Consider the following 57,671-nt stretch of genomic DNA (forward strand, 5'->3'; position numbering starts at 1 on the left):
TCGATCGGCTTGACCATATTACAATATACACGATTAAGATCGTGTATGTCATTAATGCGTTGTTTGTTAACTTACTTTGTTCTGTTTGGCGGTCTACGCCGATGGACTTTTTGCTAGGCTAACGCTCCGCAAAAGTCCCAACCTCACTCCCTATGGGTCGTTGCGGTTGGCTTTCCCTCATCGGGAAAAATAGAACCTTTGTTGTATATAGTTGAAGAAGAGTAAGATAAGAAGAAGCCTTATGTCGAAAGATGTGAGGCTTTTTTTGTTTCTGGAGAATCAAAAAAAGTTTTCTGATTTATTAGCTTGTTATATATCATGCATATTGCCTTTTAACATGAGTTAAGTAACAAGTATCCTTTATTTACTAGGAGAATCGAATGTATACAGAAACAAAAATTTGGTCAAGGTCACTTGGAAATCAGGGTGATTCATTCGATCCTTATCGAGAGCGTCTCAGAGCAACGTATTCAAAGTTTAGAGAACGCGTTGGAAATTTAATACAACATATTCCTTCTGATACGCTAGGTTTAACGGTCCATGACCTTACGCACTTGGATGCTCTGTGGGAGATGGCAGACATATTAACAGATGATTCTTTTATTCTTAATCCTGCCGAAGCTTTTGTTTTCGGAGGGGCAATCCTATTACATGATTCCGCTATGACTATTTGTTCCTATAAAGGAGGAATTGATGAAATAAGAAGTTCTCCTGAATATTCTGACGCAATCGCCCAGTTTCGTGCAAATTTTTCAAGCAAAGATTTATCAAGAATTGGCACAACAACCGCAGAGGCATTTGCCTTAAATGAAACCTTACGAATTAAGCACGCAAGTAAAGCTGAGGAGCTTGCTTTACAACAATGGGAATCACAATTTGATGGTGATCCTATGTTTTTGATCGATGATACCGAATTTAGAGACCATTATGGAAGGTCAATCGGACGTATTGCACATAGTCATCATTGGAACATAAGCGATGTTCCGAAAAATTTTATCGCCTCTCAAGGAGCATTTTCTGGATTTCCACAAGATTGGAAAGTTGACCTTTTAAAAATAGCCTTATTACTTCGTTGCGTAGACGCTATGCAGATAGATGATAGAAGAGCGCCAAAATTTTTAGCATCTTTGAGGATTATTGGAACTGATTCAATGGAGCATTGGCGATTCCAAAACAAACTTACTCAGCCACATGTTGACGAAGGACGGATTGTATATACCTCCAAAAGTCCTTTTTTGGTTGATGAAGCAAACGCTTGGAACCTTTGTTTCGACACATTACAAATGATCGACAGAGAACTCCGCGACTCCAATGATTTACTCTTAAAAAAAAATCTTCCCAAATTTACTGTCAATGGAGTCGCGGGTGCCGGTTCTGCAGATGCACTAGCACAGTATGTTGAAGTACAGGGATGGCGTCCATTGCCGTTAAATCTAAAGGTTTCGAATGTACCTAACTTAGCGCGTACATTAGGTGGAAAGGATTTATACAACAGTCCACTTTCACCGCTTCGTGAGCTTATTCAAAACTCGGCTGATGCAGTTGAAGCAAGAACACTTATAGATGATGAATTTTTAATTTCCGATGGAAAAATTACAATAAGGTTTATTGAATCGGACTCGGAAACAATGTTGGAAATTGATGACAATGGAATAGGAATGTCAGAGGGAGTTCTTACGACAGCACTTTTAGATTTTGGTTTTTCTTTTTGGAAATCCTCATATGCACGCACTGAATTTCCTGGACTTCAAAGTGAAGCCTATCGTTTTCGTGGAAGATATGGGATTGGTTTTTTTTCTATTTTTATGTGGTCAAGCGAAATCATTGTTAGTTCGCGTAGATTCAATGAAGGTATCGATGCAGCTCGTGTGTTAGAATTTCGACAAGGGATTGAATCACGCCCAATTTTAAGAGCAGCAGCCTCTGGGGAGAAATCAACTAAGTGGACTACTCGAATCAGACTTAAATTGGACAAAGATTTTTTTGATAAAGTAATTCCGAATCCTTCCCAGGATTATAACATAAGATCCCGATATGAATATCGGCATTCATTTTTTAATCAAAACTGGATTCAAAGATTAAGGTTACTTTGCGGTGCCTTACCAATTAATGTTTTATTGGAGAAAGACTCACGTTCTGAGAGAGTTAGTCTTCCTGAATGGAGAGAGTGTTCAAATGAAGTTTTCGCAAATTTTTTTAATGATGTTATATTTAAAAATGACCAAAAACAAGAGAGATTCATTCCAACGTTAACTAAATTATCTGAATTGCCCCCAATGGGCGGTCGTTGTTTTATTTCTCCATATAACTCAGATGAATCGAAAGTTGCCGTATATGAAAAAGGAATATTTATTGGTTTTGAATATACCAAGAATATATTTGGTGTAGCTGAATCTAAAGCAATTAACGCAGCAAGAGATCGACATTCCAGAATCGATTTAAGAAAAGATAAGGAATGGATTGAATGCGTCCGCTCAAAAGCATTTGCAGTTTGTCGAAATATTGGTGAAAAAATAGAATTACAATCTTTATTTGTTTCTTTTGACGTTCCTGATCCTAATCAACCAATGTTTATTTGCAATCGCGAATTTATATCACTTTCGGAACTAAAACGTAAAGTTAAAAATAATGGGATCTTTTTTATTAGATTAACAGAAGAAAGTGAGAATGAATTTTCTTGGAAGCTAGCAGAGAATCTTTCAATTATTACAGGGCTAAGTGTGGATGAAAGTCGTGTTTTCCCACTCGTTAAATTTAGAGGAGCCATTGGATTGGGGCAAAGTATAGAAAACTTGGTAAATGAAGCAAATGAGCCGTTGTTTAATTTTTTGAAAGAAATTTGTGCAGAGTTAGGGCCTTCATCAAGTATAAAATCTGAATATGTTGAATCAAGCGGATATAGAAATGACTATATTGATATTTTTATTCAATAAATTATTAAAGATTAAATTAAACAATTTAATAAAGTTTTTAAATTCCTTTTGATTAATTGCTAATATCAGATTTTATTCTGTATAAAAGTCTAAAGTCAGAATGCATTTCTGACGGAGGCGTGGCCAAAGCTCGCCAGTCTGAACAGGAGGTACAGCTGGCAGGAGTCGGGAAGGCATTCTGCTGCTTTTTTTATCTATTTTCTAATAAAGACATAGGCGGCACCGGAAGAGAGTGCTGAGTTATCGGAACTCGCAGTGGGTCCATTTGTAATTGTATTTTGATTGCTATCTTCCTGGCTCACTCCAACAACAATCGTATCTCCCGAAACTCCAATGGATTTGCCGAACCAATCATCAGGATCTGCATTGGGAGCCTTGAGATACGCATTCAAAGTCCAATTGGAACCTTTTCTTCCATACACAAATACTGCGCCAGACCTAGGTGCAGAATTATCGATACTGATCGTTTGTCCATTTGTAACAATTCGTTGGCCGCTATCCTCAAAACCCGCACCGACTACAATTGTATCTCCTTCGATGGCAAGTGATTCACCAAAATATTCGTCTGCTTTGGCATTAGGTGCTTTCAGATACGCTTCATGGATCCAGGTAGATCCTGTTCTTTTAAAAACATAAGCGGCACCCGCATTGGTTGCCGAGTTATCGGAACTCGCAGTTTGCCCGTTTGTGATTGTTATCTGACTACTCGCCTCGGCAAATGCGCCAACAACAATTGTGTCTTTCGAGATGGCAACATCCTCTCCAAATTTATCGGTAGGGTTGGCATTGGGAGCTTTCAGGTATGCCTGTTCCACCCAAGTGGATCCAGTCCTTTGGAATACGTATGCCGCTCCAGAACTAGTCGCTCCGTTATTGCTACTTGCGATCCCACCGTTTGTAATGGTTGTTTGGTTGCTATCTTCTTGGTTGGCACCTGCAACAATGGTATCGCCCGATATGGCTACACTGATTCCAAAAGAATCTTGGGCTTCTGAATTGGACGGTTTGATATAGGCTTCCTGTGACCAGGTGGAACCCGACCTACGAAATACATAGATTGCCCCAGAACTGGTAGATGAATTGTTTATACTTGCAGTCGGACCATTTGTAATGGTTGTTTGGTTACTATCCTCCAAATATGTTCCAACTACAATCGTATCTCCGGAGATCGCTACTGGAAATCCAAACTGATCCGTTGATTCTGCGTTAGATGGCTTGAGATACGCCTCTTGTGCCCAAGTGGAACCTGACCTCTTGAATACGTAAACTGCTCCGGCGCCAGTTGCCGAGTTGTCCCCACTTGCAGTAGGGCCATTCGTGATCGTTGTTTGGTTGCTCTGTTCCAAGTTGGCACCAACAGCGATTGTGTCTCCGTCAATAGCGACTGAGACTCCAAATTGATCGCCGGGGTCTGAATTGGAAGCTTTGATATAAGCTTGTTGGGACCATATAGAACCTGTTCTTTGGAATACATAGGCGGCTCCCGATAGACCATTATCGTTATTGCTACTGGCACCTTCACCATTCGTGATCGTAGTTTCGTTGCTAGCTTCTCCTATGGCACCAACAACAATCGTATCTCCTGAAATGGCAACCGCAGTTCCGAAACCATCGCTCGGTTCTGCGTTGGAGGCTTTGAGGTAAGCTTGGCTTTCCCAAAGTTTGATCGGAGTCTGGATTCGGAAGCCACAGGATGGAACTGGACCTTCTGCGGTCGAAGATACAAGTAATGTTGAGAGAAAGTCATTCGATTCTGGATCGCAGGGATTATTTAATGTTAATCGCTTACAACTGAAGGAGAGAATCATTGTAAGGAGAACCAAGAGATTTAGAACCAAAGTCGATTGAGAATTGATTTCTTTCATTGTTTCAATTTCTTTGAATTCTCTTCCTTGCGATGAAAATTCCCAGCATTCGATATTAAGAATTTGTAAATTTGACTCACCTCAGGCAAGTATTTTTCATGTAGTCATTACTTCACATTTTTAACCATCCTTGGATGGATGTGGAAGCGAATTCTAACAGGGCTCGCTCATTGTTTGTGATTTCTTTGTAGGCGAGATAAAAAGCGATCAATTCAAGAGGATATTGCAAATGATAATGGTTAGATGGTTTCTGTTTCCATTCCTTCCAAAAGGTAGAACGCTGCAAACGAAATCGTTCCCGAAAGAACAGAAATAAAAATGGAATGACTTCAGAAGCTTTTAGAGATTTCCAGATGGTTTTGAATGTTTGCCATTGCATTCGATAGAAAAAAGGAAACAAGTTTCTGGAAACTGGCATGGTAAGATAATTTAGATTACCTTAATAAAAAACAATTTGTTTTCGAAGTTGATACTAAGATTTATCTCGTCGCGAATGCCTTCATTTTACTTTTATTGGTATCGGAAAGAATTTAAAATTGATAAGAATCTCCATTTGTTAAGGCAATCACCAAATATTTGGTAGGCGAATGTTTCTGGCATTCTGATGCATTTTTGGTTTCAATGTAAGGTTACTACAAATTTATATTTTTAATCGGACATTAGTGAAAGAAGCGGCAAAGCGTAAGCCATCTTAGGTGGAGAGGGTGTTGTTTCCTGAACATAGGATTTTCACCAAAATTTCGATTAAAAATGAAAGAAAAATGAATCGACATCTAGTCAGGAGGATCGAAAAAATAACGTTTGTCTTTATTTTTATAGAATCAAAAAGGAAATTTTAGAAACCAATGAAGAAATTAATTTTCGTAGTAACCTTGTTAGTTTTAAATATTCAATTATTTGCAAAAACTCATACATTGGATGAAGGAAAAATTTCCTTTGAAACAGGTGATGAGTTCCAGCCTTTTTCAAAGGAAATAATCGATTTAAAATATCCTTCTAAACGAGCTCCTAAGTATGTGATTGGAACTAAGTCCACTAAAACATCAATTGGTTTTGATATAAAAGATAATCAAATCGAAGAAATTAATCTAGAAGATGCTAGAAAAGCAATGTCGGAAACGTTTTCAAAAATTATCCCTGGAATCAATTGGATTAAAAATGAACTAATAGTTGTTAATAATAAAAAGTTTATCCTTTTTAATTTTTTATCAAATGCTATCGATACGAAAATAAATAATACTATGTTGGTTACGAATTATAATGGAAAAATGTTATTGTTTAACTTCAATTCAACTATAGATGAATACCCAAAGTACAATAAGACTTTTGACCAAATCATAGAATCGATTAAAATTGAAGAAAAACAATAGGTAATCTGGCATAGGAGTTTAGTTATGAATAAAGCAAAATACATAGGGATCACAGCGAGTCTCTTGATTCTTCTCGGGATTGTTTTTTATGGTTATATGGGTGGGTTCCAGGATGTAGTTGTGAATCGTGAATCATTTGGTCCAACAGAGATTTACTATACAACTCATAAAGGACCTTATAAAGATATCGGAGCTAGTTGGGGAAGTTTTCAAAAAGAATGGGAGATGCTAGGGATTACCAATTGCGATAGCCTTGCCATTTATTTGGATGCACCCGATACGGAACCAACCAAGTTACGATCGATTCTTGGATGTCGATTGGAAGGGCTTACTCCTGAACAAAAAAAACAAATTTCTGGAAAGTTTCACACATTCTCGATTCCTAAAATGAATGGGATCAGTGCTTCCTTTCCATTTAAGAATTTTTTATCTTATTTTTTAGCACCAACCAAAGTGTATCCTAAATTCCAAGAGATCTTAACCGCTGAATCTTCCCAAACTTCCGTCGCAATCGAAGTTTATGGTGGGTCTTCCGAGTCTGTGGATTCCATTGGATTCTTTATGCCCGTAGGTGTTAGTCGAGAAATTTTTCGCTCATTAGAAGAGGCGTTCCACTAATCCGAATTAAGGTAGGGCTCTTTTCGCTAGGGATTGTAGGGCTTGGTCTGCCGTAAGGCAGACGGAAGCGTAGCGGACCCCGGAGTAGCCCGGCCCTTATTCTTTCCATCATACAACAAGATTGTTTTGGGAGCGCAAATATCCATCGTTTTTGTTTTTCTCTTGTTTCTAGAATTTTGATCGATAACTTTAGAAACTTTCTAAATAAACTTATGTTAAACTAAGAATGGAAGAAACAAGGTTCCTTGACTTTCGTTGACTGGTCAGTCATAATGAAATTGGAAAGTGGATGAATATAAATAAGATTTTGAAATTTAAATTGAGAGAGGTTTTGTAATGTGGAATTTTAATGCAGAGGCCGGAACAACAACAATCGAAGGGATTGGAATATGGCTCCTTGTTTTTTTTACCCTTTTTGTTTTTAATGAATTTGCAAGGAGATGGAAATGGGCTGGTTTATTTAGCTTCATAGTCCTTCCAACTTTTTTGTCTATTCTTTGGTTTTTCTTTATGAAGGAACAAACCTATACGGATTGGTTTCATTTAGCAAAAGTATACTCTGCGCTTGCAGGTTGCCTTATCTTTTGGGCGATTCGCCATATTCAAAAAACTGATAAAAAAGGAAATGTACGTTGGCGATTAGCAAATGTTAAACTGGCTTTGTTTTTTCCCGCTCTTATTTTGGCGGTGAATATCATTGAGGCAGTCACGAGAGATTTTCAAGTAGGAAAGATTTATTGGAATATTTTTTCTGGACCGATTGAAGGAGAGGTAACTGGAGTTCTTGGTGGACCTTGGAATTATATGAACGCCATTGCAGGGATTCTTAACACAGTGACAATCACTGGTTGGTTTGGAATTGTCATTCGAAAAGAAACAACATCTGATAAGAGCCGGGATATGTTATGGCCTGACATGCTTTGGTTTTGGATTGTTGCGTATGATTTGTGGAATTTTTCTTACACATACAATTGTATTCCATCCCATTCTTGGTATGCAGGTTTGGCCCTTCTTTTGGCGCCAACAGTTTGTGCGTTCACAATAGGAAAAGGTGCATGGTTACAACATAGGGCACAAACGCTTGCTATTTGGTGTATGTTTGCTCAAACATTCCCTTCATTTTTAGATTCAGGAGCTTATGTCGTTCGCTCAACCTATCAACCTTGGATTTATAATTCTGTTGCTGGACTTGCGCTGGCAAGTAATGTTGCTGTGTTCTGTTACATGGTATATAAGTGGATCAAAACAAAACGAAATCCATATGCTGGAGAGATTTACACAGACTTAAGTGAATATAAATCGATAAAGGCTTTGGCAGAATCTTAATTCAAATATTCAAGTTTATTGAAAAGGGTCATTCTATTTGTGACCCTTTTTTTATTTCTGATAAAGATTGATATAAATCAATGAGCTTTGAGGTGATTGATTTTTTATATGGCCAAATCATTGGCTTTTCTTTTGTTTTAATAGATTAAAATGATTTCTAACTTTTCTCTATATGGTTCTTTTGTCTTGTGAAGTATCTGTTTTATTTGGGATTCGTTACTTATATCTTTTTGGTTTCGAATTGCTCAAAGGTAGATTCTAGAATCATTCAAGAAACATCTGAATTTGAGGTCGTGGAACCTCCTTCGGATTTTTTTCTTTCTTCGCTTTGTCCTTCTGGATGGAAAACCGAGAAAGGTTCCTGTGTTATAAATTATCAGTATATAAATTCCTTAGAAAAAAACGGTGGCTTAGGGCAATCTCTCCCCAATGTCAAACTAGATCCGAAGGTGATTGATTTAGGAAGGTACTTGTTTTTTGATCCTATCCTGTCTGGCGATAAACAGTTGTCATGTGCTCATTGCCATCACCCAGCCTATAGTTTATCGGATGGTAGAAAACAAAGTATTGGAAAAGATGGAACTGGGTATGGGCCGGAACGCAAAAATGGAGTGGTGTTAAAAAGGTCAGCACCAAGTTTGTGGAATGTTCTTTATATGAAACATTTGTTTTGGGAAGGGAGAGCCGCAAATTTGGAAGACCAAGCGGATGGCCCACTCTATTCTCCTGATGAAATGGGTAGTTCTCCTGCGATCATCGAATCACGATTAAATGAAAATCCTTTTTATCAAAAAATGTTTCGCCTAGCTTATGGCCAGAAAGGAACAAAAATTTCTGCAGAGCTAGTGGTTGATGCAATTTCTTCTTTTGAAAGATCACTTGTTTCATTTAGCAGTAGGTTTGATAAATGGTCGACTGGTGATAAAGAGGCACTTAGCGATGAAGAATTGTTAGGTTATAATGTATTTCGTTCTTTTGTTGCCAGATGTGCGGAATGCCATCCTCCACCAATGTTTACAAATAATGTTTTTGCTACCATTGGCGTTTTGGATTCGGGGGTCAGGGATTATGGTCGAGAAACCATAACCGGTCAAGATTTGCTTCGTGGTTCTTTTCGTGTTCCTAGTTTGAGGAATATAGCAAAAACAGCACCTTATATGCATGCTGGAAATTTGGAAACCCTTGAAGAAGTTGTAAATTTTTATAACGAAGGTGGTGGTAGGGGGAATGGTGCACCCAGCGACCTTCGAATTCATTGGCATGTTAGAAAAATGGGCCTTAGTCAAAATGAAATTACTTCTCTCATTTCTTTTCTAAAGGCATTGACTGATGAATCGAGTATGCCAAAATTTCCAAAGTCCGTACCATCAGGTTTACCAGTAGCACTTGAATTAGAATCATATCATCGGAGTTCCAAAAAGTAATGATTTTTAAAAAACTTTTCCAGTCTATTCGTTCTTTTCAAAATCGAAAAACCCATTTTCACCTATGGTTTGTTATCTTTCTAACTTTTGTCTTCACGTCCCAAGTTTTTTCACGCACAGTGGAAGTTCGTGAAGGGGAGTCGATTCAGAAGGCAATTGACTCGTTAGAAAAGGGAGATACCGTAAAAGTGTTTCCTGGAATCTATCACGAGTTTTTGTTCGTGGACAAAACTCATTTTACTCTATCGGGCGTGATTGTCAATGGCAAGTGGCCAGTGTTAGATGGAGAGGCAAAACTGAATGATGGTGTGATTGGGTCTGGTGCTAATTTTCTAATCGAAAATTTTCATATCAAAAACTATAAAGCAAATGGAGTGATGACCCAGGGTGCAGGTAATATCATTATGCGTAAACTCATTGTGGAAAATACAGGAATTTACGGAATTTATCCAACAATGGGAACTAACGTAGTCGTTGAAGATACAGTTAGTTTGGGAATTGCTGATGCGGCAATTTACATAGGGATGTGCCACAATGTCGATGTTAGACGAAATGAAGTATATGGTAGTGTTATTGGGATTGAAATCGAAAATTCAACAAATGTTCTAATTGAAGGGAATACTGTGTATGATAATTCGGCGGGAATCGTTGCTTTTGCTTTGCCAGGTCTTCCTTTAAAAAAAGTTGAGAATGTAATCATTCGGAAGAACTTTATATTTGATAATAATCATAGAAATTTTGCTGAACCGGGTGCTCTTGTTGCAGGTGTTCCTCCTGGGATAGGAATTGGTGTTATGGCTGGTGACGAAGTTACCATTGAAGGCAATATCATTCGTAGAAATAGTTTCGCCGGAATTGGAATTGGAGATAATAATTTACTTCCAAATTCAAAATCACCTGATCCAGATGTAGAACCAAATCCTGACCGCAACAAAGTCCTTGAAAACGTTTTTATTGATAATGGATCTCGGAAGTGGAACGATTTTATCTCTTGGATATTTTATGTGATACGAGTTGTATTTTCTGGTAATCCGATCCCTGAATCTCCTAACGGTGGGAAGGTGGGGATTTTCCCAGAAGGATACGATATTGTTGCTTCCGGGAAAGGAAAGGACAATTGTTTGTCCTCTCCTGATTCAGTAACAAAAATCGGAACTAGCGAATACGGGATTTGTTCACCAAAAGAATCCACTGAGCAAATCAAAACAATGATAGGTGACCCTAAGTTGGGAGAAGCTAAATCGGATGCTAGGGAGCTAGGGAAACAGGTGTTTGGTGCCGTGTGTTCTGGTTGTCACTCTATGACTCTTCGAACAGTAGGCCCTCCGATTAAGGAAATACAAGATAAATATAAAAAAGATGTATATGGCGTTGTTTCCTTTGCTTCTATGCCCAAAAAAGTTAGAGAAGGTTTTATTGAAATGCCTTCTCAAAAATATTTAGGAAACGAAAAGTTAACGGCAGTTGCTAATTATATTTTGAACTTGAAAGATGAAGGGTCCAAAGGGGTGGTAAAATAATATGAATGCAGAAAAAAACCTTCTTCAGATGAATCCGTTTCGTGGTGGGTTGATATCGATCATTCGTTTGTTCACACCACCCATATTAGCCTTTCTTCTAATCGTATTGGTTCGCTATGTTTCTGGTGATGTTTCTTGGAAACGCAATCTTTTGGCGGTTTCGTTTCTTTGTTATTATGTTGCCGTTTCAGTTTTGGGAACCTTACGTGCTGCCTCAGCAGTAGAGGATATCCTGGGAGAAGAAGACGTTGTGGAAGATAAAACGTCAAGAATGAGACGTGCCAGACATTCTGTTCGGGTTTTCTTTTCTCTTTGGTTTGTGGGTGGAGTAGCGATCCTTGCTGGATTGTATGTAGGGATGAATAAAAGTCGCTGGGATATGCCCATTCCACTTCCTTCGTTACAAATATTAAGTTCGATTGTTTGGGCGATTCTTTCTTCGTTATTATTACAACTAATGAGTTTTCATCGGGGCATTGTGCTTACAAAAGGTGGATCAACAAAAGGATATATTGCGCAAAGTATTTCGATTTATGGATTTCTCATTGCTCTGTTCCCAATTTATTTTCTGTTATATGCAGGGAATGGTAAAATTTTAAATATCCCGTATCTTGTGGCCTTCACGTTACCTACCAATATATTATTAGTTTATTTGATTATTAAAAAATATAAGTCTGTCTTAGGTATTCTTGGAGAAAATTCGGAATTATTTTTTCATCCTGACATTAAATTTGCCGCAAAAAAAGCCTTTGGAGTGTTTTTCATACTCTTTCTTCTTATCAGTTTATTCTTTTTGGATTATTCGCGAAGAAGGAAATTACTCTGGATTTATTCCGCTAAAGAAAACCATATTTTTCTATTTCAGGTTTTGCATTTAACTGGCGTTAGTGTTAATGAAGTGGATGAACATAAATACACACCACTTTTTTGGGCGATCCAAGGTGGGTCACTTCCATTTGTGAAGTCGATCATTGAAGATGGAGCAAATTTGGAAGCAACCAATGAGTTTGGTCAAACTCCATTGATTCTTGCTGTATTACTTCAAAATGAACCCATTGTGAAGGAATTGGTTTCTTTGGGATCTGACCCTAACATGGCCGATACACTGGAGGGACAAACTCCTTTGATTTTAGCAGCCCGGGATGGGAATTTTGAAATCGCATCATTTCTTTTAGATAAAAAAGCAAATCCATCGCTTAAAAATAAAAAAGGTAAATCAGCATTGGACTTAGCTTTAGAAAACGGACATCTTAAGATCGTCGATTTACTTAAAAGCCGATAAACAAATCGAATCGATCTGAAATTATTTTAATTTCTTTTCGAAAAAATCGGAAATATCAAGTTGAGTATATTTGAAAACTAACACTAGTATGGTTTTCAATTTCGATAAGATAGGATCATATTGAGCTTTTGAGATAGGAGTTTAGTTTCAGAACTCCTTTTTTCACTTGGATATGGGCCACCTAACAATTGAAAGAAACTAAAAAGATAGAATTTATTCCCTTGCAATTTGATTCAGTATTTCACATAATTCTTCTGGTTTGCTAAAAAAAGGAGAATGGCTGGAATCAATTTGAAAAACCCGATCACAGGGAGAATCTTTTTGCATCTTCCTTTGGAGAAACAGTGTAACAGCTTTGTCTTACAAACATTCAATGTATATCTTCGGAATTTTACCAAAACGTTCTTCAGTTAATTTCAATTTTTCAAATCCCCCTAAGTTTGGTTCTGGTGTGAGTAAAACATTGGCTAACTCAGTGATCTCGAGGGGGCAATCATGATAGAGTGCTTCCTGAAAGATATGTTGGCTCAAACGATGGGTTCTGTATTTTTTCGGTAAAAAAAGATCTATCAATGTTTTTTTATAACCAGTATAATCTTTAATCAATCGACTGGCTAGTTTTAAGGAAATTTTTGGAACTGTGTTTTGTATCACTAAAGACTTCCGATCAAGGAGAGCATATTCCATCATTGACCTTCCGTTTGGAATTAAATAGGATGCGAGGTAAATTAATTTCTCAATTTTTTCCGGGATTTTTTCAGCAACTCTTGAAATGACAATTCCGTTTCGGCTGTGGGCAAGTAAAATCACTTTGCCTTCGACAGCTTGGATCACCTCTAGTGTTTTTGTTCACATAGTCATTAAGTGTTGTTGAATGTATTTTCTTTCTGTCTAGTCCATGCCCAGGCATATCAATGCTTATCGCTTGGTGTCCAAGTTGTTGTAATAACGGAACTATTTTATGCCAATTCCAAGCACCGTGGTAAGAACCATGTAGTAAAATAAATGTTTTCATCTCATCTCCAAAAATGGAATGAGAATAGTTTAGATTGAATTCAATGATTCCAAAACCCGATTCTTGCTATTTCTTAAAAAAAGTCTCGCATAGGTTAGGAAACTTACGTTTTATGAACCTGGTTGGTATATGAAACGTATCAAATTATTTTTATTTAGTTTGTTTGTCCTAACAAGTGCTGTCTTTTCAGAAAAACGGGAAATAAAATCCAATCATCCCAATGAAGATACAGAAATTACAGTGGCAGTTGCTGCGAATTTTAAAAATCCAATGGAAGAAATTCGGGCCTCATTTTTAAAACAAAACCCAAAATATAAGGTCACAATCATTTGGGGTGCTTCAGGCCAACTCACAAGTCAAATTCGAAGTGGTGCACCCGTCGATTTATTTTTATCTGCTGATATGGATTTTCCAGAAGCATTGTATAAAGAAGGTTTTAGCAAAAACCAACCCAAAGTTTATGCCATTGGAAAATTGATACTCATGTCACAAATGGGAAAAAATAAATCGAATTCGATTCAAGAACTTTTGGTTAATGAGAATACTAAGTATATAGCAATCGCTAATCCAAAAACTGCACCATATGGTAGGGCAGCGATTGAATCGCTAGAATATTTTGGAATTTATGAAAAGGTAAAGGATAAACTTGTGTTTGGTGAAAGTATCACCCAAGTAAACCAATTTATATCCACAGGATCTGCCGATTTTGGTTTTACATCACTTTCGACTGCTCTTTCTAAAGAGAATACAAACCAATTTTGGTTAAATGTAGATCCTTTATCTTACACACCGATCCACCAAGGTGTAATCATCATAGAAATAAATAAAAACCGATCAAAGGAAGAAATCAAATTATCCCACAAATTTTTCGAATACTTATTTTCTAAAGAAGTTCATCGTATACTCTCTGTATATGGATACACTGCACCTCCATTATGATTGTAGTAGTTGTATTATTTTGCAAAAAGAATCTTATATTTCGAGAAAAAGATGATTTTAGATTTTGATCCTCTTTGGTTGACATTAAAATTGGCTCTACTCACAACCTTCGTTTTGAGTATCATCACTATACCCATTGCTTACTGGTTTACGTTTTCTACATTTCGTTTTCGTTTTGTTTTCGAAACAATATTGAATTTACCTCTTGTTTTGCCACCAACTGTCCTTGGTTTTTATCTTCTCATTTTATTTAGTCCGAATCATTGGTTAGGCAGATGGATTGAGGATGTATTTCGTTTTCGAATGGCCTTTAGTTTTTTGGGAATTTTGGTTGGATCCGTTTTATTTAGTTTACCATTTATGTTACAAGCGTTCCAAGTTGGATTTTCATCGGTTTCTCGAATTTATATAGAAACTGCGATGGTTTTGGGAAAATCAAAGTGGACTATTTTGTTTAAGGTAATTCTTCCTAATTGTAAACCCGCAATCCTTGTGGGTATGATCTTAACATTTGCCCACACCATTGGCGAATTTGGTGTGGTTCTTCTCATTGGTGGAAGTATTCCAGGTAAAACAAAAGTAGCATCCATTGCAATCTTTGAAGAAGTAGAGGCAATGAATTATCAATCTGCTCATATCTATTCTGCAATTTTGGTAGCAATATCAATGTTTGTTCTATTGGTAATTTTTCGATATAAGAGAAGTTTAACAATGGCGTTGGCTTCAAAAAAATAATGCTTCGAGTTTAGAATGATCAAAGTAAATATCCAAAAGAAGTTTTCTTCAAGAGATCAGAAAACGATTGAACTTAAGTTTCAATGTGAGATTCCATTACACCAATCAAACTCTTTTTTTGGTCCTTCCGGTGCAGGTAAAACCACGTTTCTAAAAATGTTAACTGGATTAGTGAAGCCAGATCTAGGCTCTATTGTTGTCGATGGACAGGTTTGGTTTGATTCTGAAAAAAATATAAACTTACCAATTGTTTCTAGGTCAATTGGATATCTATTTCAAGAATCTTCCTTATTTCCTAATATGAATGTTCGGGAAAATTTGGAATTTGCGTTTCAAAAGGGAAAAGAAGATAAGAATTTCTTACAGAGCTTAATGACAACTGCCGAAATAGATAATCTTCTAAATCACAAAGTGGAAGGACTGTCAGGTGGTCAAAAACAGAGAGTAGCACTTGTCAGGTCGCTTATCCAGAAACCTAAATTCCTTTTTTTAGATGAACCCTTTTCTTCTTTAGACCAAAGGATTCGAACCCAACTTGTTTCACTTGTTGAATCTTTACAAAAGCAATATCAAATGACAGCCATCCTGATTAGTCATGAAATTCCAGAGGTCATCAAACTTACTAAAAAAGTTTATATGTTATCCAATGGGGAAATTGTTTCTAGTGGTGATCCTATCGATATTTTCCGTCAAAAACAAAGCGACTTATTGGAAGCGGAAGTGATTGGCAGGACATCGAAAGATGAAGTGGCAATTTGGTATCCCAATCCTTTTGTTGTTTTAAAAAGAAATAAGAAAGATCCTATATTGAAGATCAATGAATTTTGCCTTACACAAATAAAAATCAAAAATGATGGTGAATGAATTTTATTTCTTCAAAATCAATTCGAATTCATATAAAACTCAAGTAACTCATTTCAAAACCCCCTGAACAGGGGGTATAATAAACTAAAATATTTATTTCCAAACTTATGAATTGAAACAAAGTCATCAGAATTCTTTGCAATCGTTATCTATTTTCGAAGAGCAATAGTAATTTAAACTGAGGATTTCATGATTCCAATTCCTGAACTTTCGACAAATCCCTCTACAATCGAATATTTTTGGTACAAACTTCCATGGGCGATACCGAACTTTTTTACGACCTTTGTCGGATTGACACTCACTTCACTTGGGATACTTGCCCTCAAAAGATCCGAGAATCGCAAACTTTTGTTCAGTTTCATTTGTTTTTCCTTTTCGTTTGCTTCACTTGGTTTTGTTTTATCATTGCGTACGTTAATCCAAGACCAACCTACATTGTTATTTTGGAATCGCATTGGCTATTTTGGAGTAGTTTTATTATCTCCAGCTGCTGCCTTTCTAACATACTATTTAACCAAACAATCGTATCGATATTTAATCATATCCGGTTTTTTGGCTATGTCGACTCTTGCGTTTGGATATTACGGACTTTTCACTCATTATGATTTTACGGGTGGTTGGTTTATTTATTCTTTTGGCAAATATCCAATTGCGGAACTTCCTTTGAAAATTTGGGGGGTTGTTTTATTCATTAATTATATATTTGTTTACACTCCTACCTCCATTCATTATTGGCGGAAGAATCGAGTAGACTTTGAATCAAAGAAGATTATGTTCTTAGGTCTTCATATATGTAGTTTTTTTTTGATTACCAATTTATTAAGTTTAGTTGGATATCCAGTATTCCCGCTGAGTAGTTTTGCATTTCTTCCATTATCAATTCTTGGATATGGAATTTTTCGATCAGATTTTTTAAATCTAAATGATTTGTTATTCAAACAAAGGGGATTGTTTTACTTTTTATCGGGATTTATCACAACGATTTTAATTATAATCGCATATTTAGTTTCTTTTTATCTTCATCCAAGTGAACAGATAACTGCATACAATCGACCTTATTTTTTGATTCCACTTCTCTCTAGCGTTGTGGTATTTGCTTTGGCCATTTATATCGCAGGAAGTAATCCTGATATTAAATTGAATATGTTGGCTTCCATATCATTTTTTTTGGCCGGTGCTTTTACTATTGTAATGGTTACTTTTAAATTTGATTTGCCATTCATTGTTCATAGAAGGTTGGAACAATTTTTTTATACATTATTTGTATTTACTCCAGGGATCCATTTGCGTTTTTGTTATGCGTTATTCGGTCAAAAGTCTCCGAAACTGATACGACTATTAGATTTTGGATCTTTGCTTTTAGCTTTTCTCGTTTGGACTCCTTATTTTTTTGGAGGATTCTATGAATACTCCTTCGGTCGGATGTCTGCAGGTAGTTTTGGACTCAATGCCTTTGGATTTCTTGGTATGATTGGAATGACATTTTTTTTAAAAGAATGGATTCAGATTTGGAAAGAAACACATAATCAAATGGCAAATCTCATTGTAATTTCTTTGTTTTTCGGAGACTTCCTTATTTTCCTCAATTTACCTGCTACAATGGGAATTCCTCTGTATTCATTTGGTGAATTACAATTTATCCCGGCACTTTTGATTTCTATTTTTATCATCAAACTGGGTGCCATACCTACTTCAGGACAAGCCACTTTGATTGGAAATCGAGTTTCGTTGATGATTCTATTTTTTGTCCCTGTTTCGATGTCCTTTTATGTTTTAAATTTAAATGACATTTTTCCTTTGGATGTTGCAGTTTATCATGCGTTATTTGTAGCATCTCCGATTGCCTTAGCTTTTTACCTTGTATCATTTGTATTTTTACGTTCTACCGCAGTAAAGTTAGATCAAACAATGCTTGCACTGGCCAAAGAAAAAGTGAAAGCAGATAATGCGCTTATCCAATCAGAAGAAGCCAAAAAAGAAATTGAAGCCATCAATCACTTTACTAGTTTAATCAATTCTGAAACTGAATTGCCCAAAATTATAACTGCGATTGCAAAATACGTGAATCAAAAATATGGAATTTTGGGTGCTTGGTTATTTCTATTAGATGAAAACCAAAAGGCAATTAAGAGTGTACACGCTGAGGCGTTTTTTGATGCCACTGATGAACAAAGAGCATTTGTCAATGATTTACGGATTCCTATGAATGAATCGGGAGGGGTGGCTTATTTAGTGTGGAAACGGAAAAAAAGTATGTTACTGCCTCAAATCAAACGATTTGAATTTGAAATTGATAAACAAATCAGCGATGGAGTAAGAGCCACTTCCTTTTTGCATGTTCCTTTGGTCTTAAAAAATGAAACCATAGGAATTATCATGTTCTCTAATTTTCTAGGGCGGTTGGACTTAACAAAGTCACAAGCCAGATCCATTGAGCATCTTTGTGCGCAAGTTGCAGGTGTCATTCAAAGGGTTCACCTTTTAAAACAAACGGAAAAACAAAAAAAAGATATCCTGGCATTGAATGGGTTTATCAAAGATATCAATGAAAAAATGGATATACATCTGATCATGAAAAAAATTCATAATTATGTAAAAACAAATTTTGGGATTATGTATTATTCATTGTTAGTTGCTGATGGAGAAAAAAAATACCTGCGGTTTTTGGAGATGGAGGTGCCTGAATATGTTACGGAATTTCAGAAAAAAAGAATCTATGAAATGAGGTTACCTTTGAAGGGCGAAGCAGGGGGACACCAGATTGCCCTTCGTAAGAAAAAGCCGATTTATATCCCCAATGTATCGGAAAAAATGGAAAGATTACTCTCCGAAGAAGATAAATGGGTAATTAACGTTTGTAATATCACATCATTTCTTTTTATCCCAATGATTTTGAATGGAGAAGTAGTAGGACTACTCGATTTATCAAATTCAAACAAGGCAATGGAATTAACGGATGAAGATATTTCAAAACTCTCTATCTTAGGAGAACAATTGGCGGGTATTATATATGGTTCTGCTTTATTTCAAGAATTGGAAATTTCTAGAAATATTGCCGAGGAAGAGAGACGGAAAAATGAAAAACTTTTGCTCAATATTTTGCCTGTTGACATTGCTGAGGAGTTGAAGGAAAAAGGTGCCACAGAACCAATCTTATACGAAAATGTGAGTGTTATGTTTACTGACTTTAAAGGGTTCACTCAAATCGCAGAAGTTTTATCACCGCAAGAACTGATTCGTGATTTGGATGCTTGTTTTGTTCAGTTTGATAAAATTACAGAAAGATATAAATTAGAGAAATTGAAAACAATTGGTGATAGTTATATGTGTGCAGGTGGAATTCCAAAACGAAACCAAACACATGCAATAGATTCAGTTCTTGCAGCTTTGGAAATCCAGGCCTTTATGAATTTAATGAAACAAATCAAAGCTGACCAAGGGTTGCCATTTTGGGAACTAAGATTAGGGATTCATTCCGGTCCATTAGTGGCAGGTGTCATTGGAGAAAAAAAATTCGCCTATGATGTTTGGGGGGATACTGTGAACACTGCGTCTAGGATGGAATCTTCGGGAACTCCAGGAAAAATCAATGTTAGTGGCGAAACCTATGATATGATTAAAGATGTTTTTGAATGCGAATACAGAGGAAAAATTAATGCCAAAAACAAAGGAGAAGTTGAAATGTTCTACGTTCTGGGATTAAAAACAGAATTTTCCTTATCTGAAGACAAACGGACTCCCAATGAAAATTTTTGGAAGTATTACGAAACAGTAGCAGGAACGAGAGAGCATGTCGCATAAAATGGAAAGTAGTGCCGATTCCAAAACAATCAGAATTGGAATTTTGGAAAATGACGATTTCTTTTTGGAAGAACTAAAAAATCGAATTTCTGAATTGGACAATGTATCGGAGATTCTCTCATGGAAAACTGGAGAGATGCTTTTGCGTGATCCACAACATAAAAATATCGATATTTTGTTTTTAGATATCATGTTGCCTGGCATTAACGGAATTGAAGTAGTTAAGATATTATCAGAAAAAAACGAAAACATAAAAGTAATTATGTTAACCAATATGAATTCTGATGAGATGATTTTTAATTCGATTAAAAATGGAGCACTTGGGTATCTATTAAAGTCGGAATTAGGGCAAATAAAAAACATTGTTGATGTTTTGTTAGGTGGAGGTGCTTATATTACACCAACCATTGCACTAAGGGTGTTTTCTAGTTTTAGGCGTTCTATCGATAAACCAAAAGTATATTTAACAGATCGGGAAAAACAAATTCTTGAATTATTAGTCAAAGGGAAAACAATTCCTTTACTATCAAAGTTTTTGGACTTAAGTGAACATACTGTGCAGGGTTATGTAAAATCGATTTATCGAAAATTACAGGTGCATAATCGATCAGAATTAGCACTCAAAGTGCAAGAATATTCTATTTTATAATGAAATGTATTGGAAAGATTTTTTTATTTCTGATTATAACAACGATTCCGATAAATTGTTACCAAAAATTAAATGAAAAATTTCAAGATGATGTTTATATAGATTTATCTGATACAAATTGGGAAAATTCGCTTCCAATCAATGTATCATCTGCTTGGGAGTTTTATTGGAACCAGTTATTGGATCCAACGTTTTTTCTAGCGAATCATCCGTTAGGTGATGCGCCCATAGTAGAATTCCGACCTTGGACGAATCTAACTTTTTCCGATCGGAAGTTCCCGGCAAAAGGTTATGCTACCTATCATAAAAAAATAAAGGTTCAAAAGAGTTTTAAAGTAAAACAGTTCTCTATTCATTTTATGCATCTGTTTTCTTCTTCTAAGGTTTACATCAATGGTGAACTGATTCAAGAAAAAGGAAAAGTTTCTTCGCAGTTTTCTGAAATTATACCCGATAGGACAAATTCAACGATTGAGTTTTTAACAAATCAATTGGAATTAGATATTGTAATACAAATTGCCAATCATGATTTTTATCAGGGTGGTCCAAGAGGAGAGTTTTTAATTGCATCTCCTTCACAAATGTATTTGTATAAAAGTAAGAATCTAATAGTAGATATTTTTATATTTGGTCTTATTTTTGGATCTGCCTTATATCATTTGTCGTTTTATTTTATAAATCGTAACCAACGTGCCTTCTTGTATTTTTCAATTGTTTGTATTACTTTTTTAATCCGAATTCCTTTTTTGAATAGTAAATCACATGGTTATTTTATTCAGATGAGGAGCTTTGAATTCCAGTCTATCTGGTTACATTACGTAAATATTCTTACCTTTGTCTTTTCTATTTTATTTTTGAGTGAGTTGTTTAAGTCGAAACAATACAAATACATAGAAAATTTCTTTTATGTCGGGGCAATTCTTGCTTTGTTTACTCCTATAGTTCCCAAAGCATTTCAATACTATCTAAATTTTGTTTATCTCGTTGTTTATTTGATAATGTTTTTGACGTTTTCTTTTTTTCTTCTTTATAAACATAAAAAGGAAGCTCAAGGATTGTATTCGATGGCGATCGCTTTATTTTCACTTGCCTTATTTTGTATTTTGGCAATATCCGTAAACTATTACGGAATCCAAGGTGGTTTATACTTAATGATTGGATATTTGTTCTATGTGATTTTTCAAACGGTGTCTTTGAGTAAATTTTTTGCTTATGCAACTGAATCTAGAGCAAATATAGAAATGGCCTTACACGAAGAATCGTTGCACGCATTGTCAAAACAAAGGGCTGAAATGCAATTGATGGTTCACGATCAATTAGGCGCAAATTTGACGGATTTAAAAGTTTATTTGGAAAGAAAATTGGCCAGTTTGAATGAATCAGTAAAGTATACTTTTGATTTGGATCATATCTATAATCGGGTTGTCTCAATCATTCAGTCTCTGCGGAATCAATTACTTTATATCGAAGACCAGAATTTAATTTTTGAAAACTTTGTCACAGGTTTGCATTTAACATTGTTAAGAAGGTATTCGGATGTGGGAAGAGAGTTTGAGTTTTTAGCTTCAAATGATTTTTTAAATTATTTCAACGAAATAAAAATCATAGGTAAAAACCAAAGTTATTTTTTGAATATATTTTATATGCTGTATGAAGTTTGTACGAATGATATCAAATACGGTAGAGGAGAATCTGTTTGGAGGTTGGATTATGTGAACAGTTCTTTTTATATAAATCAAAGAAATTTATTGAACTTTCCAATTGAAAAGCAAAAGAGTAATCTAGAGTTAAAAAGCATCAAACAACGATTGGCGCAATTAAATGGGACATTGGAGGTTCAAATTTTAGATGAAAGTTACCAGTTAAAAATTCAATTTCCTGCTTAATCATTTTTTCAATTAAAACTTTTCGTTTATTATTTGTGTTCTGTTGATTCCCATCCGCCATACCCTCCATCAAAACGGAAGACATTAATTTCACGCGATTGCAAAAGATTCATTGCATTTACAGATAACAAACAAAGTGGTCCTCGGCAATATACGATCACCTCTTTTGTTTTAGGAAATTTGTGTGTGGAAAGATCGTTATATGGGACATTGATTGCATCAGGGATATGTCCTTTTTTATACTCTTCTTTCGATCGTACATCAATGAGGAGAGCTCCCCCTTTTTTAATTTTCTTTTGAAGTTCCGAGAAGCTGATATTATTTTTTATGTTAAGTATACTTCCTCTGGTTGGGCTTTGTCCCTCGGCAATACTAAACAGAGCGAACTTTTCTAAAGCAAAGAATAAATCTTTCATTGGTCCTAGTTCCCAACGGTAAAGAATTCTTTTTCCGTCCCTGCGAGTGGTGACCATATTCGCTTTTTTTAAAGCCTGGAGGTGTTGTGAGGTATTCGCAACAGGAATACCGGATTCTTCGGACAAAATCTCTACTGATTTTTCACCGTTAGAGAGCAGTTGGAGTAAAATCAGACGTGATTCGTTCCCGAGCATACTCGCTACTTCACTCATACGCGGTATGGTTTCCATACTTCTCATATACAATCTCACTAAAAAAGAAAATTCCGTTTTTCGGCAAGAAATTTTGTAAAGAATTTAAAAAACTATAGACATTCTATCATTCAATAAAACTATTGAATGATAGAATGAATGTTGGAGGATATTATGGATTTCCTTTTATTAAATTATGGGAAGATCGTTCTTATTGGAATAGGGGCTACGGCAACTATGGACATTTGGAGGTTTCTTTTACAAAAAACTGCCGGGGTGAGTTCACTTGATCTTGGGCTTTTGGGACGTTGGGTTGGCAATCTGTTTCGAGGGAAAATTTTTCACACTTCAATTGGAAAGGCGGAGGTGATACAAAATGAAACCAAACTTGGCTGGGCCTCTCATTATGCCATAGGGATTTTCTTTTCCTTTCTTTTGCCAATCCTTTGGGGAGAAGGTTGGTTAAAGAATCCGACGATTATGCCGGCAATTTTTGTGGGCGTTGGAACTGTTCTAGCTCCTTGGTTATTCATGCAACCCGCAATGGGGATTGGCATTGCTGCTTCCAAAACACCCAAACCTTACCAAGTGCGACTCAGAAATATTGCCATTCATACGGTCTATGGGTTTGGACTTTATGGGTCGGCACTACTAACGAACGTTTGGTTTCAATAAAATTAGGATACGGATATTTTTATGAAATATATTATAGTAACTGCTATCATTGTTCTCTTGGGATTTTTTTCCGTGGGAATTCCCATTGCTACTCTTCCTGGTTTTATCAAAGGAACCTTAGGTTTGAGTGATGTTTGGCTTGGCATTATACTGGGAACCCAGTCACTTGTTACCTTACTGAGTCGGCATCATTCCGGTTCTTTATCTGATTTAAAAGGACCAAAAGTAGCGGTCCTTCGCGGAATATTTTTTGCTGTGATCTCTGGAATTGTCAGCTTGGGTGTTGTATACTTTCAAGGAACTTTGGGACTTGTAATTCTCCTTATTGGAAGAATTATTTTGGGATATTCCGAGAGTTTACTCATCACGGGTGCTCTCTCTTGGGGTGTTGGTTTGGTTGGACCATCTAACGCTGGTCTTGTGATGGCATGGAGCGGAATGGCCATGTATGCTGCGATGGCAATCTCTGCTCCTCTAGGGTTTTTTATGGTCCATCAATTTGGAATTCAAGGAGGAGTGGTTCTAGCAATTCTATTTCCTATCTTTGCAGGAATTATTTCTTTTTTTATTCCTATGGTTCCACCTGCAAGCCAAGTGAGGATTCCATTTTATCAAGTGGTTCCCAAAGTATGGAAACATGGACTTGGTCTTTTTTTCGCAGCCGTATGTTTTGCAGGGATTGCCGGTTTTAGTACATTACTTTTCAAAGAAAGAGGATGGGAAAATGCTCATTGGGTGATGGTCATTTTTGGAACTGCATATGTTTTGGCTCGTATCTTCTTTGCGCAAACGGTGGATAAATATGGTGGTAAAAAAATTGCTATGATATTCTCTGCTGTTGCGATTCTAGGACAAGGTTTGTTATGGCAGGCGAATCACTCTTCCTTGGCTTTTTTAGGTGCTGCACTCACTGGATTTGGTTACTCACTTGTGTTCCCTGCCTTTGGTGTGGAAGCAGTTAAAAATATGGAGCCAAAATTTCGCGGAGTTGCACTTGGAGCTTACGTTGCTTTTTTTGATCTCGCATTGGGTGTGACGGGACCTTTAGCAGGTTTTGTGGCAAATCAATTTGGTTATGCAGCAGTGTATGCATTTGGAATGATCACTTGTATCGTTTCATTTCTCATTGCTTTGAACTTAAAAGAAATAAAAAAAACAAACGAAACTTAATAATATTGAATCGCCTTAGTCAAAAGTAAAATTCTTTGATTTGCTTTTTTTGACTAAGGTTTGAATTTTTTTCGAAACTCGGAAGGTGTTAGATTTGTTAAATCTTTAAATGCTCGGATAAAAGCATTTTTGGAATTGAATCCAACATCAAAACCAACCCGAAGGATGGGTGTATCGGATTCTACCAGAACTTTTTTTGCATATTCAATTCTCTTTTGTCTGATGATTTCGATTAAACTTTGACCAAAGTATCGATTGCATACTTGCGATGTTATGTGAGAAGAAAGCCCAAGGATTTCTGAAATTTTGGGAAGAGTTAAATCTCCTTCTAAAATCAATTCTTTTTCATTAAGTAAATCTTCTAAATGTTTTCCTAATTCATTTAATTTTTGATCCGATAGATAAGACTTTTGGTATTTGTTTTGGTTGGAACGTAAAATTTGGTGGTTATCTTTTCCTTTTTGGTCAAGATAAATTCTGTGCCAAGCAAATCCAAGAACCCAAACCGAAAAACCAATGTTAGATATAGTTTCGGAAATTTGGCCGGGGAAAAAAACACAAAACAATATACAAAGCAATAACCAAAAGACCAAAATCAAAATATAACGAGAAAAAAGTTTTTCTTCTCTGAGAAAATCATCGGAAAATTCTCCAAAGACCAATCGAAACCGGTTGTATGTTCGCAAAAAAACAATCAGAGAAAAAAATAAAGTCATCATTTGGAACAAGTTTGACTCACTCAATATTTGATTTTGAGGATTGTTTCGGAGAGATAGAATTTTGTTTTCTCCACTCAAAAGAAAAAATGGAATATGAATTAAAAAAAATGAAACTGGCACCAATAGAAACAGTCCGAACCAAATTCGATTTTCTTTGGGAATTCCAAAATATCTTGTTACAGCAAAAGAAAAAAAAGGAGATGTACAAAATCCAAATAGATATCCTAGTTTGATCAGATGCGGAAATTCAAATAAGTTGCCTGAAAAATAAATCAGGTTACAAATCATGATGAGGGAAAGGAAAAAGAAAAAATAACCTAAGTCACGACTGAACTTCCTTCCTGTATTTGCTTCGCGATAGAAGTAAAGGCCAAGAAAAACAGACTGTATAAAACCTGCGCTGAGTAAGATGGTTCCAATCATTCGTGAGATTATTCCTAAACTGTCAGATGATCCAAAGATTGAAATTAGTTTTTTTATAAAAGATGGGTCTCATCCGATGGGGTGGGACGACATGACATTTGATTTGAGCTACACTGATTTCAGAAAAGGAAAAAAATGAAATTAGATCTTTGGCTCATTTTATTCATTATCGTTTTGATACAGAATCCAATTTTCGGAAATACTAGGTTTTCAAAAGAAGAATACAGTGCTAATTTTTTTCGTGCCCCTTCCATTGGAGGAGAATATAGAAAAGATCAGTTCTCTATTCATGGAGGTTATTATGTTACCAATTTTGATCCGGGAATCACAACTGAGTTTTATAAAGTTGGGTTTGGATATTGGTTTTTCCCAACCAAGTTAAATGCATCTGTAGAATATCCTTCATCGTTTTATACATATTTATCCTATGGGAAAGGACTGAATTTAGAATATAAAAACAAAGATACGATTATGTATGAATTGGGTTATCGATTTATGTTGTGGCAGGGTTTAAGTTTTCGGTTTGGTATCATTTTACTTGCAGCAAATGGTGCAGCTTCAGAACTCAATCCAACGCCGGGAATTAGTTATTCTATATTTTTTTAAAGAGGAAAGTATGCAAAATCAATCAATCAAAAAGAATCGTTATATTGGAATGATATTTATTATGATTCCCTTTCTCATTCAAATACCCTATACGATGTTAATCGTAGATTTTCAATATCCTGATATACTACGGCTACCATCGGAAACAATATTAACAGAATTTCAGAAAGGTGGTTCTTCCCTTGTATGGACTTGGTGGTTTTTTGGGATTTCTGGTCTTCCCCTTCTCTTTGGATACCTTCATTTGTATCAAATTACACAAAAAAATAATCCTCTTTTATCTTTAGCCGCTGTTATGTTTGGTATTGTTTCTTTGTTTTTCCAACTGATCGGACTACTTAGATGGGTTTTTGTTGTACCTATACTTGCCAATTTGTATTCTGATCCACTTAGTTCTGATATAATAAAAGAAGCGGTTCTAGTCAATTTCCAAACCATTCATCATTTGTTTGGAGTTTTGATTGGTGAACATTTAGGCCAACTCTTTACCATTTTTTGGATGGGGATGGTTTCATTTATGATTTGGAAAGATCAGGTTTTTCCTAAGTGGATTGCTATTTTTGGAATGTTTTCTTCCTTGGTTTATATTTTAGCGCAATGGGAATTATTTGCCATAGTGATCCCAGAAGTAAAAGAAATTCCTCTGGCTGGTCTTTTAGGGAGTTTGTGTTGGTTACTTTGGATGGTTTCTTTGGGAATACAAATCATCAGGGGAAAAAATGAAAACTAACAAAGAGTTTTTAAAAATATATTCCGAGTGCATCCTCTTATCGGAGATAACCTAATGAAAAAAATTGAATTGGCCTTGCTATTTAAATGGAACTATATTTATTAGGTAACAGATTCAAAGTATATACGTTTTTTTAACCTCTAAGTAGCCCTCACTTTTTTGCATTCTGATCTCCTTTAAAGTTTTCCCCTGCATTTTCGTTGTGTTTTTACCTAATTTCCATTTTGGAAAGTCGTTTCTAATTCATTAAAATTTAAGAGTCAAAATCAAAATTTGAGGAAATCAAATGTCAGTTAATATATATGTAGGCAACCTTTCTTACGAAATGACCGAGAACAAGCTTAATGAGCTTTTTTCAGTACACGGAGCAGTATCTTCTGCAAAAATCATTACAGACCAGTATACTGGTGGATCAAAAGGTTTCGGTTTTATCGAAATGAAAGAACGTAAAGAAGCTGATAACGCTATCAATGATTTAAACGGAAAAAATATTCTAAACCGTGAAATGAAAGTGAATATTGCAAAACCTAAAACCAACAATTGGAATTAAGTTTTATATAACTTTATTTTTTGGATTTCAGTTCTTAGTCAAATAAACTAAGGACTGAAATTTTTGTAATCTTGCACAATTAAGTTTCCTTAATGACAGGAATGGCTTATGGGTAGGCTGTATTTATTGGAAAGATAACACTCTACAATTTCCCTATCACTTGTGGAAAGTGCTTGGTCGTAATAGATCAAATCTCCCATAAAACCATCTAAATAATCACCATCAAATGGATGTGTTCCTGTATAATAAAACCTGCCAATATCAAGGTTTCCACCTCCGCAATTGTAGGTAGGAGGTCCCGAACTAGTAGAACTCACGACACCACCAGCATTATATATATTCCCAGATGTCCCATTGTATTCAAGAGAGAGGAGGGTGATTGTATTGGCTGTATAAAAAGATAAATCTGTAATTAACCTAGGAGTATTCATTACCTGATCAAACAAACTTACCAGTTTTCCTCCCCCTCCATCCGGTAAATACAGTAACTTACCTGCTAAATAGGCACCATTTTGAAAAAGTCCGTCGCTTCCACCTCCACCTAAATCGTTGAATACTGCAAAAATAGTATTAGCGGCGGTGTTTAATTCAAGAACACAAGCTCTCGATAAAAATGTTCCTGCCGTATTTGAATAACGTAAACTTTTTGATCCATTGATGCCAGTAGCACTAAAAATTGGCTGTTGGGACCCTGTTCCTTGGCTCACGTGAAAGCCATTCCCGCTGCGGTCGTCTACAATCCCAATACAATTGGATCCGCCACTGCAAGCTCCCGGTCCAAAGGAAGCAGCTTCCGGCATGAGTAAAAATTTCAAACTACTACTAGCAGGTGTTTGGTTCCAGGTGCTAACTTGTGTGGGATAAGCACCGGAGAGCGTACGGATTTCGGATAAAGAAAGAACTCGGTTATAAATCCGAATTTCATCAAGGACACCTGAAAATTGGCCAGCGCCATCGAGACGTCTTCCTACTTCTAGACTTGGACCGGCTACTGTAGACCAAGTCGGCATGGATGCTGCAACACGTAAAACACCATTCTCATAAACTTCAACATTTGGGGAATTATAGGTCCCGCAGAGATGCATCCATTGGTTTCGAAAACCTTCGTGACCGATTGTGACATCATCGGCTACACCAAACATACCTGTGACGGTATCCGTAACCACAAGCCCATTCCCTTGCGAAGTTGTAAAGGTTCCATATCCCACAATGTATTCCCCAATAGTACTTGTTTTATTAAACCATCCACAAATGGTTCTTGGGTCAGTCGCCATTGGCAATCCAGTGGGACTTAATTTTTGCATAAAGGAGGCACCGTTAAAGAGGTAAGCACTATTTGGGTTGCCACTGCGATCGGAGGTGGGTGTAGCTCCAGTGACTGATAAATCATTTTTTTCTGTGCCATAGTCTTTTGTATTCCCGTTGAACGGATAATAGGTGACAAGTCCTGCAGGAATTTGCACAGCCAACCTTCGTATGGACTCATCATCGATAGCCCCTTTAAAAAAACGAACATCAGAAACTTTCCCTTTGTAATAAAAACCATTCCCTGCATCGCCTACCTTGAATGTTCCAGAAGGAAGATTCGGATTAGTCGTAAATACCAAAGGATCTTGTAATCCATTGATGTAGATTCTCCAGTTTGGATAGGAACGTTGGAGTACCACATGTGACCATTGGTTGAGCGGTAACTTCATGGTTGTATTTCCACTTGGCCCAACTGCACCTAGGGACACTGATAGAGTTCTTGAGGAGCCGGAGCCTACAAAATTGAGTCCAAATCCATCTGTACCACCTTGCCCATTGTAAAAGATAAACTGAGAACCGGTTCCCCCAGCCGGAAAAACCCAGGCAGAAATGGTGAGGTTATCAGAAATCTGAGGGGTAATGATATCTGTGGTGGATTGAATGAATTCACCACCTCCATGAAGTTCGTATGCTCCATTCACAAGAGCATTTTCATCGGTTGTTTGAGTGGGGGATCCTGCAATTGTACCATGGTTCGTTCCAATGGAGTCGTTTGTGTTTCCATCGAAAGTATAACGCAAAATTTCAGATGGTTCTATTCTTCTGAGAGAATGATTTCCTGTATCTGCAATGTAAATATTCTGACCATCTGACAATAGATAACCGGGAAAATTCAAAAGACCATTTCCACCTGTGTTGTCGGAATATCCGGAACCACTTCCAACAAGTGTCGTGACTTTATTGGTTGTTAGGTTTAAATGTCTGATTTTATGTCCAGACCATTCTGAGATAAATAAATTGGTCCCATCCGTTGTGAGTCCGTGAGGATCATTGAACTGGGCCAAAGTCCCAATTCCATCTGTGGAAGCTTGCACTCCATCTCCCGCAATGGTATCTACTGGGTTGGTTCCTGCGAGGGCTATCCTACGGACTTTATGTCCACCACCAACACCAATGTCAGTGACATAGAGATAACTGCCGAGTCCAACCACAGCGATTGGTGACACAAAACGAGCATTAGTTCCTACTGGGTCGTTGGCAAAACTGCAAAGGGTTGGTCCACCTGCAAGTGTACTCACCGTAGTAGTTGTGGGATTAATGACTCGAATCGTACAATTCCCTCGATCCACAACATAAAGGTTTCCGTTAAAAAGTGAAATCCAAGAAGGATTGTTGAAGGATGCAAGAATTCCAGATGTGTTATCGGCTGCAGCAGCATTCCCAGATCCAGCAAAAGTGGAAACAACGGAGGTTGCTAAGTTTACCTTACGAATTCTTCTTCCACTTGATTCTAAAACGAATAAATTATTCCCATCATTCGTAAGACCTGCGATCCCATTGAATTCTGCGGCAGTACCTACACCATCTCTACAGTTAGTTGTGACTGTACCCGGACAAACTGTACCACCCCCGGAATTTCCTCCGGCTAAGATGGTTGTTGTTCCGTTGGATTTGTCAATCTTTCGAATGACTGCATTGGCCGAATCAGCTAAGTAAACAAAATTACTATCCGCTGTGATCATATTGGGTCCATTAAAACGAGCAAGACTAGCTGTGGCACTGGCAACAGCACCTCCTGTGATGGCTCCTCCTCCACCCGCATTGATTGGAAAAGAACCTGCTATTGTTTTTACAAAGGTCTTTCTTCCAATTAAGTTGGTTCCGAGATCAGTACCTGCTGTGGGATGGATGTTTCCGCCTACGACATATCCATTTACACATGTGATGAAAATAGTAACATTAGCAGCTGCCATTGTTCCAACAGTAAGTGAGGGATCATCAAACGAACAGATTGTTCCAGCAGGCCATCCAGTCATGGTGACCGCATAATTGGATCCAGTAGAAATGAGAGTTGTAAATTTTGTTAGACCGTTTGTGGCTATGTTTAAAGTTTCTGCTCCGTTGTTTTGTACGGTAATGGTGCCGCTGAGTCCTGAAACATTTACACCTACTTCATAAAAGTTTGCACCGACTCCACATGTGATACTAACGTTTGTTATGTTGCTGCTTTGGACCACACCCTGGGCATTGGCAATGGAACAAGTGAGCCCGGCCCCATTGGTAACAAAGTTCACATTGTAATTTTGGCCTGAACTGAGTTTTGTCGGAAATGTAAAATTTCCATCAGTGGCTACTGTAACTGATTCTTGGTTGTTTGTTAAGGTTACCGATGTTCCCGGAAGGAGACCTGAAACTGCTCCACCGATGCTATGTCCCGTAAATTGCGGGCCTGTGAAAAACCGAAGGAAGGCTAGAAATTCTAGAGGTTCTCTGACAAGTGAAGGCAAACCACAGGAAGAGAGGAAAAAAAATACCAGTGGTAGTGTCAATCTCTTCATTAGGGAAACCCGTCGCTTTATGGAACTATGGAATGATTGGTATATTTATCAAGATATTTCGGTATTTGTGAATCAGTAGAGGAAGAATATTTATGATGCTTCTAAGGTTACTGTTCTGTTTTCTTTTGGAAATTCTAAAAGAAATTTACTTCCTTTTCCTTCCTCTGAATGGACTTGGATGCTCCCTCCATGAAGGCGCATTAATTCAAAACAAAGTTTAAGCCCAATTCCAAATCCTTTTTCTCCCATTGTACCAAGAGAAGTCATGGGTTTTGAAAACAAATCTTTTTGTCGTTCGATTGGAATGCCTTTGCCATTGTCTTCAATACATATCTCTGTGAACATTTGATTTTGACTCGTGCTAACTTTGATCCATCCATTCGGATGACTAAATTTAATGGCATTCGCTATCAAATTACGAAGAATTTCAAGGAGAAGGGATGTGTCTGCATAAACAATAGTTGTTTCGGGAACTGATAATTCTAACTGTAAAGATTTCTTTTTTAATTCAAAAGAAAAAGAATCGGCTAAAGGTTTTATGATCTCAGACAATTGATTTTCAGATAAATGTAAGTGGATTTGACCTTGGTCCAATTTAAACCTGTTTAAATTCAGAAGATGTTCTACGGTCGCCATAGCATTTTCTAAAATAACAAACACTTGTTTTGATATATGGGTTTTTTCTTCTTCGGTTGAATTTTTATCTGTAACGATAGTTAAGGCTGAGTAAACAGTACTTAGCGGTGACCTAAGGTCATGCGCCACAAGAGAGATCAATTTATCTTTCCATTGGTTGGCTTCTTCTGCAACTTGTTTTGCTTCTTTATATTCTTGGGTTCTTAGAACAACAGTCTTTTCCAAAGACTCATTGAGTGATGCTAATTCTTTTCCCAATGTTTCATTTTTAATAAATGATTTCGTAAAGTAGGAAGCTAAAACCAATGATTGGAGCAGGACTGTCGACAAGTAGGAATATTCAAGAATCAAAAAATAGTTAAAAATTCCATAGAGATATAGTGTGTCGTTGATGGCACTTAAAAACAATAAAACTTGGATGAGAAGAAACGGTATGGCCATTTCTTTTTTCTGAAAAACTGCATAAATGATACAAACTATGGAATAAAACAAACCAAAAATCGTAAGGAATAATCCATAAAATGTAGTCTTTGAACCTAATTCTGAAGGTGTGAGTAAAACAAAAAGATATAAAGTCGTACAAGATATGACAAAGAACTGAGTGATGGATTTTGAAAAATTATCGGGGAATCGTTTGGTTAAAAATAAAAGGTAAAATGGCATTGCTAAATAGAATATCAAAGAAAGAGCAAATGCTATTCTGTAAGGGACCTCTGGAAATATAAAATAGAGAGAATCTCCGTTTAAAGAAATGGAATGAAGTGCTATCACCAAACTATATAAACCAAAATAAAGCACTAAAGATCTCTCTCTTCGAAATAAAAAAACGACAAAATGATAAAATGCCATAAATAACAAAGCTCCTGTTAAAAGAGAGTCTCTGATGGCTTCGTGAAACATTTGTTTGTTGGTATTTTGGTAAAGTCCTAATGTGGGAGGATACCAGAATGCTCCATCGTCATGGAAAAAATTAGAAACATGGACAAGTATTTCTGTTTCTGGACTTGGATGGGAAAGTATGAGAGTTCCTGAACTGCGAGTGGGGGACATGGTTTCTTGCGAGGTTCCAACTTTTCCCAATTCTAATTCTAATTTCCCATTGATGTAGACGGACATGGCTGCCCCGCCTGTTTGGAAAAACCGTAATGCATAAATGTTTTCTTTTGATACTTCAGGGAATAAAACTTTTATTTGGTAAGTGGAATAACCTGTCCCTTTGTATTTTTCTTTCCAACGTTCTCCTATCAGTTGGAGTTTTTTTGTGTTTGGTGAGGCTTGTTTGATTGGTTCTTTGTAATTTTGTGTATCGGATGTTAGGTTGCTTGGCGAGATGAGTTTTTCCCAATCAAATTTCCATTCTCCAGAAAGAGGAATGGGCTTTTGGAAATCCCAATGCCTAAGGTCTATTTCACCTTGGACGGCCACCGGATTCTCTGTATTTTGTGAATGAGGTGTGCAAGCAGAAAGGAAACACAGCCCAATCAAAAGTATCTTTTTCATTATCAAAAAACCGAAGTTCGGATTTTACCCACCACTGCCATCGTGAAAACAGGGAAGATACTGTCACAGGTTATTTTGATTTTCCAAATGATTGGTTTGTTGTGTCACCACCTCAATTTTTATAAGTGTAAACACTAGTTTGTTTCTTTTTTTGTATCCTAACTAAAACTTAATTTTAGTTTTTATTTGGTTTGCTGTTACATTTGCAGTTTTCTTTTTGAAATCAATTGAGTTGATGGAGTCGTATTCGATGGGGATGACAATATGCCCTTTTTTGTTGATGGCTCCATACTTTCCTCCGACAATTCGGCTATGTTCCCCATCTGATTTTGATTCGCAAAAATTACAGACAATGGAAATTCCGTTCTCAAAAGGGAAAACAAAATCATAGGCAGCTGGAATTTGTTTTTTACATTGAGGATTGAAAAATCCAAACTTTTTGTTTTCCACAAATCTTGCGAGTTTTTCAGAGTATTCATCTGGACCATTATCATAAGGAAATACTTCCAAAAGAATTTTGTTTTGGGTATTGATGCAAAGCCATCGGTTTTCACTGACGACAAATCCTACCAATTCTTTGGTGAAATCCATTGCATGTTGGTATTGTGGTTTGATGATTACCTTACCGGATTTATTTTGATAGCCATAAAGTCCATTTTCTTCAAAGGCAACGGGGCGATTGGGTTGTGCCAAGAGCGGAACCACAAATAGGAAAAGAATAAAAGTTTTTTTCATAAGACCTACAAATATCAATTTTTTAATTTTTCTAATCATCTACAGGTTGGATTTTTTTATCGTTTCCATACGCAATGAATGCAAACAATCAGCGTAAAAAAAAGACAATTCAAAATGATTCTAAAAAAATAGAACCACATCCGAATCCAAAGGTCTTGTTAGAATGGTAAAAATACATTTGATGTCAAGTTCTTTGGATTCATTCTAAAATTTTATACCAGAAACTGGTTATACTGAACAGCATTATATAATTACAATATGAATGATAATGTATATAGGATATATTTATACCAAAATGAGTTAACTGTTTTCGTTTTGATTTGTAAATTTGTAGTTGGGATTTTTAAGGAACCTGCATCTTATAAACAATCAGGTAGGAATAAAATGGAACAAGTGGTTCACGATGATGAAAAAATGAAATTTTGGATGTCTCTTGTTGATCGGATTTTTTGGAATACAAAACCAACAAAAGTATATGATAAGAGTGATGATGGCCTTTACCACTGGTTCCCTGATGGAGTTTTAAATACTTCCTATTTGGCTTTGGATTTTCATGTTGAAGCAGGTAAAGGGGAAGAGACAGCCATTATATATGATTCACCTGTAACCAAAACAAAATCCAAATTATCCTATCGTAAACTTTTGGAATCTGTTGAGAAAATGGCATTCACTTTGGATTCGTTAGGTGTGAAGAAAGGAGATACGGTTGTAATATATATGCCGATGATTCCGGAAGCACTTGTTTCTATGTTGGCTTGTGCAAGGATTGGAGCTGTCCACTCTGTTGTATTTGGAGGGTTTGCACCTCATGAATTAGCTGTTAGGTTAGATGATTGTCGCCCTAAAATTGTAATCACAGCTTCTTATGGAGTTGAAATTTCAAAAATAATTCCATATAAGCCATTGTTAGATGAGGCGATGCACCTTTCTTCTCATAAACCAGATTATGTGATTCTAAAATCAAGACCAAACTTAGAAGTAATCATGCATACCGGAAGAGATTTTGATTGGGATGAATTGATGGAGACAGCTGGCAAAAAAAAGGCAGTAAACGTTTCTTCAGGAGACCCACTTTATATCCTTTATACATCTGGGACAACAGGAAAACCAAAAGGTGTAGTAAGGGATAACGGAGGTCATGCGATTGCTATGCATTACTCCATGGAAGTTATTTATGATATGAAACCTGGAGAAGTTTTTTTTGCTGCTTCTGATGTAGGTTGGGTTGTCGGACATTCTTATATTGTTTACGCACCGCTCATTTATGGCTGTACCACTGTATTGTACGAAGGAAAACCAGTCCGAACACCAGATGCAGGAGCTTTTTACCGAATCATAGAGGAATATAAAGTGAAAACGTTGTTTTGTGCACCGACTGCCTTTCGGGCCATTCGAAAAGAGGATCCAGATGGTAAGGAACTTTCTAAATACAATATTAGTTCATTAAAATATTTGTTTTTAGCAGGAGAAAGGACAGACCCAGTGACATACGATTGGGCTTGCGAACTTTTAAAAGTTCCAGTTGTTGACCATTGGTGGCAAACGGAAACGGGTTGGGCCATTGCTGCCAATATGATGGGAGCTTCTCCTCTTCCAACAAAGGCTGGTTCGGCGACAAAACCTGTTACAGGTTTTGATGTCCGTATTTTGGATGAAGAAGGCCATGAACTTAACCATGGTGAAAAAGGAAATATTGTGATCAAACTACCTTTGCCACCTGGATGTTTGCCAACACTTTGGAATGATCATACCAATTTTGAATCTTCTTATTTATCTCATTACCCAGGCTATTATCTAACAGGAGATGGCGGATATTTTGATGAAGATGGATATCTTTTTATTCTTGGGCGAATCGATGATGTGATCAATGTGGCAGGTCATAGACTTTCTACGGGAGAGATGGAGGAAATTGTAGCAGAAAATTCTTCCATCGCAGAATCGGCTGTGATTGGCATTGCTGATGAAATCAAAGGGCAAGTTCCGTTGGCCATTGTTGTGTGTAAGGATGGAATTTCAATCGACCAAAAATCGATTGAATTTGATATCACACATCGAATCCGAGAAAAAATTGGAGCAATTGCATCTTTAAAGGCGGTTGTCTTTGTAAAAAGACTACCAAAAACTCGTTCTGGAAAAATTCTACGTAAAACAATGCGTAAGATGATCGATGGAGAAACATATTCTGTTCCATCCACCATTGATGATCCTTCTATTTTGGATGAAGTGATGGATGTTGTTCGGATAAAATTTCCTAGAACAAGTAATTGATTTAAATAAATCAACCATCGTTTCATCAAACAAAAAAATCACGGTAGTGTATATTTGAATCTTGATGAAACAAAATTAATATTTGGTATTTCTCAGTTTCGTGGAAACCAGGAACAAATTATCCAACACATTCTTTCTGGACAGGATGCGTTGGTACTTATGCCAACAGGAATGGGCAAGTCTTTATGTTATCAAATTCCGGCAATCACTCTGCCAGGAATTTGTATAGTTATTTCTCCATTGATCGCTTTGATGAAGGATCAAGTAGCCGCATTACAAAGAAAAGGTGTATCGGCCGAATATATCAACTCTAGTTTAGGAAAAGCAGAGCGAATAGAGCGGTACGCAAAACTTAAATCAGGTGATTATAAAATTTTATACGTTTCTCCGGAACGTTTTCAGAAAAAAGAATTTTTGGATGCACTGAGTGGTCTTGCGGTTTCCTTATTAGCCATTGATGAAGCGCATTGTATTAGCCAATGGGGTCATGACTTTCGGCCTGATTATACAAAGATATCTTGGTTTCGAGAAATCTTAGGTTATCCAGTAACAGTGGCATTGACTGCTACTGCTTCTAAACATGTCCAAGAGGACATTGTTTCTCAATTGGGGATCATAAAAGAAAAAATAAAAATTTTTGACGATGGATTGTTTCGTCCTAATTTGAAATTATCTGTGGTAGATTGTTTTGATTCAGAGGCAAAATATAAAGTTATTTTAGAAGATTTAAACCATACAAATGGAGCAACGATCATTTATTTTAGCCTTATCCAAGAGTTAGAAAAATTTAGTCACTGGCTTGATACAAAGCAGAAACGACATTTCGTTTATCATGGTAAACTTTCTCCAACACAAAGAAATAAAATACAATCTTCTTTTCTCAAATCGGATGAGGGAATTCTTCTGGCAACAAATGCATTTGGGATGGGAATTGATAAACCTAATATTCGTAATGTCTACCATGCGCAGATTCCGGGGAGTATCGAATCTTATTATCAAGAAATAGGGCGTGCCGGTAGAGATGGTGATCCTTCTGATTGTAAACTCTATTACCAACAAGAAGACCTAACTGTTCAAATGGAATTTATTGAATGGCAAAATCCTGACCGAACGTATCTAAAGAAACTATTTGGAACTTTGTTACAAAAACAAAATGAATTATCTGGTTTAGATTATGAAACCTTACAAAGTTATATGAGTTTTAAAAATAAAGGAGACCACCGAGTCCAAACAGCTTTGAGTTTGCTCGCGAGTAAAGGGTTGATTTCTGGGGAGTTGGAGAAAGGGACATTGCAGATTGAGTCTGAATGGTCTGAATCTTTTTTTTCTGAATCTGAATTACTTGAGAAAAAGAAAAATTCCCAGAAAAAACTTTATCAAACTCTATTATATACTAAAACGACTGATTGCAGACGGAAGTTCATTCATGAATATTTTGATTCATCATATTTCGGTTGTGGAAATTGTGATTTGTGTTTAACGAATTAATTGTTAAAATTACTGACTATTTTTTTAAAATTTAATTCTTTGCTCCATCGTAAAAGAATTTCAAGTTTTGTTTTTTTCTTAATATAAATCGTCTTATATTTTAGGGGAGTTTCTTACCGAACTCTTTTTAATTTCTGGTTTTCCATTAATTTGATTTTTTTATATATCTTTTGCTATGAATGAAAGGCATTTCTAAAGTTAAGAAAAAATGTGGAGACTTGCATCTTTATTCTGTTGAGCTGACTATTACATGATGAAGCAAAAAGTATACTTGAATATTGGTGAAGCCTATTTCACTTCAGGTATGTATGAAATTCGTACTATTTTAGGTTCTTGTGTGTCCGTATGTTTATTTCATGAAAAAACAAAACATAGCGCCATCAATCATATTCTTTTACCAGGAAGTGTAGATAAATTAGAAGAAAAACAGAGTTTAAGATATGGAATTACTTCCATGGAATTATTGATTAATGAATTTGTGAAACTAAATATCCCTAGAAATGCATTGAAAGCAAAGATATTCGGTGGGTCTCAAACTTCGGTATTATCAACTAGTAACGCTGGTCCAAAGAACATAATGTTTGTTAAAGATTTTTTACAGACTGAAAGAATCGCAGTCATCAGTGAAGACACTGGTGGTGAGTTGTATCGGAAGTTAGTTTTTCATACCGATAATTATGATGTTTTTATTACAAAACTACAATCAAATGCATCTAGCGAAATTTTAACGCAAGAACGACACTTTGAAACAAAAGTGCGAGAGAGAATGGTTAAAAAAACATCTGTATTTACATTCTGAGTCCCTCGCCCATTTGTTTAGAATGGGTGTTTGGTCGAAAAATCTTTACGTTCTTTTAGCCGGTAATTTGTTTTAATACTTCAATTAAATCTTCATCATCGAATGGTTTTACAATCCATGCTTTCACTCCTGCATCCTTTCCGGCTTTGCGGAGGTGATCACTCGATTCAGTTGATACGATTAGAATGTTTGCCCCGGTACCTTTTGGATGAGCCAAAAATTCACGAGACAGCTCTATTCCATTTTTACCTGGCATATTCACATCAAATACGCATCCGTCAAAAGGGCCATTGAGCTCTAAACTTTTCATTGCTTGATCTGCATTTTCTGCCTTAAAGATTTCATAACCTTCATCTGCAAGGACCATCTCCATAAGTTTCAATGCAGTAGGTGCATCATCGCATAGTAATATTTTTTTTGACATTTTTTTTTAACTCCCCTTTATGATTCTAAAATTTGTAAGATTACATTTGGTATTGAAGAAAGGCCTGCTTGTTTTTCGACTGCACCTAATACAAAAGCTTCTTTTGGCATTCCATACACAACACTAGAGTCTTCATCTTGGCCTATGGTTCTACCACCAGCATCTTTTATTGCCTTTAAGCCAGCTGCTCCGTCTCTTCCCATACCTGTCAATAGTATCGCCAAACAATTGTTACTCATTTTTCCCTGCGAAATGGAGTTAAAAAGAACATCGACTGAAGGTCGGTGTCCACTAACTTTATCGAATACTTCTAATTCCAAATAATATCGACCAGCCAAGCGACGGACAAGTAAATGTTGATCCCCAGGAGCAAGATAGACGTGGCCTGTCTCAAGGATATCACCATGGGCCGCTTCTTTGACGGGTAGTCCCGTTGTTTGATTCAGACGTTGTGCAAACAAAGTGGTAAAATGTTCAGGCATATGTTGAACTACAACAATGGGGGGGAGGTCATTCGGTAATTGGTGTAAGATGAAATCTAAGGCTTGGGTTCCTCCTGTGGAGGCACCGATTGCGATTAATTTAATATTTGTTTGTTTTCCCTTAAGCCCTGTTAGTTTATTAGTAAGGGTTGGAGTGACATATTGTTTAGGCTTGGTAAGGATTCCTAGTTTTTTGATTTTGAATGTTAGTTCTTCTAACATTCTTAAAAAATCTGATTCTGTTCCATCTGGCTTTCTTACAAAATCCATTGCACCTCGTTGGAGGGCTTGGATCGTTGCATTGGCACCAGTGACAGTGTATGTGCTTAACATAATCACGGGAGTAGGAAAATTAGGTATCAGCCAGTCTAAAAATTCTATACCAGTCATTCCGGGCATGTCAACATCCAAACTAATCACATCTGGACGAAGTTGCGGAATTAGTATTTTGGCTTCTAATGCATTTGATGCAGTACCAACAACGTGTATGTCCTTGTTATTTGAAAACATCTCAGACAAAACGTTTCGCACCACATTTTGATCGTCTACAATCAAGAGTTTGATCATGATTCACTTCTGTGCAGTTTCTGAAATATTGATTTAACATCTAAAATTAAACTTACGTTTCCGCTACCTAGAATTGTGAATCCATTTACCCCGCTTGCTTCTTCTAAAATTCCTTGTAATGGTTTGATGACTACATTTTGATTTCCAACTATTTCATCGACTCGAATCCCTAATAACTTCTTCTCATATTCGAGAACAATCATAAGTGGATCCAATCCTTCATAAACAATTTTCTCTCTATGATTTAGAATCTGGTTGATGTCAAAAATTGGGATAAAGGTGCCTCTGACGTCGATGACTTTTTGGTTATCCTCAAGAGGAATTTCTTTTTTTTCCCGCAGGCTTACAAACTCTCTTAGTTCAATGGTTTGGATTGTGAAAAACTTTTTACCAATGCGGACCACCGTTCCTTCCATAATTCCAAGAGAAAGCGGAATCCTTAGAATGAAACTTGTACCTTTCTGTAAGCGACTGTGGATTTCAATTTTACCGCCCATTTTTTCAACATTTTGACGCACAATGTCCATACCGACACCTCTACCAGAAATGTCTGTCACTGCTTCTGCTGTGGATAGACCGGGAACAAAAATCAAGTTATATACTTCTTGGTCTGACAAGTGTTCGGTGTCTCCGCTAAGTATTCCTCTTTCAATTGATTTTTGTATTATTTTTTCACGATTTAATCCTCTGCCGTCATCACGGATCATAACCCATACTTCATTGACAGATTGCCTTGCACTTAGCTGGATGGTACCAACTTCTGCTTTTCCAGATAACATTCTCTCTTCCGTTGTTTCGATTCCATGATCAATTGAATTTCTCAAAATATGAATGATCGGGTCTGCAATTAAATCAACAATGGATTTGTCAATTTCGGTCTCCTCTCCGCTGATGTATAATGCAACTTTTTTGTTTGCCTTTTTCTGCAGGTCGCGAATCAAACGAGACATCTTTTGAAAAACTCCACTAATGGGTATCATCCGAGTTGATAAAGCTACTTCTTGTAAATCTAATACGATTTTGTGGAGACGATTGATAGAAGAATTGAAATCTTCATTCCGAAGAGATTTAAGAAGAGGGTGTTGTGTTACATTCGACTCAGCAATCACCAACTCTCCTACTAAATCCATAAGCGCATCCAACTTTTCATTTGCTACTTTGATTTCTTTTTTCTGAATGTTTGTGGTAGCAGCGATTGGTTCTTTATCTAATTGTGTTTTCGCAGGTTTCAGTATTTCTGTCGTTTTTTGATCTTTGATATTTGTTTTGGATTCTGCAAAGGTTGGATTAGGTGAGTTATCAAAAATTTCAAAAGCGGGTTTTTTTATTGCTATAATAGGCTCAGCATTGAGTTCTTCTTCGCCAAATATTTCAAAACTTTTTTTCTTTTTTGGTGTAACAATTTCTTCTACTGTTCCGAAAGTTTCCGCATTTAATTGTTTAATCTCACGTTTTAAAACTTCAATGATTGCTTCGGATTCATCATCTAATTCTGGATTTGATTTTGTTTCATCTACTTTATGCAATAGTCTTCGCAATTGATCACATGTGTTGATGAGTACTTGGCAAATATCTTCACTCGGAAGTTTTTTTTCTTTGCGCAAAATATCCATCAAAGTTTCTGCTTCATGAGATATTTTGACTAAACTTTCTAGTTTTAATAATCCGGTTGAACCCTTAAAGGTATGAACCGCACGAAACAGGTTGTTAATAAGATCTTCATCGTATTCACCTGATTGATCATTGATTCCTTCTATTGAAAGAATCAATGATTCGCAAACTTCAATAAGTTCAAACCCTTCGGGGATAAAATCGAGTAAGAGTTGTTCTCTTCCCATAACTCAACTCAAAATTTTTCTGTCAGAGCATTATGTTCGATTCCTGAACCAAAACCATTAGAAGACTTATTGTTTTTTCCAAATTCGGCTGCAATGTTTTTCAGGTCACCAGGTATGTTTGTGATATTTTTAGTTTGCTTTGATATTGCAATTTTTTCCTTATCTACTTTTACAAGTGTTCCCATAATTTCCATTAGGTGACCTGATTGTTGTTTGAGTTCATTTGATGTGGCTGCTAATTCTTCAGAAGAGGAGGCAGCAATTTGTGTGGTTTGGTCCATCTGGGTCATTGCCAACGAAATCTGATTGATACCTGAGGATTGTTCCCTTGATGCATCTGCAATTGAAGAAACTAGTTCTGCTGTTTTACTAATGCTTGGGACAATTTCTTCGATAACTTTTCCCGCTTCTTCGGCAAGCGAAACGCTGTTAAACGAAAGTTGGTTGATTTCTTGGGCCGCGACTTGGCTTCTTTCTGCAAGTTTTCTTACTTCATCTGCAACAACAGCAAATCCTTTTCCATGTTTACCTGCTCGTGCAGCTTCAATTGCTGCATTGAGAGCAAGTAAATTGGTTTGATAGGCGATTTCTTCAATGATTTTAATCTTGGAGGAAATATTTTTCATAGCATCTAATGTTTTAAATACAGATTCCCTCCCTTTGGTTGTTTCATTTGCTGATTGGGATGCAATTTCATTCGTTTCAATTGCTGCTTGCGAATTTTGTGATACAGAAGATGACATCTCTTCGATAGAAGCTGTTGATTCCTCAATTGATGCTGCTTGTTCACTCGCTCCTTGGCTAAGAGAATAGGCTGTGGCTGATACCTGTTCTGCAGCAGTGGATACGGTTGTTGCAATTTCTACAGCTGAGTTTAGAGCCTTGGTAATGCTAACAATGATCCATATGGCTATAAGAATAGAAACCACTGCCGAAACAACAAACAGTGCTGACATAAAGATAAAAACGTTTTGATAATACTCGTCAGTAAGTCGATTGGCTTCATTTATTTCGTTGGTGACCGTCAATGCAATTTCATCTGCAATTTTATCAAATTTATCAGCGGCCGGACGACCTTTCCCATTGGATATATCTTGAGCTTGTTGTGTTTGATTTTTTAGAGCGACAACTTTTACCAGTTCAAATGCATCAGAGTATTCTTTGTATGCAGCTTTAAGCTCTTGTAACTTCTGTTTGTCCTTTTGGTTGCTTAGTTTTTCTAAATTTTCAATATAGCTGAGTAGTTCTTCAGTGTAACGAGCTTTGTCGCTTAACCTTTTGTTCATCAATTCTGTTGTTTGGTCAAGTATTAGATTTTTTTCTGCCCGAGTAATCCATAGGAATTTTGCCCTGATTTTTTCCGAAAGTTGAACTTTTGGTGAATAGATTAATACTATATCAGTAACTTTATTATTAAAAATATTAACGCTGTAAATTCCTGATCCAGTGCCAATTCCAATAAAAAAAATTAGCAAACTGAATCCGAGAATCAATTTTCCTTTGACTGTCATGGAGTTTAAATTAAACATATTTGGTTCCTTGTATTAAGATTGATTGCTAATTGCTGCATCTAACGCTAGTTTGTCTTCATCTTTGAGTAGTTTTTCAATATTTAATAAAACTTTGACTTCATCACTAACCTTTGCAATTGATTTGATAAACTGGTTTCCTTGGTGTTCTCCAAACTTAGGAGCTTCCTCCATGTTGTTAGGTGCTATTTTGATAACTTCTTTGACTGTATCAACAATTAGTCCTATTAATTGTTGGTTTACGCTGAGGATAATTACACAGGTTTTGTCATTATATCCAATTGATTGCATTCTAAAACGATCGCGAACATCAATCAAAGCGATCACTTTGCCTCTTAGGTTAATAACACCTTTGATAAAGGTGGGCATGTCAGGTATTTCAGTAATGTTTTGCATTCCAACAATTTCTGTGATAAATTTGATTTCGATTCCGTAACTTCGGTCAGCAAGAGAGAAGATTAGATAACGACCATCCAAAGTGTCTTCGTCATCATAATCGTCGTTTTCATCTGAGAGAGGTTCTATTTCAAGGTTATTCATTTTCTCACCTTTGTCTTAGCGAAGATTCATACACTTGAATGTATGTAAATCATAAAAATAGAATTGTTCCAATTTAAGGAACAAGATCAAACTCTAATGAAACTGAAACTTCAGAAGACTGATCATTATAAATATTGGATTCCAAAACATTGAAGTATATTTTTGCATTCATATCTTCTAATATTTTTTTTACAATCGGTAGTCCAAGGCCGAGTCCAAATTCTTCTTTTGAATAACGTTCATCCACATATTTGTTTACTCGATAGAATGGCTGAAATAAAATGATTTCTTCTGATTTTTTAAAATCAATTTGTTGAATGGATTGATCCATTGGTGCATTTAATATTTTAAGAGAAAACTTTTCTCCCGCTTTCATAAAGAGAATATAGATGCTGGAACCTTCCTGTCCGTACTTCATCGCATTGATGAGTAATTCTCGAATTGCTGTTCTTAAAAGTTTGAAATGACAGTGGAATTTATTTTCAGTATTTGTTTGTAAATTTGAAATATGAAACTTCTGGTTTTTGATAGCAGTCATATCGGAAAGATAAGTTACTTCATCTTGGATCATATTTCGAAAGTCTTTTAAGGTTGCTGTTTCTGCTTGTGCTGCGCTACCTTCGAACACGATTTGTGCTTCCGCTAAGGTTTGGACTAACTTTTTTGTACTACTAAAGTTTTCTTCTAACAATTCATAAATCGTGGATGGGATGATGTGCTGATTCCCTTCTTTTTTTGCTTTCCTGAGTAGGGAACCGACAGTGGTAACAAGAGCTCCTAATCCCGATCCTTGCATTAAAGAAGTGTTTAGATTTGGGAGAGCTTTTTCCATCCAATCTCTATGATTGCCTTTACCTTCAATTTCATGCCGCCAGTTGAAGATTTTAATGATTTCTTTGTGCAAATTTTCTTCGTAGTGAACAACGGATTTTTCAATTTCAGATAAATCTCTATCTGTTGGTTCTTTGATTTCTATAGCAGAAAACAAAACAAATTTTTCTGACTGATTAGGCAACGAGATAGGTGAAAGTTTAATCACCAATTGGAATTTCGGAAAGGAATAATGTGTAGCAAACGAAGTTCCAGAATTGATCACTTGAGAAAAAGTATCTGCGAGTGTCCTTAAGGATTCAGGGATTAAATCTAGAAAAGATTTTCCTATACTATCGTTACTGATTCCCCATGGATTTGTGGGAGAGGCAATTGCTACTAAGATATGGCCACTTTCCGAAAGAAGAACATAGTTCCCTTCTGGAAGAGAAGTAAACAAGGCATTAGCATATTCTTTAAACGTGGTTTCTGTGGACATCCCTTCCATTTTTCCTACTAACCCAAAATTTGAATTCGCTGTGAACAGTTTTTACTTATAACATAAATACGAATAAATACAATTAAATACGAGACGTTGTATGAAAAAAAGTTCATAAATACTGTTCCGAGTTTGAACATGATACTATGTCGTATCTTTACTGATATTTGCCGGTAAATAACTTTGCCCATTCATTTGGAGTGGAATTTTTCAAAGAGAATATATTGTAAAATTAATTTAGAATATAAGGAGCATTGAAAGTTTTTCACGAATCACTTTTGATTTTCCTCCATTACGTTGTTGCAATTGTGGATGGTATCTTTGATAAAAAAGTATTCTTTCGAGAATATTCGAGGTCACTTGATTAATTCTGTGAAAGTTTCTGTTGGCGATATGATGACGCACAAATCTTTCTATCTCCCGTTTTATATTCATTTAAAGAAAATATATGATACAGTGCAATATGGGTCTAAAATTAAATCTAAGCTGAAATTATTATACAGATAAATATTGCCTTGCACTTGTTGGTTTTCAGTAAGAGATTGAAAGGTTAAATTATTTTTCTCCTTATCTTTTTGTGTATTAATTGTGGTTAGTTGGTTTATGGATAGTGTTTTGTGTCGAAACATTCGCTACGAGAAATGTATCACTGTAAATTTAAATTAGTTTTTCTCTCCAGATTCCCGTCCCAGGAAGACAGCATAAAATCTATCAAGTAACATCCTTTCATAGAATATTAAGTTCTTTCTAGTGGAGGATAACTTGAAGACAAATAGAATATGGAAAAATAAAACAATTACAAAGACGTTATTAATTTTGTTCACGGTAATGTTTGCCTTTGTTTTGGTAAATTGTTCTGAGGGAAAAAAAGAAGATACATCGAGTGCATTACTTGCACCGCTGCTGTTCTTAACTTATACGGCAAACCCTGATTTACCTGAACCAGCATTGAATTCTGTGAATTTAACGATTGGAAATGATAAGTTTACAAAGACAATCGGTGTTTGTAGAGGTGATTTTGGTGTAGATGATAATGTAATGATTCCTGGAAATGATTTCTCTTTACCATCATTCTTTCTTCATAAAGTAGATTTTACTAAAACTAGTGATGTCTCTGTAACTCCTGCAGGTAGTTTTCTGTTAAACGTGGATACGCAAAACGGTAGTTACGATCCAGTATTATCTTGCCCTGTTAAGATTATGGAAAACTCGGCTACGGTGTATGATATCCAGGTAAAAGATTGCCTTGTCGATAAAATTGTTGGTGCTGTAACACCACCAACTAACATCATTTCGTTTCGCGTAAGATGTACGAAAGGTCTATAAAAAAAACAGAAAGTTTATCCATAAGAGAATTATGGTATAGTTGAAATTTAGTTTCGATACATCGGTTTCGATGTATCGGTTATAAAAACAAAGGGTAGTTTTGTGGCAATAATTCAAATTCTTAAGTCAAGTGGTCTTGTTTTGCTTCTTTCTTTATCTATATTCTTAAATTGTAGGAATGAAAAGAGTTCTGATAAAGAGGGGGTGCTAGAGTCTTATGCATTGTTGTTAGGTTCTATTACGCCTCTTTCGGAAATTACGGATGCAGATTGTACGGACCCTGCGCCTGCTTTTGTTACTCTTGGCCAGGCAGGAACAACTACAACTTGTGCCAATTGTCATAATGTTAGTAACGCTAACGCTGGTTTTGACATCACTTCATATAACAGCACTAAAAATAGAATCACCATTGGAAATCCAAGGGGAAGTTTGTTATATAATAAAATTAATACGGGATCGATGCGTATATACAATACAAATTCAATCAATAAAGCCGTCTATTGTTGGACGCTTAAGGGTGCAAACCCCTGATTCCTTTTTATATAAAGAGTTTGTTTCTTCTTTTGTGGATCGTTGTAGCAACCAACCTTTATGCTGACAAAAAAATCAAAGAATTGGTCGTAAAAGAAGCAAAAATCCAATTTATAAGTGAAGCACCTCAGGAAACGATTCGAGGTAACGTAACAAAAGTTTTTGGGTCTGCAAATTTAGAAACGAAAAAAGTCTCCATTCAAATCGATTTGAAAGCGTTAAATATTCCGAGTCGGATGATGAATCGTCACATGCACGAGAACTATCTCGAAACGGAACTATATCCAAACACAAACTTTGTTGGAGTAATTAAAAGATGGGATATTAAATCTAAAATTGTGGAAATTGAAGGAGACCTCACTCTCCACGGAGTCACTAAAAAGAAATTTAAGATACAAGGAAACATTGAAGAAACTGAAAAAGATTTTTTGATTCGTTCGAATTTCGAAATCCATCTTGCAGATTTTAAAATCGAAGTACCAAAGTTAGTGATTTTAAAACTAAACGATACGATCCAAATCGAATCTGAAATTTTATGGAAGGATCAAGAATGAATTATTGTTTTTTTAATTTAATTTTTTCACTCATTTCCCTTTCGTTTGTATTACCAGTTTACTCTCAAGAACTAAGGAAAACTGCTTTTTTAGGAACTAGTTTGATTCATATGCCGAGTACGGAAGACGTCGGAAAAAACGGAATTGATTTTCGATTCAATCACCGCTTTGGAGATGCAAAGTCTACTTCTTATGATTTTTTTGGTTTGGATCAAGGTGCCAATACGCAGCTCTCTTTGGATTATGGAGTTACAGATCGAATCACCGTTGGAATAGCTAGAACTTCATTTCAGAAAACTTATGAAGCTAGATCTAAGGTGCGTTTGTTGACTCAGGATTCTGATTTTCCTTTGACGATTAGTGTATTCGGCGTTTTTGGTCAGGAAACTTCAAAACAAGAACAATTTTTTGGTCCACATCTTCGCCCTACGACAGGAATTCCTACTTTGGATACAAATCTTGAAAAACAATTAAACACTTATGAATTGAGTGATACGGATCGACAAAGTACTTTATCTTCAATATTGATTTCGAGAAGATTCAATGACTTTCTTTCGATTCAGATATCTCCCATGTTTGTTCACCGAAATTACGTAAAAGAACATCTATCCAATGATCGAACAGGTTTAGATCTGTCTTTTCGTTTCCATTTTTTTAAACGATTAGACTTAACGTTTGCAACAATTTTGACTCCCAAAAGGGATTACATCGGTGATTCTTATGAAAGCGAGGATCGTAAAACAAAAATCGGTGGTATGGAATATTCCGTTTCTGAAGTGAATGATTTGATCGCAAAGGGAAGGTCGGTCGATGCTTTTGTAAACAACGTACTTCTCTCTAAGCCTGTGGAATATACTTCTGTTCCATTTAGTACGGGAATTGATTTCGAAACAGGAGGCCATATCTTTCAGTTTTTTGTCACAAACAGCCGCGCAATTGCGCACACGCAACTACTTCGAGGTGCCGATTACAATTACGATAAAAAAGAATGGACCATCGGTTTTAACATCCATCGTTATTTTTCTTTATAAAACTGATTCAATTTTAGTTTAGTATGGAAGTCATTGGAGAATATCTCTCGCAGTTTTGACTTCCGATGATGGTTCAATTTTTTTATTCTAACCTGGCTCGATTTGCAAAGATAAAAGTATTAAAATTTCCGTTTTCGTCCTCGATCCAAACTATACTTTGTAATGCAACGCATGTATATTCATTCACTTGGGGATTAAAGGTTGAAGAAACAGAAATAATTCCTTCAGGCAATGGGAGGCCGTCTGCGGGGTCCCAAAGATATTCGAATGCATCAAAACCTAACAATCCCCCTGTATTATGATCAAAGCCCTCGACACTTATATTCGCAAAAGTAATGCCATTACCATGTTTGTATTTTGCTTTAAAATTCCACTGTCCAGCTACATTCGTTACTTCAATACAGTGTCCGTTACAATCTCCAATGGTAGTTGGGGCAAGAATAGCTCCAAAACAATCACGATTGTGCGAGAAATTGATTTCTTTGGCAGAAGATCCAAATTCATTTCTTGCCACGAGAATTAGTTTTTGTTTTAGATTGGACCGATGGATAAAACTAAACCAAATCGTTCCTCCAGGATTTGGAGTAGCCGGAGTTAACGTTTTAAAGTTTGTTGCATTCACTACTGTCCCATCAGGTTCTAATCTTAAGTTTCTTTTTCCTATATACGCTGTAATCGTTGTTTGGTTATGAACCGGTAATTGGAAACTAATGTTATCTATTAAAATTTTTCCGAAAATTCCGAATTGGTCATCTGCTAAAGGAGCATTGTTCACATGGATTTGCGGATCATTCAGTATGGGGGCATTTAACGGTTGACCAGGATTGGCGGGCGGACCAACAACAGGTGGGATGGGTGGCAACAATCCTCCTCCTGGCTGGTCGTTGTCAGAGTTTGTGGATGTCTGAGTGCCCGATGCCAAACCCAAGAGTCCAAGTGTATTTGCTTTGTCTGAATTTTTTTCTTCCTTTGCACAATTGATAAACAAAGGAAAAAGAAATAGAATAAAATAGAAAAATGTTAAATAAAACATTCGTATTAATGATTTTTTTTTTATAAAATAGAATAAACTGTTCACCAGATCTTTTGCCTTAAACATCAGAAATTCTCCAAAGCCAATTGAAAAAATTATATTAATAATCAATTCTATTCTAATTCGCTTTGAATTTTCTGTCATCCTGGGACGGGAATCAGGAATAAAATTTTGACTTTTTGGGAATCGAAACATGTATCTAGTTTTAGAATCTAGACACATGTGTAAAAAAAAAGCTACACCAGTGGATTCGGAAATTTATTTTTTGTTATATGGAATCAGAAATAGAAGTTTTTCGTCTGAATTCTGAAGCAGTAATTTTTAGTTCTTTTTTGAATGCTTCGTAAAAACTGGAAAGTGATTTATACCCAACTTCAAAACCAATTTCACTTATATTTTTTTCTGGGTATTTGAGTAAAAGATCTTTCGCCTCTTTGATCCTATAACTGTGCAAAAAGGAGTTAAATGTTGTTTGTTTTCTTCCGTTTAAAAATTCAGAAAGTTGCCTTGGGTGTAACTCCAATTCTTCGGCTAGAATTTCGAGAGATAAATCTTCATTCAAATAAATTTTTTCAATTTCCATTAAATGAGATAGCCGACTTTGAACTCGTTCCAAATCCACTTGTAATAAACGAGACTTTGTGTATTTTTGTTGGTCTCCTCTTTGGTAAGTGCTTGCAAAAAGAGAATGTCTTTCTAGTGCCAAACGCAAACGATCTTCCGAAATAGGTTTTGGGATAAAGTCAATGACACCATATTCAAATGCTCTGATTGCATTGTTAGTGTTTGCGGAGACTACAATGGTATTGGTAAAAAGAGTAGGGATCCTCTCTAAAATATCAAAACCGTCGAATCCAAAAATATTAAGATCTAAAAAAAGAAGATTGGCTGGAGATTGTTTTAATTCATTATCAGCTTCATCAATGGAAGTCACATGTTTAATTTCACTTGTCGCAGATTCTAAAATTATATGCAATAATTTGGTTAGAAATTTTGCGTGAACTGGCTCATCTTCTAATATCAATATTTTCATTTTAGATGATCTGAATTTGGATGATAACTCGGTATCCTTTTTTAGACTTTCCATGTACTAAAGACCACTTTCCCGAAAAGGATTCCTCTAATCGGAGTCTGACATATTCCAAACCAGTTCCCGATCCACTCTTTGAAACTTCTGGTTCCTTGGTCTTACAGTGGTTATACACAATAAAACAATAGACTGAAAATAAATTCTCTCCTTTTTTGATGTTTTTTTTAAGGATTACAAAACTCAATTTTGCTTTAATCGAATCTTCGTGAGTAAATGCATTTTCAATGAGAGTGTGGAAAATGAGAGGAGGGATTCCTTCTTTTGGATTGATTCCGATAGTTCTAAACCGATATTCTTTTTCCATACGTAATTTCATGACACCTATATGATACTTACATAATTCGATTTCATCGCCAATGGGAATCAATTGTTTGGAAGCAACTTTCAAGATGATACGAAGTTCTCCAACAACAGAATCTAAAATTTCTGCAGATTTATCTGGGCTTTCAGAAACCCAATATCGGATTGCCGAAAGCGAATTCATCAGAAAATGAGGTTGAATCGTTTTTTTATACAACTCCAATTCCATTCTTTTAGAAAGAATATTGGATCGATAAATGTTTTCTTTTAATGAAACGGTCTGCTCCAATTCAATTTTTTGTTTTTCAACTGTTGCATATAGGTTAGAGTATTTTTTTGATAAGAAAAAGGACTGAGAGAAAAATAAAACAAATGTACCTAGTGGACCATATACTTCGGTTTTTATGATGTTTTTTTCAAATAAAATATCATTTAAAACAGTTAGAAATAAAAAGAGAAAGCCCAATAAAAAACCGGCTGCATTTTCTCTTTTGTTTGTTAACGCCTTGAATAAAATCCAAAAAGTGTAAATACAACAAAATAACATTGTGATTTCGGCTGGGAATAATGTTTCCTCTATCCATGTTGATTCTGAAAATATAACAAAGATGGAGAATGAAAAAAATATAAATTGGAATATGTAATAAGGTTTTTTGTCGATTTCACTTGGGAAAACTTTGCCTATAAAACTTAGTAAAAATGGAAAAGTTAAATAAACAGACAGAAAAAAAATCTTAATTAACCATCTCCATTCAAAATCGGGAAATAATATTAGTAAAAAGAATTCTCCGCTCGTGAATTTATAAACCATGCTGACAAATGAATATAAAGAAAAGTATAGTAGGCTTTGGTCATTTTTCTTTAAAAGGTAAAGTGTAAAATGGTAGAGTGATATTACAAACAAACTTGCGATTAAAAAAATATCCAAGGACAATCGAACTTGTTTTGTTCTGAGCATGGATTCTTGGGTTCCAAATTCAATACTTTGCCTAAAACCTGCGTTTAAAGATTTATAATTTGCAACTTGAAGAATTATTTCTAAGTCTTCGGAAGTTGGTGTAAAAAACACAATTTTAGGTAACCAGTATTCTTTGGTTTCTATTTCAGAGGATCCTACAGTCCCGTTTTCAGAAATTAGAACGTCATTTAAATACATACGATAAGTTGTGAATGCATGTGGGATATAAAACGAAAATTGCCCATTGATAAATGATTTTGGCAAAGTTAATTGTAGGCGAAATGTGCTGAAGCTTTGAGGTGAATAAACTTTTCCTTCCCGTTTTATCTCATTCCAAAATCCCGGAAGAACCAAAGTATCATTCGCTAATATTGAACTATTTTTTTTTATTTCTTCTGAACTCAGAAGTTTTTGATAATAGAAATCCCATTCGCCATCTAATTTAATGGAAGTTTGGTTTTGCAACATGGCCTCAGTCAGAACTATTTTTCCGGCTTTTGCTTTCGGTAAACTACTGTTATCTGGTTTATTTTGACATGAAATCAGAAGTAAAACTACGGTAATTTTTTTTATGTGGTCAATAGCCCTACGGGAAATCCTTGGATTTGAATCATCAGTTTTCATTGGTGATTGAAAGAGAGAATTTAACAACCCGATTACACTCCAGATTCCCGTCCCAGGAAGACAGACTTCGTCTTTTGAATTAAATTACAACTTATGATATTCTTTCCTAAGAAGCAAACCAATATTGTAAATATATTATTGAGTTTCTTTTTGATCCTTTTTACTTTACGATGTGCGCCATCCAAATTAAACGGAGCTTGTGATCCAGAAAGTGAGAATTTCCTTTTTTCCGCATTATTAGAGTTTGGTTCTTCAGATGGAAAATTTTTGTGTCCTATGTTTTCAGGTATTACTCCTCTGCGATTGGATTATGGAACAGATTTCCTTGTGTTTAAACAAGATGAACCTATCAGTAACTTAAAGCCTTTTGTTTCTGAACCAATAGATCATTGTGAATCAACACCTCAGTTGCCCTCTGGTGTAATTTTAAATAAAAATAATTGTGAGATATCGGGAACACCTTCTGTGGGGTTGAATGCAACCAAATATTTAATCACAGCAAAAAATCAAAATAAACAAATAACAACGCCTTTGGTGATTAAATCATTGTTTATACCTAAATTTGTATTTGTTGCTAATCTTGGGTCTGGGTTGATTAACTCGTTTACGATTGATGCAAATACAGGAGTTTTAAACGCATCTGGTTTTGTCGCTGCAGGAGGAGGACCTGAGTCGATGGCGATTAGCCCCAATCAAAAATTCCTAACAGTAGCCAATCGAAATACAAACAATATTAGCCAGTTTTTAATTAATCCAACTAACGGGAATTTGACTTTAGTGGATACGGTTCTTAGTGGAGGTAATACTCCGATTTCAGTCAATTATCATCCGACAAAAGATTTAATTTATATTCGAAATTCAGATAACTTCTCTATATTTTCTGTCAACCCACTTACTGGAAATGTAACTTTAGTTCATTCGATTCCTATGGCATATGCTAGTGGACATTTTCTCATAGATTATTTTGGAAATTTTCTATATGATGCATTTTACAATGGGAATTTAATAGAGTCTTATCAAATTGATATGATCACTGGATTCCCCAATCCAAACCCGGTTCAGGTGATCCCTTCGGATATTAGGCCCGAAAAAATGACATTTCATGCCAACGGAAAGACATTGTATGTGTCTTTTGATACTGGTAATAACATCTCTACCTATCAAATTGATAGTAATACTGGTTTTATGAGTTCTTTTTTTCCACCAACTCCATCGAGTGGAATCGTTTCTGGTTCCATCGCTACTGATCCCCTGGGGCGGTTTCTGTATAAGACGAATAGAGATACGAATACTATTTCTATGTTTGCAACGAACCCTGTAACTGGTGAGCTGAGTCCTTTACCACCAAATACGATCACCACAGGAACGGAACCTTTGGGAATCACAGTGGATCCATCAGGTAAATTTTTGTACAATACAAATATTGCAAGTGGAACGGTTGGGATATTTTTAATCAATCAGTCTAACGGAAGTTTAACTACGAATGGGACAGCGCCTACAAGCACTAGCCCAGCTGTGATTGTTACCGCAGGATCCAATCCATAAATTTGAAATTGAGCAAATTCGATAAACTTCTGTAAGTTGAGCGTAGAAATCCATTCTGGGATATTTTTTACTGTTTTGTTTCGTATGTCGCTTAATATGCTACATTAAAATGTTTGATTCTAATTTATAACCAGTCTTTGGTGATAAATTTCGTTAAACAGGATCTTACAACTCCGGATTCCCGTCCCCGGACGACAAACTTTTTCTTTTGGATTAGTATGCACACTAAGGGAATCTATCGTGAAAGATCAATTAAATCTATTTCGTTTGTTTTTAAGTTTTTTTTTACTTTTCTTAAATTTTCACTGCAGTCCAGCAAACTTAAATTCTACTTGTGACCCTAATAGCAAAAGTTTTCTAGTATCTGCATTACTTGAGTTTGGTTCCACTGATGGAAAGTTTCTTTGCCCCAGTTTTGGAGGATTAAATCCGTTTCGTTTACACTACGGTTCTGATTTTCTTGTCGTTAGGCAAAATGAACCGATTGGTCCTATCATACCTTTTGCTTCAGAGCAAGTTGAAACCTGTAGTTCCTCACCAAGTTTACCAGCTGGTTTGTCTTTAAATGAATCTTCTTGTGTTATATCAGGTACCCCTCTTGTGGGAATGAATTCAACAAAATATTTGATCACCGCAAATAGTAGCAGTAAACAAACAACAATTTCACTGATCATAAAATCATTGTTTGCACCAAAGTTTGCTTATGTTGTAAATACAAGTTCTGGTTTAGTGAATTCGTATTCAATTAATGCAACAACAGGTTTATTGAATTCAACAGGGTTTGTTGCTGCGGGAGGTGGGCCAGAATCTATGGGCATTAGTCCAAGTCAAAAATACTTAACTGTGCCCAATAGAAGCTCAAATGATATTTCGCAGTTTTCGATTAATCAAACAAATGGAAGTTTAACGAATATTCAAACAATTGCAAGTGGAGGAAGTATCCCACTTGCGATGACCTACCATCCATATAAGGATATAGTATACATTCGGCACTCACTAAATGTAACAACTTTTTTAGTAAATCAAGCTACAGGTCATCTAACATTGATTGGCACAGTTACTGCAAGTACCGGAGCTTCTAGTATTGGCATTGATCCTTTTGGAAATTACCTATATGTTCCTAATTACAATGGTAAGATGATTGATTTATACCAAATAGATCCTGCTTCTGGAATCCCGTATCCTTCTGTAATCCAAACCATCATGAGTGGAGCAAACCCAAGAAACGTAGAAATCATAGCCAATGGAAAAAATTTGTATATTGTCAATGATGTAGATAATAATATTTCGAATTACCAACTGAATTCAAATAGTGGGACCATGAATTTTGTATCATCTACACCGGCCTTGGGCCTTAGTGCTAGGTCTATCATTTCGGATCCAGCTAGTCGATTTGTTTATTTGACATACCAAGGTTCTGATCTGATTTCTGTCTTCGCAATTGATCCAATTAGTGGCAGCTTGATTCCCACGGGAAGTCAATCAATCACCGGTGATGGTCCCACGGGGATTACTATAGATTCTTCCGGAAAGTTTTTGTATGTAACGAATATAAATGCCAATACGGCTGATATGTTTTTAATCAATCAAGTAGATGGTAGTTTGACTTCTGTTGGAAACGTTGGAACGAGTACTATGCCAATTGCAGTTGTGACAGCAGGAACCAATCCATGATGGATTGTTTGTAGCAGTCTTTTCTTTTATGGATAAATAGATATGATATTATCTCTTTAATGTTGATATGTTCGAAAATTGAAACAAATTTGGAAGTCATTTAAGTATTTTTGAAAAATTGAGATTGAAAAAAAGATTCAAGTTTTTGGAAAATTTTAGAACCCTCCCATTTGGTTTTACAAGGGAAGGGTTTCGTTTTGAATCTAGGTAAATCTTTGTTTCTACTTACACTTACGCTATATTTTTATTCTAACCTAACTCTACTATGGAAGAAATCAATACTAAGGGTTCCGTTTCCATCTTCCATTGCAATATTACTTTGTATTTCAAGGCAAATATTATCTTTTCCTTCTTGGTTTAAAGAAGTGGCAACTGTGGTGACTCCAGGTTGTAAAGGAGGATGTGCAGGATCATCCCAAATATAACTGAAGGAATTCGGAACTAGAAGATGTCCTCCCGTCTTTGGGCTCACTCCATAAATTTCAAATTCAAGGTAAGTAATTTCCTCATGTTTGAGTTTTGATTTAAATTCTAATTGCCCAGCGATGTTGGAAATTTCAAAACAATGTGGGTCACAATTGCCAATAATGATTGGAACAAGAGGTGCACCAATGCAGTTTCTATTGTGAGAGAAATCAATCTCCTTAGCTGAAGATCCAAATTCATTTCTTGCCACAAGAATTAGTTTGTGTTTTTGATCAGAAGGAAATTTAAAATTATACCAATATGCACCTCCATTAGGATTCACTGGAGTTAGTGTTCTATAATTTATAGCATTTATAACAGTCCCATCCTGTTCCAGAACCATATTGCGTTTTCCAATATAGGCAGTAACGGTTGTCTGATTATGTACTGGTAGTTGAAAGCTAATATGATCGATTAGAATATTACCATGAAATCCACTCGGATCTTCTGACGCAGGTGCATTGTTTATATGAGTCTGCGGATGATTTAAGATGGGGGCATTCAGCGGTTGTCCTGGAAGAGCAGGTCCACCAACCACTGGAGGGATGGGAGGTAATACTCCCCCTGGATTACTGCTTTCAGAACTTATTAATGTTTGGTTTCCTACTGGTAAACCTAATAATCCGACTGTATCTGATGGGTCTAATTTTTTTCCTTCCTTTGTACAACTGACAAAAGTTAGAGAAACTAATAAACAAAAGTATAAGGTTGTTACAGAAAATATCTTTGTTTTTAATTTTCTGTTTTCTGAGATAAACGAACTAACCAATGAATCATTTGTTCCAAACATCTAATTCTCCTAAGTCGAATGTGTGAGTTTTATTAAGTATCGTTATGATTCTAATTCGTTTTGGTTTTTCTGTCGTCCTAGGACGGGAATCAAGAGTAGGTTTTTTTTTATCAATCAATCA

Annotated in this window: 46 protein-coding genes; 27 read left to right on the forward strand and 19 right to left on the reverse strand. The window is 36.0% G+C overall.

The genetic code is table 11. The features are described from left to right. Nucleotides 1-380: 380 nt before the first annotated feature. Nucleotides 381-2,933 carry an HD domain-containing protein gene (locus EHR01_RS10715; protein WP_135694783.1) on the forward strand — a complete coding sequence of 851 codons (2,553 nt, stop codon included), beginning with the start codon at nucleotides 381-383 and terminating at the stop codon, nucleotides 2,931-2,933. A gap of 194 nt (nucleotides 2,934-3,127) precedes the next feature. Here EHR01_RS10715 and EHR01_RS10720 read toward each other — a convergent pair whose 3' ends face one another. Continuing rightward, complete coding sequence (locus EHR01_RS10720; RefSeq protein ID WP_425269987.1) at nucleotides 3,128-4,741, reverse strand: FG-GAP repeat protein; 1,614 nt, start codon at nucleotides 4,739-4,741, stop codon at nucleotides 3,128-3,130. A gap of 169 nt (nucleotides 4,742-4,910) precedes the next feature. After that, nucleotides 4,911-5,216 (reverse strand): hypothetical protein, encoded by a 306-nt coding sequence (locus EHR01_RS10725; RefSeq protein WP_244310073.1) that lies wholly within the window; start codon nucleotides 5,214-5,216, stop codon nucleotides 4,911-4,913. A gap of 427 nt (nucleotides 5,217-5,643) precedes the next feature. Here EHR01_RS10725 and EHR01_RS10730 point away from each other — a divergent pair, with 427 nt between their 5' ends. From EHR01_RS10730 to EHR01_RS10755, 6 genes are all read left to right on the forward strand, one after another. Beyond that, entirely contained in the window at nucleotides 5,644-6,168 is a 525-nt protein-coding gene (locus EHR01_RS10730) for a hypothetical protein (RefSeq protein WP_135694785.1), read from the forward strand. 24 nt (nucleotides 6,169-6,192) lie between these two features. Continuing rightward, nucleotides 6,193-6,786: a GyrI-like domain-containing protein gene (locus EHR01_RS10735; RefSeq protein ID WP_135694786.1), complete on the forward strand. Its 594-nt coding sequence runs from the start codon at nucleotides 6,193-6,195 to the stop codon at nucleotides 6,784-6,786. Between the two features lie 336 nt (nucleotides 6,787-7,122). Then, complete coding sequence (locus tag EHR01_RS10740) at nucleotides 7,123-8,112, forward strand: DUF5692 family protein (RefSeq protein WP_135694787.1); 990 nt, start codon at nucleotides 7,123-7,125, stop codon at nucleotides 8,110-8,112. A 293-nt stretch (nucleotides 8,113-8,405) separates the two neighbouring features. Continuing rightward, nucleotides 8,406-9,536 (forward strand): cytochrome-c peroxidase, encoded by a 1,131-nt coding sequence (locus EHR01_RS10745; RefSeq protein ID WP_244310074.1) that lies wholly within the window; start codon nucleotides 8,406-8,408, stop codon nucleotides 9,534-9,536. Between the two features lie 119 nt (nucleotides 9,537-9,655). After that, a complete protein-coding gene (locus EHR01_RS10750; RefSeq protein WP_244310075.1) occupies nucleotides 9,656-11,056 on the forward strand; it encodes a parallel beta-helix domain-containing protein in 1,401 nt (466 codons plus the stop codon). A 1-nt stretch (nucleotide 11,057) separates the two neighbouring features. Further along, the gene (locus EHR01_RS10755) at nucleotides 11,058-12,338 is read left to right on the forward strand and encodes an ankyrin repeat domain-containing protein (protein WP_135694790.1); all 1,281 of its coding nucleotides are present in this window, start codon (nucleotides 11,058-11,060) and stop codon (nucleotides 12,336-12,338) included. Between the two features lie 360 nt (nucleotides 12,339-12,698). On the opposite strand, the gene EHR01_RS19325 is transcribed toward EHR01_RS10755, so the two are convergent. Together EHR01_RS19325 and EHR01_RS19415 are read right to left on the reverse strand one after the other, a co-directional pair. Continuing rightward, nucleotides 12,699-13,172: a hypothetical protein gene (locus tag EHR01_RS19325; RefSeq protein ID WP_244310076.1), complete on the reverse strand. Its 474-nt coding sequence runs from the start codon at nucleotides 13,170-13,172 to the stop codon at nucleotides 12,699-12,701. Further along, entirely contained in the window at nucleotides 13,096-13,353 is a 258-nt protein-coding gene (locus tag EHR01_RS19415) for an alpha/beta fold hydrolase (RefSeq protein ID WP_341866996.1), read from the reverse strand. The genes EHR01_RS19325 and EHR01_RS19415 overlap by 77 nt, the downstream gene beginning before the upstream one ends. Nucleotides 13,354-13,482: 129 nt before the next feature. Here EHR01_RS19415 and modA point away from each other — a divergent pair, with 129 nt between their 5' ends. From modA to EHR01_RS10790, 6 genes are all read left to right on the forward strand, one after another. Continuing rightward, nucleotides 13,483-14,292, forward strand: coding sequence for a molybdate ABC transporter substrate-binding protein (gene modA, locus EHR01_RS10765; protein WP_135694791.1), 810 nt, complete (start codon nucleotides 13,483-13,485; stop codon nucleotides 14,290-14,292). A 51-nt stretch (nucleotides 14,293-14,343) separates the two neighbouring features. Further along, complete coding sequence (gene modB, locus EHR01_RS10770; RefSeq protein ID WP_135694792.1) at nucleotides 14,344-15,027, forward strand: molybdate ABC transporter permease subunit; 684 nt, start codon at nucleotides 14,344-14,346, stop codon at nucleotides 15,025-15,027. A gap of 15 nt (nucleotides 15,028-15,042) precedes the next feature. Beyond that, nucleotides 15,043-15,891, forward strand: coding sequence for an ATP-binding cassette domain-containing protein (locus EHR01_RS10775; protein WP_135694793.1), 849 nt, complete (start codon nucleotides 15,043-15,045; stop codon nucleotides 15,889-15,891). 189 nt (nucleotides 15,892-16,080) lie between these two features. Further along, a complete protein-coding gene (locus EHR01_RS10780; protein ID WP_135694794.1) occupies nucleotides 16,081-19,692 on the forward strand; it encodes an adenylate/guanylate cyclase domain-containing protein in 3,612 nt (1,203 codons plus the stop codon). Nucleotide 19,693: 1 nt separating this feature from the next. Next, nucleotides 19,694-20,341 (forward strand): response regulator transcription factor, encoded by a 648-nt coding sequence (locus EHR01_RS10785; RefSeq protein WP_244310077.1) that lies wholly within the window; start codon nucleotides 19,694-19,696, stop codon nucleotides 20,339-20,341. Next, complete coding sequence (locus tag EHR01_RS10790; RefSeq protein ID WP_135694796.1) at nucleotides 20,341-22,227, forward strand: 7TM-DISM domain-containing protein; 1,887 nt, start codon at nucleotides 20,341-20,343, stop codon at nucleotides 22,225-22,227. Before EHR01_RS10785 ends, EHR01_RS10790 begins: the two co-directional genes overlap by 1 nt. A gap of 29 nt (nucleotides 22,228-22,256) precedes the next feature. Here the strand turns inward: EHR01_RS10790 and EHR01_RS10795 are convergent, their stop codons facing one another. After that, the gene (locus EHR01_RS10795) at nucleotides 22,257-22,874 is read right to left on the reverse strand and encodes an ArsR/SmtB family transcription factor (RefSeq protein ID WP_244310078.1); all 618 of its coding nucleotides are present in this window, start codon (nucleotides 22,872-22,874) and stop codon (nucleotides 22,257-22,259) included. Nucleotides 22,875-23,009: 135 nt separating this feature from the next. On the opposite strand from EHR01_RS10795, the gene EHR01_RS10800 reads away from it, so the two are divergent. After that, nucleotides 23,010-23,510 carry a DUF2938 domain-containing protein gene (locus tag EHR01_RS10800; RefSeq protein WP_135694797.1) on the forward strand — a complete coding sequence of 167 codons (501 nt, stop codon included), beginning with the start codon at nucleotides 23,010-23,012 and terminating at the stop codon, nucleotides 23,508-23,510. Nucleotides 23,511-23,531: 21 nt separating this feature from the next. Beyond that, nucleotides 23,532-24,680, forward strand: a complete 1,149-nt coding sequence (locus EHR01_RS10805; protein ID WP_135694798.1) for an MFS transporter — start codon at nucleotides 23,532-23,534, stop codon at nucleotides 24,678-24,680. A 53-nt stretch (nucleotides 24,681-24,733) separates the two neighbouring features. Here EHR01_RS10805 and EHR01_RS10810 read toward each other — a convergent pair whose 3' ends face one another. Further along, nucleotides 24,734-25,822: a helix-turn-helix domain-containing protein gene (locus tag EHR01_RS10810; RefSeq protein WP_135694799.1), complete on the reverse strand. Its 1,089-nt coding sequence runs from the start codon at nucleotides 25,820-25,822 to the stop codon at nucleotides 24,734-24,736. 135 nt (nucleotides 25,823-25,957) lie between these two features. Between EHR01_RS10810 and EHR01_RS10815 the strand changes: the two genes are divergently transcribed. From EHR01_RS10815 to EHR01_RS10825, 3 genes are all read left to right on the forward strand, one after another. Further along, nucleotides 25,958-26,428, forward strand: coding sequence for a hypothetical protein (locus EHR01_RS10815; RefSeq protein ID WP_135694800.1), 471 nt, complete (start codon nucleotides 25,958-25,960; stop codon nucleotides 26,426-26,428). Between the two features lie 10 nt (nucleotides 26,429-26,438). Then, complete coding sequence (locus EHR01_RS10820; protein WP_135694801.1) at nucleotides 26,439-27,158, forward strand: DUF4386 domain-containing protein; 720 nt, start codon at nucleotides 26,439-26,441, stop codon at nucleotides 27,156-27,158. Between the two features lie 286 nt (nucleotides 27,159-27,444). Beyond that, a complete protein-coding gene (locus tag EHR01_RS10825; RefSeq protein ID WP_135694802.1) occupies nucleotides 27,445-27,708 on the forward strand; it encodes an RNA recognition motif domain-containing protein in 264 nt (87 codons plus the stop codon). 89 nt (nucleotides 27,709-27,797) lie between these two features. Here EHR01_RS10825 and EHR01_RS10830 read toward each other — a convergent pair whose 3' ends face one another. The 3 genes from EHR01_RS10830 to EHR01_RS10840 all read right to left on the reverse strand — a co-directional run bounded on the left by EHR01_RS10830 (nucleotide 27,798) and on the right by EHR01_RS10840 (nucleotide 34,385). After that, on the reverse strand, nucleotides 27,798-31,514 hold the full coding sequence (locus tag EHR01_RS10830) for a LamG-like jellyroll fold domain-containing protein (RefSeq protein ID WP_135694803.1): 3,717 nt from the start codon (nucleotides 31,512-31,514) through the stop codon (nucleotides 27,798-27,800). Nucleotides 31,515-31,604: 90 nt separating this feature from the next. Further along, on the reverse strand, nucleotides 31,605-33,650 hold the full coding sequence (locus EHR01_RS10835; RefSeq protein ID WP_135694804.1) for a sensor histidine kinase: 2,046 nt from the start codon (nucleotides 33,648-33,650) through the stop codon (nucleotides 31,605-31,607). A 162-nt stretch (nucleotides 33,651-33,812) separates the two neighbouring features. Continuing rightward, on the reverse strand, nucleotides 33,813-34,385 hold the full coding sequence (locus EHR01_RS10840; RefSeq protein WP_135694805.1) for a WG repeat-containing protein: 573 nt from the start codon (nucleotides 34,383-34,385) through the stop codon (nucleotides 33,813-33,815). Between the two features lie 258 nt (nucleotides 34,386-34,643). Here EHR01_RS10840 and EHR01_RS10845 point away from each other — a divergent pair, with 258 nt between their 5' ends. The 3 genes from EHR01_RS10845 to EHR01_RS10855 all read left to right on the forward strand — a co-directional run bounded on the left by EHR01_RS10845 (nucleotide 34,644) and on the right by EHR01_RS10855 (nucleotide 38,940). After that, nucleotides 34,644-36,653: an acetate--CoA ligase gene (locus EHR01_RS10845; protein ID WP_244310079.1), complete on the forward strand. Its 2,010-nt coding sequence runs from the start codon at nucleotides 34,644-34,646 to the stop codon at nucleotides 36,651-36,653. A gap of 54 nt (nucleotides 36,654-36,707) precedes the next feature. Then, entirely contained in the window at nucleotides 36,708-38,141 is a 1,434-nt protein-coding gene (locus EHR01_RS10850; RefSeq protein ID WP_135694806.1) for a RecQ family ATP-dependent DNA helicase, read from the forward strand. Between the two features lie 250 nt (nucleotides 38,142-38,391). Then, nucleotides 38,392-38,940, forward strand: a complete 549-nt coding sequence (locus tag EHR01_RS10855; RefSeq protein ID WP_135694807.1) for a chemotaxis protein CheD — start codon at nucleotides 38,392-38,394, stop codon at nucleotides 38,938-38,940. Between the two features lie 55 nt (nucleotides 38,941-38,995). Here the strand turns inward: EHR01_RS10855 and EHR01_RS10860 are convergent, their stop codons facing one another. The 6 genes from EHR01_RS10860 to EHR01_RS10885 form a co-directional block, all read right to left on the reverse strand. After that, nucleotides 38,996-39,364: a response regulator gene (locus EHR01_RS10860; RefSeq protein ID WP_135694808.1), complete on the reverse strand. Its 369-nt coding sequence runs from the start codon at nucleotides 39,362-39,364 to the stop codon at nucleotides 38,996-38,998. A 17-nt stretch (nucleotides 39,365-39,381) separates the two neighbouring features. Continuing rightward, the gene (locus EHR01_RS10865) at nucleotides 39,382-40,413 is read right to left on the reverse strand and encodes a protein-glutamate methylesterase/protein-glutamine glutaminase (RefSeq protein WP_135694809.1); all 1,032 of its coding nucleotides are present in this window, start codon (nucleotides 40,411-40,413) and stop codon (nucleotides 39,382-39,384) included. Next, a complete protein-coding gene (locus EHR01_RS10870; protein WP_135694810.1) occupies nucleotides 40,410-42,251 on the reverse strand; it encodes a chemotaxis protein CheA in 1,842 nt (613 codons plus the stop codon). Before EHR01_RS10870 ends, EHR01_RS10865 begins: the two co-directional genes overlap by 4 nt. Before the next feature lie 8 nt (nucleotides 42,252-42,259). Continuing rightward, nucleotides 42,260-43,780: a HAMP domain-containing methyl-accepting chemotaxis protein gene (locus tag EHR01_RS19420; protein ID WP_135694811.1), complete on the reverse strand. Its 1,521-nt coding sequence runs from the start codon at nucleotides 43,778-43,780 to the stop codon at nucleotides 42,260-42,262. A gap of 15 nt (nucleotides 43,781-43,795) precedes the next feature. Beyond that, on the reverse strand, nucleotides 43,796-44,320 hold the full coding sequence (locus tag EHR01_RS10880; protein ID WP_135694812.1) for a chemotaxis protein CheW: 525 nt from the start codon (nucleotides 44,318-44,320) through the stop codon (nucleotides 43,796-43,798). Nucleotides 44,321-44,393: 73 nt separating this feature from the next. Beyond that, entirely contained in the window at nucleotides 44,394-45,629 is a 1,236-nt protein-coding gene (locus EHR01_RS10885; protein ID WP_135694813.1) for a sensor histidine kinase, read from the reverse strand. Between the two features lie 762 nt (nucleotides 45,630-46,391). Here EHR01_RS10885 and EHR01_RS10890 point away from each other — a divergent pair. The 4 genes from EHR01_RS10890 to EHR01_RS10905 all read left to right on the forward strand — a co-directional run bounded on the left by EHR01_RS10890 (nucleotide 46,392) and on the right by EHR01_RS10905 (nucleotide 49,071). Further along, nucleotides 46,392-46,955 (forward strand): hypothetical protein, encoded by a 564-nt coding sequence (locus EHR01_RS10890; protein WP_244310080.1) that lies wholly within the window; start codon nucleotides 46,392-46,394, stop codon nucleotides 46,953-46,955. A gap of 111 nt (nucleotides 46,956-47,066) precedes the next feature. Next, nucleotides 47,067-47,486: an LIC11213 family lipoprotein gene (locus EHR01_RS10895; RefSeq protein WP_425269988.1), complete on the forward strand. Its 420-nt coding sequence runs from the start codon at nucleotides 47,067-47,069 to the stop codon at nucleotides 47,484-47,486. Nucleotides 47,487-47,497: 11 nt separating this feature from the next. Beyond that, complete coding sequence (locus EHR01_RS10900) at nucleotides 47,498-48,040, forward strand: YceI family protein (protein ID WP_425269989.1); 543 nt, start codon at nucleotides 47,498-47,500, stop codon at nucleotides 48,038-48,040. Next, nucleotides 48,037-49,071 carry a DUF5777 family beta-barrel protein gene (locus EHR01_RS10905; protein WP_135694817.1) on the forward strand — a complete coding sequence of 345 codons (1,035 nt, stop codon included), beginning with the start codon at nucleotides 48,037-48,039 and terminating at the stop codon, nucleotides 49,069-49,071. The genes EHR01_RS10900 and EHR01_RS10905 overlap by 4 nt, the downstream gene beginning before the upstream one ends. An 82-nt stretch (nucleotides 49,072-49,153) precedes the next feature. On the opposite strand, the gene EHR01_RS10910 is transcribed toward EHR01_RS10905, so the two are convergent. The 3 genes from EHR01_RS10910 to EHR01_RS10920 all read right to left on the reverse strand — a co-directional run bounded on the left by EHR01_RS10910 (nucleotide 49,154) and on the right by EHR01_RS10920 (nucleotide 53,076). Then, nucleotides 49,154-50,170, reverse strand: coding sequence for a hypothetical protein (locus tag EHR01_RS10910; RefSeq protein WP_135694818.1), 1,017 nt, complete (start codon nucleotides 50,168-50,170; stop codon nucleotides 49,154-49,156). A gap of 202 nt (nucleotides 50,171-50,372) precedes the next feature. Then, nucleotides 50,373-51,137, reverse strand: a complete 765-nt coding sequence (locus EHR01_RS10915; protein ID WP_135694819.1) for a response regulator transcription factor — start codon at nucleotides 51,135-51,137, stop codon at nucleotides 50,373-50,375. A 1-nt stretch (nucleotide 51,138) separates the two neighbouring features. Beyond that, nucleotides 51,139-53,076 (reverse strand): sensor histidine kinase, encoded by a 1,938-nt coding sequence (locus EHR01_RS10920; RefSeq protein WP_135695071.1) that lies wholly within the window; start codon nucleotides 53,074-53,076, stop codon nucleotides 51,139-51,141. Between the two features lie 93 nt (nucleotides 53,077-53,169). On the opposite strand from EHR01_RS10920, the gene EHR01_RS10925 reads away from it, so the two are divergent. Together EHR01_RS10925 and EHR01_RS10930 are read left to right on the forward strand one after the other, a co-directional pair. Next, the gene (locus EHR01_RS10925; RefSeq protein WP_135694820.1) at nucleotides 53,170-54,621 is read left to right on the forward strand and encodes a lactonase family protein; all 1,452 of its coding nucleotides are present in this window, start codon (nucleotides 53,170-53,172) and stop codon (nucleotides 54,619-54,621) included. A gap of 240 nt (nucleotides 54,622-54,861) precedes the next feature. After that, nucleotides 54,862-56,295, forward strand: coding sequence for a lactonase family protein (locus EHR01_RS10930; protein ID WP_135694821.1), 1,434 nt, complete (start codon nucleotides 54,862-54,864; stop codon nucleotides 56,293-56,295). A gap of 244 nt (nucleotides 56,296-56,539) precedes the next feature. Here the strand turns inward: EHR01_RS10930 and EHR01_RS10935 are convergent, their stop codons facing one another. After that, on the reverse strand, nucleotides 56,540-57,550 hold the full coding sequence (locus EHR01_RS10935; protein WP_244310083.1) for a hypothetical protein: 1,011 nt from the start codon (nucleotides 57,548-57,550) through the stop codon (nucleotides 56,540-56,542). Nucleotides 57,551-57,671 lie beyond the last annotated feature (121 nt).

It is taken from the genome of Leptospira mtsangambouensis (assembly GCF_004770475.1).
In the GTDB taxonomy this organism is placed as follows: Bacteria; Spirochaetota; Leptospiria; order Leptospirales; family Leptospiraceae; genus Leptospira_A; species Leptospira_A mtsangambouensis.

Excerpts from the sequence above, each read along its gene's own strand:
- EHR01_RS10715 (WP_135694783.1), top strand. The coding sequence starts at position 381 with ATGTATACAGAAACAAAAATTTGGTCAAGGTCACTTGGAAATCAGGGT.
- EHR01_RS10720 (WP_425269987.1), bottom strand. The coding sequence starts at position 4,741 with ATGATTCTCTCCTTCAGTTGTAAGCGATTAACATTAAATAATCCCTGC.
- EHR01_RS10725 (WP_244310073.1), bottom strand. The coding sequence starts at position 5,216 with ATGCCAGTTTCCAGAAACTTGTTTCCTTTTTTCTATCGAATGCAATGG.
- EHR01_RS10730 (WP_135694785.1), top strand. The coding sequence starts at position 5,644 with ATGAAGAAATTAATTTTCGTAGTAACCTTGTTAGTTTTAAATATTCAA.
- EHR01_RS10735 (WP_135694786.1), top strand. The coding sequence starts at position 6,193 with ATGAATAAAGCAAAATACATAGGGATCACAGCGAGTCTCTTGATTCTT.
- EHR01_RS10740 (WP_135694787.1), top strand. The coding sequence starts at position 7,123 with ATGTGGAATTTTAATGCAGAGGCCGGAACAACAACAATCGAAGGGATT.
- EHR01_RS10755 (WP_135694790.1), top strand. The coding sequence starts at position 11,058 with ATGAATGCAGAAAAAAACCTTCTTCAGATGAATCCGTTTCGTGGTGGG.
- EHR01_RS19415 (WP_341866996.1), bottom strand. The coding sequence starts at position 13,353 with ATGAAAACATTTATTTTACTACATGGTTCTTACCACGGTGCTTGGAAT.
- modA (WP_135694791.1), top strand. The coding sequence starts at position 13,483 with ATGAAACGTATCAAATTATTTTTATTTAGTTTGTTTGTCCTAACAAGT.
- modB (WP_135694792.1), top strand. The coding sequence starts at position 14,344 with ATGATTTTAGATTTTGATCCTCTTTGGTTGACATTAAAATTGGCTCTA.
- EHR01_RS10775 (WP_135694793.1), top strand. The coding sequence starts at position 15,043 with ATGATCAAAGTAAATATCCAAAAGAAGTTTTCTTCAAGAGATCAGAAA.
- EHR01_RS10780 (WP_135694794.1), top strand. The coding sequence starts at position 16,081 with ATGATTCCAATTCCTGAACTTTCGACAAATCCCTCTACAATCGAATAT.
- EHR01_RS10785 (WP_244310077.1), top strand. The coding sequence starts at position 19,694 with ATGGAAAGTAGTGCCGATTCCAAAACAATCAGAATTGGAATTTTGGAA.
- EHR01_RS10790 (WP_135694796.1), top strand. The coding sequence starts at position 20,341 with ATGAAATGTATTGGAAAGATTTTTTTATTTCTGATTATAACAACGATT.
- EHR01_RS10795 (WP_244310078.1), bottom strand. The coding sequence starts at position 22,874 with ATGGAAACCATACCGCGTATGAGTGAAGTAGCGAGTATGCTCGGGAAC.
- EHR01_RS10800 (WP_135694797.1), top strand. The coding sequence starts at position 23,010 with ATGGATTTCCTTTTATTAAATTATGGGAAGATCGTTCTTATTGGAATA.
- EHR01_RS10805 (WP_135694798.1), top strand. The coding sequence starts at position 23,532 with ATGAAATATATTATAGTAACTGCTATCATTGTTCTCTTGGGATTTTTT.
- EHR01_RS10810 (WP_135694799.1), bottom strand. The coding sequence starts at position 25,822 with ATGATTGGAACCATCTTACTCAGCGCAGGTTTTATACAGTCTGTTTTT.
- EHR01_RS10815 (WP_135694800.1), top strand. The coding sequence starts at position 25,958 with ATGAAATTAGATCTTTGGCTCATTTTATTCATTATCGTTTTGATACAG.
- EHR01_RS10820 (WP_135694801.1), top strand. The coding sequence starts at position 26,439 with ATGCAAAATCAATCAATCAAAAAGAATCGTTATATTGGAATGATATTT.
- EHR01_RS10825 (WP_135694802.1), top strand. The coding sequence starts at position 27,445 with ATGTCAGTTAATATATATGTAGGCAACCTTTCTTACGAAATGACCGAG.
- EHR01_RS10830 (WP_135694803.1), bottom strand. The coding sequence starts at position 31,514 with ATGAAGAGATTGACACTACCACTGGTATTTTTTTTCCTCTCTTCCTGT.
- EHR01_RS10835 (WP_135694804.1), bottom strand. The coding sequence starts at position 33,650 with ATGAAAAAGATACTTTTGATTGGGCTGTGTTTCCTTTCTGCTTGCACA.
- EHR01_RS10840 (WP_135694805.1), bottom strand. The coding sequence starts at position 34,385 with ATGAAAAAAACTTTTATTCTTTTCCTATTTGTGGTTCCGCTCTTGGCA.
- EHR01_RS10845 (WP_244310079.1), top strand. The coding sequence starts at position 34,644 with ATGAATGATAATGTATATAGGATATATTTATACCAAAATGAGTTAACT.
- EHR01_RS10855 (WP_135694807.1), top strand. The coding sequence starts at position 38,392 with ATGATGAAGCAAAAAGTATACTTGAATATTGGTGAAGCCTATTTCACT.
- EHR01_RS10860 (WP_135694808.1), bottom strand. The coding sequence starts at position 39,364 with ATGTCAAAAAAAATATTACTATGCGATGATGCACCTACTGCATTGAAA.
- EHR01_RS10865 (WP_135694809.1), bottom strand. The coding sequence starts at position 40,413 with ATGATCAAACTCTTGATTGTAGACGATCAAAATGTGGTGCGAAACGTT.
- EHR01_RS10870 (WP_135694810.1), bottom strand. The coding sequence starts at position 42,251 with ATGGGAAGAGAACAACTCTTACTCGATTTTATCCCCGAAGGGTTTGAA.
- EHR01_RS19420 (WP_135694811.1), bottom strand. The coding sequence starts at position 43,780 with ATGTTTAATTTAAACTCCATGACAGTCAAAGGAAAATTGATTCTCGGA.
- EHR01_RS10880 (WP_135694812.1), bottom strand. The coding sequence starts at position 44,320 with ATGAATAACCTTGAAATAGAACCTCTCTCAGATGAAAACGACGATTAT.
- EHR01_RS10885 (WP_135694813.1), bottom strand. The coding sequence starts at position 45,629 with ATGTCCACAGAAACCACGTTTAAAGAATATGCTAATGCCTTGTTTACT.
- EHR01_RS10905 (WP_135694817.1), top strand. The coding sequence starts at position 48,037 with ATGAATTATTGTTTTTTTAATTTAATTTTTTCACTCATTTCCCTTTCG.
- EHR01_RS10910 (WP_135694818.1), bottom strand. The coding sequence starts at position 50,170 with ATGTTTAAGGCAAAAGATCTGGTGAACAGTTTATTCTATTTTATAAAA.
- EHR01_RS10915 (WP_135694819.1), bottom strand. The coding sequence starts at position 51,137 with ATGAAAATATTGATATTAGAAGATGAGCCAGTTCACGCAAAATTTCTA.
- EHR01_RS10920 (WP_135695071.1), bottom strand. The coding sequence starts at position 53,076 with ATGAAAACTGATGATTCAAATCCAAGGATTTCCCGTAGGGCTATTGAC.
- EHR01_RS10925 (WP_135694820.1), top strand. The coding sequence starts at position 53,170 with ATGATATTCTTTCCTAAGAAGCAAACCAATATTGTAAATATATTATTG.
- EHR01_RS10935 (WP_244310083.1), bottom strand. The coding sequence starts at position 57,550 with ATGTTTGGAACAAATGATTCATTGGTTAGTTCGTTTATCTCAGAAAAC.